42 protein-coding genes and 1 tRNA gene (1 of these 43 running past the window's edge) are annotated in these 57,671 nt (G+C 62.9%); 19 read left to right on the forward strand and 24 right to left on the reverse strand.

Annotated features, from left to right (window positions below; translation table 11 throughout):
* Window positions 1-720 precede the first annotated feature (720 nt).
* Both K6T12_RS12785 and K6T12_RS12790 read left to right on the forward strand, forming a co-directional pair.
* Window positions 721-1,470 (forward strand): electron transfer flavoprotein subunit beta/FixA family protein, encoded by a 750-nt coding sequence (locus K6T12_RS12785; protein ID WP_222223106.1) that lies wholly within the window; start codon window positions 721-723, stop codon window positions 1,468-1,470.
* A gap of 13 nt (window positions 1,471-1,483) precedes the next feature.
* On the forward strand, window positions 1,484-2,413 hold the full coding sequence (locus K6T12_RS12790) for an electron transfer flavoprotein subunit alpha/FixB family protein (RefSeq protein WP_222223108.1): 930 nt from the start codon (window positions 1,484-1,486) through the stop codon (window positions 2,411-2,413).
* A 183-nt stretch (window positions 2,414-2,596) separates the two neighbouring features.
* Here K6T12_RS12790 and K6T12_RS12795 read toward each other — a convergent pair whose 3' ends face one another.
* Window positions 2,597-2,863: a hypothetical protein gene (locus tag K6T12_RS12795; protein WP_222223110.1), complete on the reverse strand. Its 267-nt coding sequence runs from the start codon at window positions 2,861-2,863 to the stop codon at window positions 2,597-2,599.
* Between the two features lie 103 nt (window positions 2,864-2,966).
* Here K6T12_RS12795 and fadB point away from each other — a divergent pair, with 103 nt between their 5' ends.
* The 3 genes from fadB to K6T12_RS12810 all read left to right on the forward strand — a co-directional run bounded on the left by fadB (window position 2,967) and on the right by K6T12_RS12810 (window position 8,072).
* Window positions 2,967-5,111: a fatty acid oxidation complex subunit alpha FadB gene (gene fadB / locus K6T12_RS12800; RefSeq protein WP_222223112.1), complete on the forward strand. Its 2,145-nt coding sequence runs from the start codon at window positions 2,967-2,969 to the stop codon at window positions 5,109-5,111.
* A 12-nt stretch (window positions 5,112-5,123) separates the two neighbouring features.
* Window positions 5,124-6,302, forward strand: coding sequence for an acetyl-CoA C-acyltransferase FadA (gene fadA / locus K6T12_RS12805; protein WP_222223114.1), 1,179 nt, complete (start codon window positions 5,124-5,126; stop codon window positions 6,300-6,302).
* 258 nt (window positions 6,303-6,560) lie between these two features.
* Window positions 6,561-8,072: a diguanylate cyclase gene (locus K6T12_RS12810; protein ID WP_222223116.1), complete on the forward strand. Its 1,512-nt coding sequence runs from the start codon at window positions 6,561-6,563 to the stop codon at window positions 8,070-8,072.
* Window positions 8,073-8,513: 441 nt separating this feature from the next.
* Here K6T12_RS12810 and K6T12_RS12815 read toward each other — a convergent pair whose 3' ends face one another.
* Both K6T12_RS12815 and K6T12_RS12820 read right to left on the reverse strand, forming a co-directional pair.
* Window positions 8,514-9,866: a DUF1329 domain-containing protein gene (locus K6T12_RS12815; RefSeq protein ID WP_222223118.1), complete on the reverse strand. Its 1,353-nt coding sequence runs from the start codon at window positions 9,864-9,866 to the stop codon at window positions 8,514-8,516.
* A 26-nt stretch (window positions 9,867-9,892) separates the two neighbouring features.
* Window positions 9,893-11,755, reverse strand: a complete 1,863-nt coding sequence (locus K6T12_RS12820; RefSeq protein ID WP_222223120.1) for a DUF1302 domain-containing protein — start codon at window positions 11,753-11,755, stop codon at window positions 9,893-9,895.
* Window positions 11,756-12,044: 289 nt separating this feature from the next.
* Between K6T12_RS12820 and K6T12_RS12825 the strand changes: the two genes are divergently transcribed.
* The gene (locus K6T12_RS12825) at window positions 12,045-13,124 is read left to right on the forward strand and encodes an AraC family transcriptional regulator (RefSeq protein ID WP_222223122.1); all 1,080 of its coding nucleotides are present in this window, start codon (window positions 12,045-12,047) and stop codon (window positions 13,122-13,124) included.
* A 130-nt stretch (window positions 13,125-13,254) separates the two neighbouring features.
* Window positions 13,255-15,027: an acyl-CoA dehydrogenase gene (locus tag K6T12_RS12830; protein ID WP_222223124.1), complete on the forward strand. Its 1,773-nt coding sequence runs from the start codon at window positions 13,255-13,257 to the stop codon at window positions 15,025-15,027.
* A 49-nt stretch (window positions 15,028-15,076) separates the two neighbouring features.
* Here the strand turns inward: K6T12_RS12830 and K6T12_RS12835 are convergent, their stop codons facing one another.
* The 3 genes from K6T12_RS12835 to K6T12_RS12845 form a co-directional block, all read right to left on the reverse strand.
* Window positions 15,077-15,685: a MarC family protein gene (locus K6T12_RS12835; protein ID WP_222223126.1), complete on the reverse strand. Its 609-nt coding sequence runs from the start codon at window positions 15,683-15,685 to the stop codon at window positions 15,077-15,079.
* Window positions 15,682-16,113: a phosphate-starvation-inducible PsiE family protein gene (locus K6T12_RS12840; RefSeq protein WP_222223128.1), complete on the reverse strand. Its 432-nt coding sequence runs from the start codon at window positions 16,111-16,113 to the stop codon at window positions 15,682-15,684. Before K6T12_RS12840 ends, K6T12_RS12835 begins: the two co-directional genes overlap by 4 nt.
* A gap of 94 nt (window positions 16,114-16,207) precedes the next feature.
* Complete coding sequence (locus tag K6T12_RS12845; RefSeq protein ID WP_222223130.1) at window positions 16,208-17,260, reverse strand: DUF21 domain-containing protein; 1,053 nt, start codon at window positions 17,258-17,260, stop codon at window positions 16,208-16,210.
* Window positions 17,261-17,563: 303 nt separating this feature from the next.
* On the opposite strand from K6T12_RS12845, the gene K6T12_RS12850 reads away from it, so the two are divergent.
* Window positions 17,564-18,289 carry a glutamine amidotransferase gene (locus K6T12_RS12850; RefSeq protein WP_222223131.1) on the forward strand — a complete coding sequence of 242 codons (726 nt, stop codon included), beginning with the start codon at window positions 17,564-17,566 and terminating at the stop codon, window positions 18,287-18,289.
* Window positions 18,290-18,571: 282 nt separating this feature from the next.
* Here the strand turns inward: K6T12_RS12850 and K6T12_RS12855 are convergent, their stop codons facing one another.
* Together K6T12_RS12855 and K6T12_RS12860 are read right to left on the reverse strand one after the other, a co-directional pair.
* Window positions 18,572-19,264 carry an HAD family hydrolase gene (locus tag K6T12_RS12855; RefSeq protein ID WP_222223132.1) on the reverse strand — a complete coding sequence of 231 codons (693 nt, stop codon included), beginning with the start codon at window positions 19,262-19,264 and terminating at the stop codon, window positions 18,572-18,574.
* A 101-nt stretch (window positions 19,265-19,365) separates the two neighbouring features.
* Window positions 19,366-19,665 (reverse strand): TOBE domain-containing protein, encoded by a 300-nt coding sequence (locus K6T12_RS12860; protein WP_222223184.1) that lies wholly within the window; start codon window positions 19,663-19,665, stop codon window positions 19,366-19,368.
* Between K6T12_RS12860 and K6T12_RS21840 the strand changes: the two genes are divergently transcribed.
* A complete protein-coding gene (locus K6T12_RS21840; protein WP_222223133.1) occupies window positions 19,658-20,122 on the forward strand; it encodes a UTRA domain-containing protein in 465 nt (154 codons plus the stop codon). The two genes, K6T12_RS12860 and K6T12_RS21840, sit on opposite strands and share 8 nt — an antisense overlap.
* Window positions 20,123-20,189: 67 nt before the next feature.
* Here the strand turns inward: K6T12_RS21840 and K6T12_RS12870 are convergent, their stop codons facing one another.
* Both K6T12_RS12870 and hrpB read right to left on the reverse strand, forming a co-directional pair.
* A complete protein-coding gene (locus K6T12_RS12870; protein WP_222223134.1) occupies window positions 20,190-22,550 on the reverse strand; it encodes an ABC transporter substrate-binding protein in 2,361 nt (786 codons plus the stop codon).
* 283 nt (window positions 22,551-22,833) lie between these two features.
* Complete coding sequence (gene hrpB, locus K6T12_RS12875; RefSeq protein ID WP_222223135.1) at window positions 22,834-25,389, reverse strand: ATP-dependent helicase HrpB; 2,556 nt, start codon at window positions 25,387-25,389, stop codon at window positions 22,834-22,836.
* Between the two features lie 323 nt (window positions 25,390-25,712).
* On the opposite strand from hrpB, the gene K6T12_RS12880 reads away from it, so the two are divergent.
* Both K6T12_RS12880 and K6T12_RS12885 read left to right on the forward strand, forming a co-directional pair.
* On the forward strand, window positions 25,713-26,957 hold the full coding sequence (locus tag K6T12_RS12880; RefSeq protein WP_222223136.1) for an EAL and HDOD domain-containing protein: 1,245 nt from the start codon (window positions 25,713-25,715) through the stop codon (window positions 26,955-26,957).
* A 137-nt stretch (window positions 26,958-27,094) separates the two neighbouring features.
* The gene (locus K6T12_RS12885) at window positions 27,095-28,462 is read left to right on the forward strand and encodes an HD-GYP domain-containing protein (protein ID WP_222223137.1); all 1,368 of its coding nucleotides are present in this window, start codon (window positions 27,095-27,097) and stop codon (window positions 28,460-28,462) included.
* 60 nt (window positions 28,463-28,522) lie between these two features.
* Here K6T12_RS12885 and K6T12_RS12890 read toward each other — a convergent pair whose 3' ends face one another.
* Together K6T12_RS12890 and K6T12_RS12895 are read right to left on the reverse strand one after the other, a co-directional pair.
* A complete protein-coding gene (locus K6T12_RS12890; protein WP_222223138.1) occupies window positions 28,523-30,391 on the reverse strand; it encodes a sensor domain-containing diguanylate cyclase in 1,869 nt (622 codons plus the stop codon).
* Window positions 30,392-30,561: 170 nt separating this feature from the next.
* Complete coding sequence (locus K6T12_RS12895) at window positions 30,562-31,491, reverse strand: MerR family transcriptional regulator (RefSeq protein WP_222223139.1); 930 nt, start codon at window positions 31,489-31,491, stop codon at window positions 30,562-30,564.
* A gap of 186 nt (window positions 31,492-31,677) precedes the next feature.
* Between K6T12_RS12895 and K6T12_RS12900 the strand changes: the two genes are divergently transcribed.
* From K6T12_RS12900 to K6T12_RS12930, 7 genes are all read left to right on the forward strand, one after another.
* Window positions 31,678-32,667, forward strand: coding sequence for a YbgA family protein (locus K6T12_RS12900; RefSeq protein WP_255611712.1), 990 nt, complete (start codon window positions 31,678-31,680; stop codon window positions 32,665-32,667).
* 33 nt (window positions 32,668-32,700) lie between these two features.
* A complete protein-coding gene (locus K6T12_RS12905; protein ID WP_222223140.1) occupies window positions 32,701-34,104 on the forward strand; it encodes a cryptochrome/photolyase family protein in 1,404 nt (467 codons plus the stop codon).
* Between the two features lie 125 nt (window positions 34,105-34,229).
* Window positions 34,230-34,976 carry a phosphonate metabolism protein PhnP gene (gene phnP / locus K6T12_RS12910; RefSeq protein ID WP_222223141.1) on the forward strand — a complete coding sequence of 249 codons (747 nt, stop codon included), beginning with the start codon at window positions 34,230-34,232 and terminating at the stop codon, window positions 34,974-34,976.
* A 69-nt stretch (window positions 34,977-35,045) separates the two neighbouring features.
* The gene (locus K6T12_RS12915; protein WP_222223142.1) at window positions 35,046-35,378 is read left to right on the forward strand and encodes a DMT family transporter; all 333 of its coding nucleotides are present in this window, start codon (window positions 35,046-35,048) and stop codon (window positions 35,376-35,378) included.
* An 86-nt stretch (window positions 35,379-35,464) separates the two neighbouring features.
* On the forward strand, window positions 35,465-36,025 hold the full coding sequence (locus tag K6T12_RS12920; protein ID WP_222223143.1) for an elongation factor P: 561 nt from the start codon (window positions 35,465-35,467) through the stop codon (window positions 36,023-36,025).
* 301 nt (window positions 36,026-36,326) lie between these two features.
* Window positions 36,327-37,421 (forward strand): efflux RND transporter periplasmic adaptor subunit, encoded by a 1,095-nt coding sequence (locus K6T12_RS12925; protein WP_222223144.1) that lies wholly within the window; start codon window positions 36,327-36,329, stop codon window positions 37,419-37,421.
* The gene (locus K6T12_RS12930) at window positions 37,418-40,534 is read left to right on the forward strand and encodes an efflux RND transporter permease subunit (protein WP_222223145.1); all 3,117 of its coding nucleotides are present in this window, start codon (window positions 37,418-37,420) and stop codon (window positions 40,532-40,534) included. The genes K6T12_RS12925 and K6T12_RS12930 overlap by 4 nt, the downstream gene beginning before the upstream one ends.
* A gap of 117 nt (window positions 40,535-40,651) precedes the next feature.
* Here the strand turns inward: K6T12_RS12930 and K6T12_RS12935 are convergent, their stop codons facing one another.
* From K6T12_RS12935 to speB, 6 genes are all read right to left on the reverse strand, one after another.
* Window positions 40,652-41,239 (reverse strand): CBS domain-containing protein, encoded by a 588-nt coding sequence (locus tag K6T12_RS12935; RefSeq protein WP_222223146.1) that lies wholly within the window; start codon window positions 41,237-41,239, stop codon window positions 40,652-40,654.
* A gap of 902 nt (window positions 41,240-42,141) precedes the next feature.
* Window positions 42,142-42,405: a SemiSWEET transporter gene (locus K6T12_RS12940; RefSeq protein WP_222223148.1), complete on the reverse strand. Its 264-nt coding sequence runs from the start codon at window positions 42,403-42,405 to the stop codon at window positions 42,142-42,144.
* 371 nt (window positions 42,406-42,776) lie between these two features.
* Window positions 42,777-44,234: an aldehyde dehydrogenase family protein gene (locus tag K6T12_RS12945; RefSeq protein WP_222223150.1), complete on the reverse strand. Its 1,458-nt coding sequence runs from the start codon at window positions 44,232-44,234 to the stop codon at window positions 42,777-42,779.
* 28 nt (window positions 44,235-44,262) lie between these two features.
* Window positions 44,263-45,882 carry a 5-guanidino-2-oxopentanoate decarboxylase gene (locus tag K6T12_RS12950; protein WP_222223152.1) on the reverse strand — a complete coding sequence of 540 codons (1,620 nt, stop codon included), beginning with the start codon at window positions 45,880-45,882 and terminating at the stop codon, window positions 44,263-44,265.
* A gap of 89 nt (window positions 45,883-45,971) precedes the next feature.
* Window positions 45,972-47,381 (reverse strand): YjiH family protein, encoded by a 1,410-nt coding sequence (locus K6T12_RS12955; protein WP_222223154.1) that lies wholly within the window; start codon window positions 47,379-47,381, stop codon window positions 45,972-45,974.
* Window positions 47,382-47,462: 81 nt separating this feature from the next.
* On the reverse strand, window positions 47,463-48,419 hold the full coding sequence (gene speB, locus K6T12_RS12960; RefSeq protein WP_222223156.1) for an agmatinase: 957 nt from the start codon (window positions 48,417-48,419) through the stop codon (window positions 47,463-47,465).
* A gap of 200 nt (window positions 48,420-48,619) precedes the next feature.
* Between speB and K6T12_RS12965 the strand changes: the two genes are divergently transcribed.
* Window positions 48,620-50,020 (forward strand): sigma-54 interaction domain-containing protein, encoded by a 1,401-nt coding sequence (locus K6T12_RS12965; RefSeq protein WP_255611714.1) that lies wholly within the window; start codon window positions 48,620-48,622, stop codon window positions 50,018-50,020.
* A gap of 72 nt (window positions 50,021-50,092) precedes the next feature.
* Here K6T12_RS12965 and K6T12_RS12970 read toward each other — a convergent pair whose 3' ends face one another.
* From K6T12_RS12970 to K6T12_RS12995, 6 genes are all read right to left on the reverse strand, one after another.
* Window positions 50,093-50,584, reverse strand: a complete 492-nt coding sequence (locus K6T12_RS12970; RefSeq protein ID WP_222223160.1) for a GFA family protein — start codon at window positions 50,582-50,584, stop codon at window positions 50,093-50,095.
* Between the two features lie 527 nt (window positions 50,585-51,111).
* A tRNA-Phe gene (locus K6T12_RS12975) sits at window positions 51,112-51,187 on the reverse strand.
* Between the two features lie 74 nt (window positions 51,188-51,261).
* Window positions 51,262-51,534, reverse strand: a complete 273-nt coding sequence (locus K6T12_RS12980; protein ID WP_222223162.1) for an oxidative damage protection protein — start codon at window positions 51,532-51,534, stop codon at window positions 51,262-51,264.
* Window positions 51,535-51,704: 170 nt separating this feature from the next.
* A complete protein-coding gene (locus tag K6T12_RS12985) occupies window positions 51,705-55,073 on the reverse strand; it encodes an EAL domain-containing protein (RefSeq protein ID WP_222223164.1) in 3,369 nt (1,122 codons plus the stop codon).
* Between the two features lie 222 nt (window positions 55,074-55,295).
* Entirely contained in the window at window positions 55,296-56,354 is a 1,059-nt protein-coding gene (mutY, locus tag K6T12_RS12990; protein WP_222223166.1) for an A/G-specific adenine glycosylase, read from the reverse strand.
* 193 nt (window positions 56,355-56,547) lie between these two features.
* Window positions 56,548-57,671 carry the 3' portion of an AsmA family protein gene (locus K6T12_RS12995; protein WP_222223168.1) on the reverse strand. The gene runs 1,054 nt beyond the window's last position, so 1,124 of the gene's 2,178 nt are visible here — the last part of the coding sequence; its start codon lies beyond the right edge, outside the window; its stop codon occupies window positions 56,548-56,550.

Below are 57,671 nucleotides of genomic sequence, written 5' to 3' on the forward strand. Positions count from 1 at the left end.
CGGGCTGCACGAAGCCCCGCCTACCGTAGCAGCGGGCTCCGACCGCGACCTGCGGCGTTTTTTTTGAAATCCGTGGTCTGTCGCCCTCGGAGCGGGCTGCTACGAAGCCCTGCCTACCGTAGCAGCGGGCTCCGACCGCGACCTGCGGCGTTTTTTTTGAAATCCGTGGTCTGTCGCCCGCGGAGCGGGCTGCTACGAAGCCCTGCTTACCGTAGCAGCGGGCTCCGACCGCGACCTGCGGCGTTTTTTTGAAATCCGTGGTCTGTCGCCTGCGGAGCGGGCTGCTACGAAGCCCTGCTTACCGTAGCAGCGGGCTCCGACCGCGACCTGCGGCGGTTGTTTCGAAATCCGTGGTCTGTCGCCCTCGGAGCGGGCTGCTACGAAGTCCTGCTTACCGTAGCAGCGGGCTTGGCATGCCCTTTGGGTACCGACCGCGACTGGCGATGGTTCCTTTGAAATCAATGGCCGGATGCCTGCGGTACCAAGCGGCCATAAAACTGCGGGCGGCTACGGCTCAACGCTGGCCTCATTTGATAACCATCAATGACGATTTTCTACCCGTCTGTTCATCTAGCGGCTGTCTTAGACAGCTTTTAAATCGGGCTATCCGGCGCCAATGGACAATTTTGCCAGTCAAAAAGCGGATTTTTGTTATTGAGAGATCGGGGCGCCGGGCTACCATGAAGCCATAGCCTGACAACGAACAATAACGAGGCGGTTATGAAAGTACTGGTCGCGGTAAAACGTGTAATCGATTACAACGTCAAGGTCCGGGTCAAGGCGGACCAGTCCGACGTTGATCTGGCCAACGTCAAGATGGCCATGAATCCCTTCTGTGAGATCGCTGTCGAGCAGGCGGTGCGGCTGAAAGAAGCCGGCCAGGCCGACGAAATCGTGGTGGTCTCGATCGGCAGCAAGAGCTGCGACGAACAGCTGCGCACCGCGCTGGCGCTGGGTGCCGACCGGGCGATCCGGGTCGACACCGAAGACGGCCCGGACTCGCTGTCGGTGGCCAAACTGTTGGCCGAAGTGGTCAAGAAAGAGCAGCCGGGGCTGATCATCCTCGGTAAGCAGGCGATCGACTCCGACAACAACCAGACCGGTCAAATGCTGGCGGCGCTGCTGGACTACCCGCAGGGCACCTTCGCCTTTGCGATGGAATTGACTGACGGCCGAGTCAACGTCACCCGCGAGATCGACGGCGGCCTGCAGACGGTTGATCTGCAACTGCCGGCGATCGTCACCACCGACCTGCGCCTGAACGAGCCGCGCTACGCGTCGCTGCCCAATATCATGAAAGCCAAGCGCAAGCCGCTGGACGTGCTGACCCCGGACGAACTGGGCGTCAGCGTGGCTGGCAAGGTCAAATTGCTGAAGGTTGAACCGCCGGCCGAGCGCCAGGCGGGTATCAAGGTCGGTTCGGTCGACGAGCTGGTCGACAAGCTGAAAAACGAAGCCAAAGTAATTTGAGGAGGGCGTTTCGATGAGCATTCTGGTTATTGCGGAACATGACAACAGCGCCCTGAAGCCGGTGACTCTGACCACGGTGGCGGCGGCCAGCCAGATCGGCGGCGATATCAGCGTACTAGTGGCCGGCAGCGGCTGTGCGGCGGTGGCCGAGCAGGCGGCCAAGATCGCCGGCGTAGGCAAGGTGCTGCTGGCGGACGACGCTGCTTACGAGCACCAGCTGGCGGAAAATGTTAGCCGACTGGTGGTCAGCGTGGCGGCCGGCTACGGCCATATCCTGGCACCGGCGACCACCACCGGAAAGAACCTGCTGCCGCGTGTGGCGGCGCTGCTGGACGTCAACCAGCTGTCCGAGGTGATCGCGGTGGTCAGTCCGGACACCTTCAAGCGGCCGATCTACGCCGGCAACGCCATCGCCACCGTGCAGTCCGAAGACGCGGTCAAGGTGATGACAGTGCGCGGCACCGCTTTCGACGCGGTCGCTGCCGAGGGCGGTAACGCCGCTATCGAGACCATCGGCGAGCGTTGCGACGCCGGCCTGTCCCGCTTCGTCAGCGAAGAGCTGGCCAAGAGCGACCGGCCGGAACTGACCGCCGCCCGGGTGGTGGTCTCCGGTGGCCGTGGCATGGGCAGCGGCGACAACTTCGCGCTGCTGGAAAAACTGGCCGACAAGCTCGGTGCAGCGGTCGGCGCCTCCCGTGCGGCGGTCGATGCCGGCTTCGTGCCGAACGATATGCAGGTCGGCCAGACCGGCAAGATGGTGGCGCCTGAACTGTATATCGCCGTCGGCATCTCCGGTGCGATCCAGCACCTGGCCGGTATGAAGGACTCCAAGGTGATCGTGGCGATCAACAAGGATGAGGAAGCGCCGATCTTCCAGGTGGCCGACTACGGCCTGGTCGCCGACCTGTTCGAGGTACTGCCGGAGCTGGAACAGAAGCTCTGAGTTTTACTCCGGAGCCTGTCGGGCTTGGCCGATCGTAGCGAGGGAAAGCGGGATTGAGACAGATTTTTCGAACGATTGAGGCGAATAGCGAGCTATTTAACGAAATCGATCGGAAAAGATGGCCAATATCCGATTTTCCGCAGTAGGTCAGTGCTAAGTCCGACAGGCTCCTAGCCTCACCCCCTAGACGCCCGGCACCCGCCGGGCGTTTTTCTCAATAGCATTGGTATTGGCTTGAGCGCTTTGTAGGGCGCCACCCGGGGTGCCACCGCCACCGGTGGTTGAAACGCCTGTCGGCGTTTGGTCGGCCGGGTCCGACCCTACAATAATTGCGCCGTTCGCCGCATAAAGCCCCTCCATGACCGCAAATGTTACCCGGATTTTGCTGTCCAAAAGCAGCCCTGTCGCGGCCTGAACGTTTCGGTCAGCAACAATGGCGGATGCTGTCATTGTTGATTCGGGTGGCTTCACTAGACTGGTTAACAACGCTGATACGGTTCTGTATCGGCCTTATGCAGATCAAACAAGAACAACTCTGCCACGGAGTCTGACCATGTTGATGGAAGGAAAAGCGATCCGCGTTGCGGCAGTTGAGAACGGTCTCTACGAGCTGGTGTTCGACAGCAGCGACGATTCCGTTAATAAACTCAACCAGGCCACGCTGGCTGAACTGCGCGAAGCGGTCGCCAAGCTGAAAGCCACCGACGGTGTGAAAGGGCTGCTGATCTCCAGCGCCAAAGACAGTTTTATCGTCGGTGCCGATATCACCGAATTCATGCAGATGTTCGCCCACGGTGAAGACGAGATCGTCGCCGCCCTGGTCGAGCTGAACGGCCTGTTCAGCAATATCGAGGATCTGCCGTTCCCGACCGTCACCGCGATCAACGGGCTGGCGCTGGGCGGCGGCTTCGAGCTCTGCCTGGCGACCGACTACCGGGTGATGGCGCAGGGCGCCAAGGTGGGCCTGCCGGAAGTGAAACTGGGTATCTACCCGGGCTGGGGCGGCACCATCCGCCTGCCGCGGCTGATCGGTGTCGATAACGCCAACGAGTGGATCTGCGGCGGTGCCGAGAAGCGCGCTGACGCGGCGCTGAAAGAGGGCGCGGTGGATGCGGTGGTGGCGCCGGAGCAGCTGCGTGACGCCGGCCTCGACCTGCTGGCCAAGTGCATCGACGGCACCTTCGACTACCAGGCCCGTCGCGACGAGAAGCAGAGCCCGATCAAATTGAACCAGATCGAGCAGATGATGGCGTTCGAGTCCGCCAAGGGCGTGATCGGCGCCAAGGCCGGGCCGCACTACCCGGCGCCGCTGGCGGCGCTGAAGACCATCCAGAAGCACGCCAACATGGGCCGTGACAAGGCGATCGCGGTGGAAGCCAAGGGCTTCGTCAAGCTGGCCAAGAACGATGTCACCCGCGCGCTGGTCGGTCTGTTCCTGAAAGACCAGCAGATCAAGAAGATCAGCAAGGCCTACGAGGCCAAGGCCGCGCCGGTCAACAAGGCGGCGGTGCTGGGCGCTGGGATCATGGGCGGCGGCGTCGCCTACCAGTCGGCCTCCAAGGGCACGCCGATCCTGATGAAGGATATCGCCGAACCGGCGCTGCAGCTGGGGCTGGACGAGGCCACCAAGCTGCTGGCCGGCCAGCTCAAGCGCAAGCGGATCGACGCGACCCAGATGGCGCAGGTGCTGAACCGGATCACCCCGACGCTGAGCTACGGTGATTTCAACTCGGTCGACCTGGTGGTCGAGGCGGTGGTCGAGAACCCGAAGATCAAGCAGGCGGTACTGGCCGAGGTCGAACAGGCGCTGCCGGAAGGCGCCACCATCACCTCCAACACCTCCACCATCTCGATCAACGAGCTGGCCAAGGCGCTGAAGAAACCGGAAAACTTCTGCGGTATGCACTTCTTCAACCCGGTGCACAAGATGCCGCTGGTCGAGGTGATCCGCGGCGAGAAGACCTCCGAGGAGGCCATCGCCCGCACCGTGGCCTACGCCAAGGCGATGGGCAAGACGCCGATCGTGGTTAACGACTGCCCAGGCTTCCTGGTCAACCGCATCCTGTTCCCGTATTTCGGCGGTTTTGCCGCGCTGTTGAAGGATGGTGCCGACTTCCGCCAGGTCGACAAGGTAATGGAACGCTTCGGCTGGCCGATGGGGCCGGCTTACCTGCTGGACGTGGTCGGGGTCGATACCGCGCACCATGCGGACCGGGTGATGGCTGCCGGCTTCCCGGACCGGATGGAGCATGAAGGCGAAAACGTGATCGACCGGATGTTCAAGCTGGAGCGTTTCGGCCAGAAGAACAAGGTCGGTTTCTACCGCTACGAAGAGGACCGCAAGGGCAAGCCGAAGAAGCTGGTCGATGATCAGGTGTTCGCGCTGCTGGACGGCGTGGTCGGTCCGGCCCGCGAGTTCAGTGACGAGGAGATCATCGAACGGATGATGATCCCGCTCTGCATCGAGACCGTGCGCTGCCTGGAAGACGGCATCGTCGACAGCGCCGCTGAAGCGGATATGGGCCTGATCTACGGCATCGGCTTCCCGCCGTTCCGTGGCGGTGCGCTGCACTACCTGGATCAGATCGGACTGGACAACTTCTGTCAGATGGCAGCCAAGTACGCTGACCTCGGCCCGCTGTATCAGCCGACCGAGAAGATGAAAGCGATGGCCGCCAACGGCGAAACCTACTTCTAAGGAGACACGGGTATGAGTCTGAATCCTAACGACGTAGTGATCGTCGATGCGGTACGGACCCCGATGGGGAAATCGAAGAACGGCTCCTTCCGCAACGTCCGCGCCGAGGCGCTGTCGGCAGCGGTGATGAACGCGCTGCTGGCACGTAACCCGCAGGTCGACGGGGCGGCGATCGAAGACGTGATCTGGGGCTGCGTCAACCAGACCAAGGAGCAGGGCTTCAATATCGCCCGTAACGCTTCGGTATTGGCGGGTCTGCCGCACTCGGTGGCCGGCCAGTCGATCAACCGGCTGTGCGGCTCGTCGATGGCGGCGCTGCACACTGCCGCCCAGGCGATCATGACCGGCAACGGCGATCTGTTCCTGGCCGGTGGCGTCGAGCATATGGGCCACCTGTCGATCTTGCACGGCATCGACGTCAACCCGCAGATGTCCAAGCAGGTCGCCAAGGCGGCGATGATGATGGGTGTCACCGCCGAGATGCTCGGCAAGATGAACGGCATCAGCCGCGAGATGCAGGATGAGTTTGGTGCCCGCTCGCACCGGCTGGCCCATGAGGCGGCCGTTGAAGGGCGCTGGGACAACGAGATCATCCCGGTTGAGGGGCACGACGAGAACGGCTTCAAGTCGCTGCTGAGTGCCGACGAGGTGATCCGTCCGGAGACCACGGTGGAGACCCTGGCTGCGCTGCCGCCGGTGTTCGTGCCGAAGGTTGGCACCGTCACCGCAGGGACCTCGTCGGCATTCTCCGACGGCGCCTCCGGTATGCTGCTGATGTCGGCCGCCGTGGCCGAGCAGTTGGGCTGTAAACCGCGAGCCCGCATCCGCAGCATGGCAGTGGCCGGTTGCGATCCGTCGATCATGGGCCACGGTCCGGTACCGGCGACCCAGAAGGCGCTGAAGCGCGCCGGCCTGACCATCGACGATATCGATTATGTCGAGCTGAACGAAGCCTTCGCCGCGCAGGGACTGTCCTGCCTGAAGAACCTCAAGCTGCTCGACAAGATGGATGACAAGGTCAACCTGAACGGCGGTGCCATCGCGCTGGGCCACCCGTTGGGCTGCTCCGGCACCCGTATCTCCACCACGCTGCTGAACGTGATGGAACGGCATGACGGCCAGTTTGGCCTGGCGACCATGTGTATCGGCATGGGCCAGGGGATCGCCACCATCTTCGAGAGGTTGAACTAAGCCCTCGCCAGCTGACCCGCTAGGCCCCCAATAGGGGGCCTTTTTCGTATCCGAACAACATCGTTGCCGGGATGACGGATATCAACTGTGGCGGATATAACAGATGACAGCTGAGTCTGCGCGGCTTATGGTGATGGCGTAGCCTGGAATTGCCCGACCAATGTGGGCATTGACAGGGATTTTACCGGCCGGGCTGCCAGAATGTTCGCTTGCCGCCTCAGGGATGGGGTGTCGGGTTTGCAGGGCATGAAAGCAGGTATGGCAGTCAAGGCAAATCGGTTCTCAATCTCGCTATTGACCATCGTGGTGGTGGTGGTGGCCGCGTGCGTGCTGACCGTATACAGCTACCACCGGGCTTGGCTGCAGATCCGCCAACAGCAGCGGGCGGAGTTCGACGACCGGCTGTTCCATCTCGTTGATCATCTTAACCTGGTACGCAACAGTGTTTATGCGTTGCAAGCCCAGATGCAGAGCAACCTGCAGCTTGCCAGCCAAGGTCAGCTGTACCATCCGGCACTGCTGCGTTTCCAGAACTATCCAACGTTCGGCGCCTATGGCCTGGAGCAGGATCTGCATCCGGAGGTTTTCCGGCGCCAGATTGGCACGTTCAGCGGCATCGGCTCGGTGCAGAGCCTGACTGAGCCGTACAAGCAGGAGATCTACGCCGTGCTGGCGCTGGATGGCCTGATGCGCACTATTGTCGAAAGCGCCGTATCCGGCAGCTGGGTGTACTACATCTCGGCCCGACGGTTCCTCTATCTGGCGCCGGGAGTACCGCTGCACCAGTTCCACTTCGATCCCGCCTTCTATCAACAACAACTCTGGTTGCAGGCCATGCCGGAGAACAACCCCGGCCGCAAACTGGCGATGACCAGCCTGTACCAGGACGCTGCCGGTAGCGGACCGATGGTGACTCTGTCGCAGCCGGTCTATCTGCAGCAGAGCTTCAGCGGTGTGGTTGCCGTCGATATGACGGTGGCCGATCTGCGCGAGCATCTGTCGTCTTCCGACGGGCTCGGCGAGATGTGGCTGGTCGATGAACAGGGCCTGCTGGTGGCCGATTCCGACTCGGACGCTGTCGCGCCGGGTGTACGGGCAGAGCTGCCGAGTGAGCAGCTCGAGAGTTCCGGCTATCTGCAGCATGCAGAAGCCTACTGGTTGAAGCGCACGCTGATGCCGGGCCAGCTGAGCCTGGTTTACCGCCTGCCACAGGCAGAGCTGCGCAGAGCCGCCTGGTCGGCCAGCCTGCCGCATATCGTCGCCACGTTGGTGATGGCGATGCTGCTGCTGGTGGCGGTCAAGCTGTACCGGATGGTGCGGTTCATCGGCCATCTGGCGGAGATCGACCCGTTGACCAGCTTCCTGAACCGGCGTGGTATGGAGGAGAAGGCCCAGACCTGGCTGGAATACTGCGAACGTCACCAGCAGCCGTTCAGCGTGCTGATGGTGGATATCGACCACTTCAAACATATCAATGACCAGTACGGCCATAACAACGGTGACAAGGTGATCGTGGCGATGACCGCCGAGATCCAGGCGATGCGGATGGCGGAACGGTTGCGTCGGCATATGGTGGAGATGCGGGTTACCCGTCACCGGATCCCGTTCACCATCAGCCTGGGCGGTGCCGAACGGATCGGCGAAGAGCCGCTCGATCAGATGATCAAGCGGGCCGACCAGGCGCTCTACGAAGCCAAGGAGGCCGGTCGTAACCGGGCGGTGGCGTCCTATCGGCAGTCGCGAGTTGAAAGCGCGGTTGAGCCGGGTTGATTACTTCACTCTTTTCATCTCGAGGCAGGTCGTTGAAGCGCTCCCCGTGGCGACAGCCGGGCTCCGTAGCAGCACGCTCCGCGCGCGACCGATCAAGGCGCTGAGACTGCCGTTGGTCGCGGATAAATCCCCTCCTACCGGGACGTACCTTGTAGGAGGCACTTCAGAGGCTGTCGAAAAACTACTGCGCTCGGTGATACGGCGTTAAAAATCGGCTCAAAATGCTCATTTACAACACGTAAACTCCGCTTTTTCGCCGATTTTTGCCTTGTCTCACCTTCGCTCGTTACGTTTTGCGACACCCTCTTCAGCGGCGACCATCTTTCTGGCTCAAAAAATAGAAAAGGGACAGAGTGGCCGGGCGCTTGTCTGCCCGGGACCCTGTCCCTATTTGTTGCGCTGCGCCAGGCGCAGCGCGAGGCTTACGTCAGAATGTTCAGATCACCGCTTGCCCAGTCGGCGGATCGCCTGCGGGGTGAAGTCCTTGTGGTCGAAACGCTGGGTGAAGTCGAAGCCGTTGCCCTCCTCGTTGGTCAGGCTGCCGACCAGATAGCGACCGGACTGCAGGTCGTACAGCGCTTCGGCGGCCAGCCAGGGCACCTGGGCATCGCGGTACGGGAAGGCGTGGGCCTCGCCGACCCGCCACAGCTCGCCGCGGCCGTCATAGTGGTCGACCACCGCGATCTGCCAGCTGTCCTCGTCGATGAAGAACACCCGCTTGCCGTAGATATGGCGAGCGCCGTCCTTCAATGTGGCTTCCACCTGCCAGACCCGGTGCAACTCGTAGCGGGTCAGGTCCGGGTTGATATGGCCCTGCTGCAGGATCTGCTCGTACTTCAGGCCGCGATCGGCCAGCTTGAAGCTGTTGTACGGGATGTACATCTCCTGCTTGCCTACCAGCTTCCATTCGTAACGGTCCGGTGCACCGTTGAACAGGTCCAGGTTGTCGGTGGTACGTTGGCCATCGGTGGCGGTGCCCGGCGCATCGTAGGCGATCTGCGGTGCCCGGCGTACCCGGCGCTGGCCGGCGTTGTAGGTCCAGGCCTGGCGCGGCTGGGCCACCTGGTTCAGGGTCTCGTGTACCAGCAGCACGTTACCGGTCAGGCGGGCCGGCGCCTGTACCTGCTGCACGAAGTAGAACAGGATGTTGCTGTCCTTCTTCGGATCGGCGCCACCTTCCAGGTAACTTGGCCAGGACATCTTCTCGTTGATCTTGACCGGCGTGAAGGCGCCGTTGGCCTGCACCGGTACCTGTACGAAGGTACGCTCCAGCGCACCGCCGCGGTAACGGGTCATATGGTTCCAGATCACCTCGAGGCCGTTCTGCGGGATCGGGAAGGCGATCGCCTCGTCAAAATCGACCAGGCCGTTGCCGTCGTCGGTCAATTTGGCGCTGGTGGCGTTCTTCTTGGCTGCCGCGTAGATATTATCCGGCATCGCCGCGCTGCGGTGGGTCGGATAGATGTTCATCCGGAAGCTGTCCGGGTATTTCTTGAACATCGCCAGCTGGCCCGGGGTCAGCTTGTCGGCATACTGTTCGGCGTTCTGCGCGCTGATGGTCAGCAGCGGCTGCTCGCCGGCGAACGGGTTCTGGTAGCGGTCGTCGGTCGCCGGCAGGCCGCCGGTCCAGGCCGGAATGGTGCCGTCGGCATTGCCGGCTTTCTCGGCGCCGACCGGGGTCAGCTTATCGCCCAGGGCGGCCGCCTGTTCGGCGGAAACCGCCGCCAGCGCCAGCGGCGTGCTCAGCAGCAGTGCGGCGCCGAGCAGCAGGGAGCTAGGTGTCTTGTTGAACATGGTAAATCCTCCAGCTGGTCGGTTCGTCAGAATGAGACGGACGCACTGAGTGAAACGAAGTCGCGATCTTCAATCTCATTGAAGTCGCCGCCAAAGAAGCTGGTGTAGGCCAGCTGCACACGGTACTGGTTCAGGTAATCGCCGGTCAGGCTGAGACTGAGCGATTTCTGGTCTTCGTTGAAGGCGGCGCCCGGCTGCGGGCCGTAGCCGTCCACGCCGTGCTTGAAGCTGACTTCGGGCGTCAGGTTGACGCCGGCGAAGGCGCTCGGGTATTCAAGCTTGCCGCGCAACACGTAGCCCCAGGAGTTTTGGGTGACGAAGCCGTCCTGGTCGCCCGGGGTAAAGCCGAACACGCCGTTGCGACCGTACTTGATCGCGTTCTCGCTCTCGTCGAAATCGTGGATATGGGTCCAGCCCAGTTCGCCGATCAGGGTCATCCGGCTGGCGCCCCAAACCTGGTCGATGAACTTGATGAAGGTGGTCTGCAGCTGGGAGACGTCAAAGGCGGTATAGCCCTGGATGTCGGCGCCCAGACCGGCGGTACCGATCGGCACCACGGTGCCGTTGGCCGGGTTGCCCGGCTGGGTACCCAGGGTCAGCATCGAGCCGACCAGCATCGGCCCGTTCATCTGGATCGGCTGATCCTTCTTGTAGCTATACTCGCCGGACCAGGCCACATCGCCGATATTGGTGCTCCAGCTCAGGCCGTACAGCTCGATATCTTCCGGGTACTCGATGAAGTAGGTGCTGCTGAACGCCGCCACCGTCGGCGCCACGCTCGGGTCCACCCCGGCGGCGACCAGCAGGGTCGGATCGATTGGGGTCTTGACCCCGGAGATCAGCGGCAACCGGCTGTGGTACTTGGCGAAGTAGAAGCCGAACTCGGTGTTGTTCAGCTGCTCGGCGAAGTAACGGAACGCCAGGCCGAACTGGTTGTCGTCGTCCGCCTCGCGGCGGCCGTCGGCGTTGCGCCGTACCACCGGGTCGAAGCCCAGCACGCCGGACAGGGCGTTGAAGTAGATCTGGTCGCCGGAGGTGCTGCTGCCCGGCAGGTTGGCCGAGGAGATACGGATGCCGTTACAACCTTCGGCGGTGAAATCGGAGGTCGAGAAGTAGGTGCCGCAACCGTCGATGGCGGTCGGTTCCCACTCCAGCTGATAGAAACCTTCGACACTCAGGTTGTCGGTCAGCCCCAGCGAGGCGAACGCCATGTTGCTGGGCAGCAACCCCTCCTTGATCTCGGCGCCGGGCCGGCGGAAGGCGTTGACGTCGAACGGGTTGATCGAGTTGATGCCGCCCTGGATGAAGGTGCTCTCGCCCCAGTTGACCACCTGGCGGCCGAGGCGCAGGTCCAGCGGCTTGTCGCCCAGGTCGAACTCGCCGTAGACATAGGCGTCGAGGATCTCGACGCCGGAGAACTCGGCGAAATCGTTGAAGCCGTCGTCATTCAGCCCGGCGCCGGGCACGTAGCCGTTGTTGGCATGGCCGTGCGGCCGCGAGCCGTCCTCCAGTTCGAAGTCGTACCAGTATTTGCCGCGCACGAAGGCGCCGACGTTGTCGTAGCGCAGCTCCAGGTCGTGCACGCCCTTGAAAATCTGGCTGAAGGTGTCGCCGTCATCGAAGTTCAGGTTGCCGTCGTCGTAACTGCCGGACCCCTTGCTGGTGCCGCCGTTCGGTACCGCCACCAGCGACGGATCGCGCTCCTCCGCGCGCCAGCTGACGCCGACCGAGAGCTGCGAGTCGAAGCGTCCTTCGATGTCGCCGAGATTGAACTCCACTGCCTGGGCGCTGCTGCTGGCGATCGTGGCGGCGATCGCCAGGGGTAGCAGGCGGCGTGGTCCCCTTGCTTGTGGGCGTCCAGAATATTCTGCCCGTTTTTTTGTTGCCATTTCGTTCACCTGGGGTTGTTATTTTTGTCGGGTTGGCAGATTGAGCCCAGACGTCATGTCGTGCTCCAGTCGCGTAGTATAGAGCGCACAGGACAGCCTGGATCAATGCTGCGGGAAACGGTTACAGATAATGTTGGACAGGTAACCAAGGAGTCACAATAACAATTACGCGCAGATTGAGTAACAAAACTGTTCCGGCCTTGGCGACCTGCGAACCGGTCCCGTGGTTGCATCCCGGTTTCGCAACCGTCATAAATAAGGCTGTCCAGATCTGGAGAATAACAACAAGATGGAGCGAAAGATCACAGTCCCCACCGGTTACGTGCGTAACCTGTTGAGCCAGGCCGAGGCGCAGGGGTTCGATACCGGCGACCTGCTGGAACGGGTCGGCATCTCGCCGCACGAGATCGAGCAGAAGACCGAGTTTCCGGCCGACAAGTTCGGCATGCTGTATCAGCGGGTGATGTATATCGCCCAGGATGAGTACTTCGGCATGCTTAGCGGTGGCAAGGTGCCGAACGGTACCTTCCGGATAATGTGCCACGCGATTATCCACTGCAAGACGCTGGAGAAGGCGATCTACCGGGCCAGCGACTTCCACGAGATCTGTCGCGGCGCCCAGGTCAAGCCGATGCTGGTGCGCAAGGGGCGCTTTGCCAAGGTCTCCTTTGCGCCGACCGACAGCGCCGAGATCGACTTCGACCAGTTCCTGCGCAATGAACCGCCATCGCGCATCCGCACCTCGCTGTCGATGTGGCACCACTTCGTCAGCTGGCTGCTGGGAACCCGGCTGGAGTTGAAGGCGGCCTATTTCACCTTTGGCCGGCCGGATGATGTCGATCACTATCGGATGCTGTTCCAGTCGGAGGTGAAGTTCGACCAGCACGACAACGCCTTCGTGTTTCCGTCCCGCTACCTGGATTACCCGATTGTGCAGACCGAGCAAAGCCTGCGCAGCTTCCTGAAGACCGCCCCCTACCAGCTGATCGCCATGGTCAACGACGACAAGAGCCTGAAGGCGCAGGTGGTGGCGCTAATCGGCAAGGATTTCAGTCGCGAGCTGCCCGGCGCCGAGGAGGTGGCGACGACGCTGAACCTGTCGGTCTCCACCTTGCGGCGCCGCCTGCTGGAGGAGGGCACCTCCTACCAGAAGATCAAGGACGAGTGCCGGCGCGAGGCGGCCCTGAACTACATGAACTCGGTGCAGCTGTCGATCAACGACGTGGCGGGACTGATGGGCTTCGACGAACCGTCGGCGTTCTTCCGTTCGTTCAAGAAATGGACCGGCCTGACGCCGGGCGAATACCGCCGCAGCGAAGCCTATCGCAAGCAGCTGGAGGGCAGCAGCGCCCCCTGTGAAGTCTCCTGACAATCGACGCTGACCGGTTTTGCCCGTTCGTTAGCAGCCATTTGTCATTGCCGGTAGGCCGTCCCGGGTCAATGCTTGAAGCTAGAGATCCGAGGTGCAGCCCGGTCAGGTCGGGCGGGAGGTTTAGGCGATGAGCGATTACCGGTTTCCGCGGCAGGACGCGCTGTTCGTACTGCAGCAGCTGGTCGGCCTGGAGGCGCTTTGTCGGCAGGCCGGTCTGGACGAGGTCAACGACGAGCTGGTCAGCGCCATTCTGGACGAAGCGGCCCGCTTCGGCGCCGAGCAGTTGGCGCCCAGCAATGTGCAGGGTGACCGCCAGCCGGCCCGGCTTGGCGAGCAGGGGGTTGAAGAGACCGCCGGCTTCGCCGAGCTCTATCGCCAGTTCCGCGATGCGGGCTGGCCGGCGCTGGCCGGCGACCCACGGTACGGCGGCCAGGGATTACCCAATGTGCTGTCCACCGCGGTCAATGAGATCTGGCAGTCCGCCAACCTGGCCTGGTCGCTCTGCCCGCTGCTGACCCAGGGGGCGATCGAGGCGCTGCAGTACCACGGCAGCGACACTCTGAAGCAAACCTACCTGCCGATGCTGGTCAGCGGTGAATGGGTCGCCACCATGAACCTGACCGAACCGGATGCCGGTTCCGACCTGGCGGCGATCAAGACCCGCGCGGTACCGGAAGGTGACCACTACCGGCTCAGCGGCCAGAAAATCTTCATCACCTGGGGTGACCACCGGATGACCGACAACATCGTCCACCTGGTGCTGGCCCGGTTGCCCGACGCGCCGGCCGGGGTGAAGGGGATCTCGCTGTTTCTGGTACCCAAATTCCTGCCGGATGAACAGGGTGGCTTCACCGAGCTAAATGATCTGCAGGCCAGTGCGCTGGAACATAAGCTGGGGATCCACGGTAGCCCGACCTGCGTGATGAACTACGGCGACGGCGGGGGGGCGCTCGGCTACCTGGTGGGTGAACCGAATGCCGGCCTGGCCTGCATGTTCACGATGATGAACAGCGCCCGCCAGGCGGTCGGCCTGCAGGGGCTGTCGGTGGCCGAGCGCGCCTACCAGCAGGCGCGCGATTATGCCCGCGAACGTCTGCAGGGCACGCTGCCGGACGGCCGCCGGCTGACCATCATCCACCACCCCGACGTGCGCCGGATGCTGATGCAGATGAAGGCCTCGCTGGAGGCGATGCGGGCGCTGGCCTACGTCGCCGCCGCCGAGGTCGATCGGGCCCGCCACGTCGGTGAGGCGTCCGATCAGAACCGGCATCAGGCGCGGGTCGAACTGTATACGCCGATCATCAAGGGCTGGCTGACCGAACTGGCCCAGGAGGTCGCTTACCTGGCGATCCAGGTATACGGCGGCATGGGCTATATCGAGGAGACCGGCGTCGCCCAGTACTACCGTGACGCCCGCATCCTGACCATCTACGAAGGTACCACCGGCATCCAGGCACTGGACCTGGTCGGTCGCAAGATCCTGGCTGACCGGGGCGCGGCACTGGTCGCGCTGCTGGACGAGATCGATGCGGACCTGCAGGTTGCAGACAAATCGCTGGAACCGCTCAGACAGCGCGTCAGCCGGGCTTTGCAGCAGGCCCGCCAGGCCGGTCAGTGGTTGCTGAGTGCGGCTGCTGAAAACCCGCAGGCGGCCGGCGCCGCGAGCGTTCCGCTGCTGATGCTGCTGGGCTACCTGTGCGGTGGCTGGCAGATGCTGAATGCCGCCCAGCGGGCCGGCGAGTTGCTGCAGGCGGGCGAGGGGGATGCCGACTTCTTACGTGCCAAGCAGGTTACCGCCCGGTTCTACTGCGAGCAGCTGTTGCCGCGCTGCGACAGCCTGCTGGCGGCGATCGTCGCAGGTCCCGAAGCGGTGATGGCGTTGAAGGAGGAGCAGTTTTAAGCGTTACCGTACGCTGGGCATCGCCACTGACAGGCTTGAGGGCGGTGGTTTAGAGTTGGAAGAACGCCTTGATGCCGACCAGTACGCTGTTCATCGCCACCGCGGCCAGGATGATGCCCATCACCCGGCTGATCACGCTGGCGCCGGCGTCGCCGAGCAGCCGGCCGATGCGCGGTGCGATCAGCAGCAATAGCAGCTGGATCGCCAGAATCGACAGCAGCACCGCGGTGGTGGTCAGCTGGTGGCTGAGCTCGAAGCGGTGCTTGTCGGTCATCAGTACCACGGCCATCATCGCGCCCGGTCCGGCGATGGCGGGCACGGCGAGTGGGAAGATCGCCGTATCGCGGCCGCTCTTGACGATCCGCAGCTCCTCTTCCGGCTTACTCTCGCCAAACACCATGTTGAACGCGAAGGCGAACAGCACCAGGCCGCCGGAGACCTGGAAGGCGGCGAGCGGGACGCTCATCGCTTCGAGCAGGAACTGGCCGGCGATGATGAAGAAGATCAGGATGCCGGCGGCGATCAGCGTCGCCTGTATGGCGATCTTGGTCAGCTCCTCGTTCTGATGGCGTCGGGTGACCGCCAGAAAGACCGGCACCGTGCCGATCGGGTCGATCACCGCCCAGAGCAGTACGAAAATCGAAATGATCTCACTCACGGCTGCCGCGCCTGCCTGCCTTTGATATAGACCAGTGCCGAGCCGATCCGCAATACGCCCATGACCAGGATCAGCGCCGACAGGGCGTAGACCATCTCGGGCTTGAGTTCATGCTTGAACAGGCCGATCAGTACCTCGCGGATGATGAAGATCAGCGCCGCGTCGACGATATAGGTCATCCGCAGTTTCTTGCTGTCGAAATATTCGAGCAGCGAGCGGGACAGTTCGACCAGCACGTAGAGGGTCAGCACATCGGCGATCAGGTCGATGTACTTGCCGGTGATCCCCTCCAGCCGCAGCAGTACCCAGAGGTCGTTGGCCAGCTGGATGGCGCCGATGCCGATCCCGATCACCATCGCCACCAGAATGACGGCATAGACCAGGTTGATCGTCCTGTCGAAGAACCGCTGCAGCTTTTCCGTTAGCATCGCTCTGACCGCCTCCCAATGAAAACCTCAGTCCCTATAGCTGCAAAGCATAGTAGTTGCGGCCGGCAAAGAAAATTTGCCGCAGGGCGTTGGGTTATCCAGTGCGGCCGCTGTTGGTCTGTGCGACGTAGCGGGTGATCCCCTTGAGCAACCGGCCGAACAGGTCGGCGCCGGTGATGATCTTGCGGGTCGAGTCGGTCCAGACCAGCACCACGTCCCGGGTCAGCGCGCCGTCGTGGCTGGGATCGGCGGTCTGGGCCAGCTTCAGCTGCAGGATCACCTCACCCAACGGCTGCCGAAGATCCTCGACCAGGATCGGCCGGTGGCAGAAACGATAGGGATCGAGCGGCCGGTCAAGGTCGAGCAGCGCCGCCCGTAGCAGGCCGTTGGCATCGACCACCAGATGAGGCCGGTCGTGCTGATCGGTCAAGACCACCCAGGAGTGTCCCGAACGGTGCAACTGCTGCAGAAAGGGGTCCTGGGCGCTGCGCTCAATCGGTGGTATCGCCACCCGGCTGTCGATCAGCGGCAGGCGGATGATGCTGTCCTGGCTGATCGGCTCCCCTTCGCTGGCGGCGGGCAGGTCGTCGATCGCCAGGAAGTTCAGCGCGCCGACCCCCTCGACCAGGTCCACCTCGGCCTCTTCCGACTCGATATGCTTGTGGATCATCGCGCGCAGCTCGCGCTCCCGCAGGAAGAGGACCCCCTCCTTGCCGAGCCAGAGATCGAGCACCAGGGCACAGGGCTTGGCGGCCGGATAGAGCAGCAGCTGGTAAAAACGCAGCAACGGCACCAGAGCGGAGGCCATCCGTTTGGCGTGGCGCGAGAAATAAGCCTGGGGCGCGATCTCGCCACAGAGGGTGATCACGAAGGTGGAGAAGAAGAATGCACTGACGCCCGCCAGTACCGAGTCTGACAACAGGGTCAGTAGCACGTTGATCGCCACGTTGCCCCAGAGGATGGTGGTCAGCAGGAAATTGGCATCCTGGCGCAGGGCCAGGATTTTTTGGGCGCCCCGGTCTCCCTGACCGGCCTCGATCTCCAACTGCAGCCGGCTGAGGCTGAAAAAGGCCAGGTTGAGACCCGAAAAGCAGGCCGACTGGCTGACACAGAACAGAATGCCGAGCCAGATCAATACGTCTGTCATCAATAGATCCCTGTCCTATGAGGGGAGTCCCGGTACCGTCTCTACAGTCAGTAGCTTGGTGTAGAAATAGCGTTGGCGAAAGTTCGGCATGGAATTCGGTGCATCCGGGTCTCGCTGGAGCGTCCGCTGTTTTCGATTTGGTAATCAGAATAGTCTTCGTTCCAGGGTTTGTAAGTGCACGCTTATCGGCTTTCTGTCGATTAACCCCTGTCCCGGCTATGGTCGGCAGTGGTCCGCTTTGGCTACACTGCCGCCTGTTTCCATATTTTCTCTAGCCGCATAGTCAGTGTGAGGTAAGGCCCCATGCGTTTGCTGTTGCTGAAAACCGGTGCCAGCTTTGATCAGGTGATCGCCGAACAGGGCGATTTCGAGCAGTTGTTTGCCGCCGGTTTGGTGGGCAGTGATGTCGAACTGGTGGTGTGGGACGCACGCAGCGATCAGCCGTTGCCGGTACTGGATGATATCCAGGGGGTGTTGATCACCGGTTCCCACGCCATGGTCACCGACCGAGAGCCCTGGAGCGAGCGGCTGCAGCCCTGGCTGCGTCAGTTGGCCGAGCAGCGGATGCCGCTGCTCGGCGTCTGCTATGGCCATCAATTGCTGGCGCAGGCGTTGGGCGGTGAGGCGGGCAACCATCCCCGCGGGCCGGAGGTGGGCACGGTCGAGATCCGACTGACCGAGGCAGGCCGGCAAGATCCGCTGTTCGCTGGCCTGCCGGAGCGTTTCCCGGTGCACGTCACCCATACCCAATCGGCGCTGCAGTTGCCGCCCGGCGCCGAGGTGCTGGCTCGCAACGATTACGAGCCCTACCAGGCGTTCCGGCTGGGCGATTCGGTGTGGGGCGTGCAGTTCCACCCGGAGTTCAACGCCGCGGTGACCCGGGTCTACCTGGCACAGCAGGCCGAACGGCTGGCGGAACTGGGCCAGGATCCGGACGGTCTGCAGGCGCAGGTGACGGAGACCGCGCACAGCGGGTCACTGTTGGGCCGTTTTGCCGAGCTCTGCCGGCAACGGGCACATGCGCTGTAGGAAAGGCCGCATGGCAGTAGCAGCCCGCTCCGCGGGCGACCGGATCTATGGCGCGAATTCCGAAACCTGTCGCGGTCAGCGCCCGCTGCCACAGGACCCTGCTTCGTAGCAGCCCGCTCCGAGGTCGACATCCGAGGACCGTGCCAACCCTGTCGCGGTCGGAGCCCGCTGCTACGGTTTTTCGGTGTATGGCGCGCTGCAGGGGCGACCGGAGCTATGATCGAATCCCGATACCAGTCGCGGTCAGTACCCGAAGGGCATGCCAAGCCCGCTGCTACGGGGTTACGCCGTAACAGCCCGCTCTGCGGGCGATTGTTCTTTGCGCCAGTCGATGATTGGCCAGCCGCGCTCTCGGGCGATCTGCTGCAGTGCCGGGCTGGGGTTGGTGACCATCGGCCGGCCGATATACTCCAGCAGTGGCAGATCGTTGATTGAGTCGCTGTAGAAGCTGGCGCCGTCCAGCGTTTCACCGGTCTGTGCCAGCCAGGCCTGTAGCCGGGTAACCTTGCCCTCGCGGAAGCTCAGCACGCCGTCGGTATGTCCGGTGTGGCGACCCTGTTCGTCAAAGGCCAGCTGGATGCCCAGCACGTCACTGACCCCCAGCCGGGCGGCGATCGGCCGCACCAGGAATTCGGCGGTGGCGGAGATGATCAGCAGCCGGTGGCCGGCCTGCTGCAGTTCGCGGAGCAGCGCCAGGCCCTGCGGATAGACCCGCGGCAGGATACGTTGCTCGACGAATGGCGGCACCAGCGCGTCGATCTCGGCGGCGCTGCGGCCGATCAGCGGTTGCAGGCTGAACTGCATATATTCCGCCATATCCAGCTGGCCGGCGTTGTACAGCGTCATCCGCTGGTCGTCCTTGGCGATAAAGTCCGGGTCGTCGGTCAGGCCGGTCTCGCTCATCCAGCGGGCCCACTGGGCGGCGGAGTCGGCGGCAATCAGGGTTTCATCCAGGTCAAAAATAGCCAGTGCCATCAGGCATCCTCGGGTCATTCAGGCAGATATCACGACCGGCAGGGCAGATCGCCTGCCGGCCTTGGGAGTTAACAACCAAAAAACAAAAAACAAAAAAACGCTCAGGCGACCTCGCGCACTTCGTCGAGGCTGAACATCAGCTCCCGCCTGGCGCCGCGGCCGGCCATTCGCTCGGAGCTGCGGTTGAGCAGGTCGACGGTCAGCTGGTGGCCGTCGACATCGACCCGGTAGCGGATCACGTTGCCCAGCAGCAGGCTGGATTTTACCGTGCCGGACAGCGTTGGGCTCAGGTTGCCGGTGTACTGGCGGCCCGGTTCGCGGATGTAGATCGACTCCGGCCGCGCCGCCAGCTGCTTGTTGGTCTGCAGGTCCAGCAGCTCGGCCGCCTGGGCTGTGCAGATTGTAGTTGCCGATGAAGCCGGCCACGAAACTGTCGGCCGGGTTGGTGTAGACCTCTTCGGCGGTGCCGGCCTGCACGATCCGGCCCTGGTCCATCAGGAAGATCCGGTCCGAGATGGTCAGCGCCTCCTCCTGGTCGTGGGTCACGAAGATGGTGGTCAGCGGCAGCTCCTGCTGGATCAGCCGGATCAGTTCCCCGGCATCCTCAATGAGGACCTGGATGGCTCGATGACCGAGCTGTACGGCCATAAGTATGACATCCACTACGGCTGGGTACGCTTCCGGGTACCCCCCACCGCGCTGGTTGGCGATGCGGCGGAGGCGCTCAATGTCGGTCAGGGCAGCCAGGGGCTGCTGGTCATCCGTATCAACTACGACCAGCAGGGCCGGTTGATCGACAGCGACTTCGAATACTGGCGTCATAATGCGATCTGTATCAGCGCCGATATTGCCGGCTGAGGGTGTGCCGCGCCGGTGCGCCGGTGCGCCGGTTTCTAGGGCCTGTTGCGAATAGTGACGTTGAAAACTAGCCCCGCTTCAAGCTGGTGGCCGTATGTTGCGTCTGGTTGGCGGCATCGTTATCGAGTTGCATGCAGACGGTGTTGCGACCGCTGTGCTTGGCACTGTACAGCGCCTGGTCGGCACGGTGCAGCAACGAATGGCTGCTGTCGCCGGGGCGCCAGGTAGCCAGGCCGAAACTGCAGCTCAGCGGCTTGGCGGTGGGGAACGGGTACTGGTTGACGCTTTCGCGCAGCTGCTCGGCAAAGCGGTGGGCGTGCTGGATGTCGGTTTCCGGCAGGATGATCAGGAACTCCTCGCCGCCCCAGCGGCCGAAGGTGTCGCTCTTGCGCACTCGGCTGCCGACCAACTGGCTCAATTCGCTCAGCACCTGATCGCCGACTGCGTGGCCGTAAGTGTCATTGACCTCCTTGAAGTGGTCGATATCGAAATAGATCACCGAGACGGGCTTGTCGTAGCGACTGGAGATCTCCACCAGCTGGCCGAGAGTGGTGTCGGTCTTGTGGCGGTTATAGATGCCGGTCAGCTTGTCATGCTCGGCCAGCACCGCCAGTTTGCGGTTGTATTTGGTCACCATCAGGTTGCGGTAGAACAGGAACAACACGAACAGGCCGACCCCGATCATCACCTTCCAGAACAGGCTGTAATCGAAGCCCAGTTCGTAGCGGATCAGGATCCAGTGGTTGATCAGCTGTTGTACCTCCGACGGTGGAATTGAGGCCACGGCTTTGTCGAGAATTTTCAACAGCCGTGGGTTGTCCTGCCGTACCGCAATGCTGAACTGCCAACGGTCCGGCAAGCCGCCGCCGATCTTGATGTCGGTGATATGCTGCTGTTGCATGGTGTTGCTGATCGCCGCCGACAGGTCAATCAAGCCATACAGCTCGCCCCGCTGGATCATTCGCAAACCCGCTTCGATGGAGGGCACTCGCTGCAGGTTGATTCTCGGGTAGCGGTCTTGCAATACCGCGAAGAAGGGCGATTCGCCGACCACCGCCAAAGGCCGGTCGAGCACGTCGTCGATATCTTTTATCCGCGGCTGGTAGTTGGCGGTGGCGATCACCGTCTGCTGCAGGTTCAGATAGGGCCGGGTGAAAGACAGGTACTGCATGCTGTCCGGGGTCTGGATAGCGGCGGGCAGCAGATCGCATTGGCCCTGACGGATCAGCTCGAGCGCCTGCTTCCAGCTGTTGGCCACAACCAGGCTGAGCGAAATACCCAGTTTGCTGGCGATCAGCTGCATATAGTCGGCGACGATACCGCTATGGCGGCCCTGTTTGACCGATTCATACGGCATGCGGCTGGGCGCGGCACAGACCCGCAGCAACGGTTGATCGAGCAGGTAACGCTGTTCGCTGGCCGTTAGTCCCAGCCCCTGGCTGCCCGGCAGGCCCTGGTAGATGAAATCCTTGAGTTGGAACGGCTGGTCGATCGCGTCACTGATCAGGTAGATCTGCGCCATCGCCGCGAAACGGCTGTCCGTCAGGGTACCGAACCGGCCTTGGTCATCATAGGCCAACTGACGCAGCTGCTGCCCCTCGAACAGCAGGGCCTCGCGATTACGCCCCTGGCTGTTGTAGTGATTCAGGATGATCTCCGTCGCCTCGTCAATATGTTCCAGCGCGTACTGCCAGCCCTTCAGCGACGCGCGGTAGAAGCGTTCGGTGACCAGCGGCTTCTGCTGCTGGAAGCGGTTTGAGGTGAACAGGATGTCGGAATACATATCGAAGCCGTGATCCTTCGGGTGGATCACATGGTAGCCGACGCCCCGTTGGCGCATCTGGTAGGGTTCGTTGGACACATAGGAGGCCATCGCATCGGTGTTGCCGGCGATCAGGTCCTCGATATCGAAGCTGTGCCGCTGGCGAATGAATTCATCCCGGCTGATGCCGGCCTGCAGCAGCATGGCGGTCACCTCGGCCACCTGACGGGCATCCTCGGTAATCATGATGCGGCGCCCTTGCAGATCGGCGGGCGTCTGGATGCCGGAGGCCTCGGTGGTCAGCAGCATCAGCGGCGAATGCTGGAAAGCGGCGAACAGGGCGAGGATGTCGGCGCCCTGGGCCTTGCTGATCAGAATGGAGGAGCGGCCGACGGCGAAATCGGCTTCACCGCTCAGGACCTGGTCGACCAGGTCAATGCCGCTGCTGTACTCGCGGATCTCGACATCCAGCTCTTCGTCCGCGTAGAACCCCTTCTGCTTGGCGACATAGTAGCCGGCGAACTGGAACTGGTGCTTCCACAGCAGCTGCAGGCTGACCGATTGCAACGGCTCCGCCGCCCGGCCGGGGATGGCGGGCAGCAGGCACAGGGCCAACAGCAGCAAGCAGGTCGTCAGTCGGTTCATCGATAGCCATAATTGCTTCATATCAGTGCAGTCCGTGCAATTCTGGCATTTGCCGGCGGCAGATGGGCGGCGCCGGGCAAAGCCCCCTGTATGCCTCGGCTAGCAACCAGCGTCCTTGTTGGCCCATGTTCTTTACAGCTTAGCCGGATATCGCTGTTGTTGAATCAGGGCTCAGTATTTCGCAGGGCCTTTTGAGGACCGGTCAGGACGGCGGCCCTTAAGTATGGCAAGGGGACTAAAAGCCGCAAATTTGATATGGATAAAAAATCATCATGAAAACTGCGACTGCGACTGCGACTGCGACTCAGCCCGAACGCTTCTTGGTGGCGGCGGTGGCCGGTGCCGTCAGCGGGTCGTCCGGCCAGGGGTGCTTCGGATAGCGCCCCTTCATATCCTTCTGCACCTGTGGATAACCGTTGGCCCAGAAACTGACCAGGTCCTGGGTTACCTGCAGCGGTCGGCGGGCCGGCGACAGCAGTTGCAGCTTCAGCGCTACCCCGTTGGCCACCGTCGGGGTGGTGCTGCAGCCGAACATCTCCTGCAACTTGACCGCCAGTACCGGCGGATCCTCCCGATAATCGATCCGTACCCGCGAGCCGGACGGTACCTGCAGCCGCTCCGGTGCCAGTTGGTCCAGCTGTTGCGGCAGCGGCCAGGGCAACTGGGCCAGCAGCATGGCACGCAGGTCCAGCGCAGCGAAGTGGTTGATATGGCTGACCCGGTCCAGGCAGGGCGCCAGCCATGTCTCCAGCGAGCCGAGCAGGCCGTCATCAGACCAGTCCGGCCACTGGCTGCTGTCGTTGCGTGCCAGATCAAGCCGGCGCAGGAAATTGACCCGGGCGCGCAGCATCTGCAACTCATCGTTCCAGGGCAGCAGGCCAAGACCGCGCTTGCCGACCAGTTCCAGCAGCGCCTGCTGACGCGCTTCGGCCGAAGGCTTTGGCAGCGGCTCGCTGGCAAGTACCAGTTCGCCGACCCGGCGCTGCCGTTCGGCGACCAGCCGTTGCTGTTGCTCATCCCATTCAACCCGTTGCCGTTCGCTGACCAGTTCGGCCAGGGGGCCGTTGAACAGCGCCGGGTCGAGCTCGGCGGCCAGCTGGATTCGGTCCTGGCGCTGGCCGTCGCGACTGCTCAGCTGGGCGACCGCCAGCCAGCGACTGCTGACCAGCGGGTCCTGCTCGCCGAGCTGGCCGGCGCGACCGTTGCTCAGCCGATAGGCGGGGCTGCGCTCGCTACGCTGTTGGGCGATCCGGTCCGGATAGGCGCTGGCGATCAGCAGCCCCATCGCCTGTGGGTAACTGATTTTATTCAGATCGGCTTTATTCACAGTGTCGGCGAGCGGCGGCAGTTGTCCACAGAGCTGGTGGAAGCGCTGGCTTTGCTGGCGTAGCCGCTGCAGCTGGCCGCGCTGGTTGCGCTCGCAAGGCAGTTCGCCGCGCAGCCAGGCCAGCCGCAGTTCGAGATCGCTACGCTGCTGGCCGAGCGGGTCGCGCTCCGACAGCAGCGCGGCGATGTCGCAGGCCAGCTTGGTCTGGTCGACTTGCTGGCCGATACGGATCAGGTGGGCCAGCCGCGGATGCACCGGTAGCTGGCTGATCTGTTCGCCGTGCCCGGTCAACTGGTAGTGGCCGGCCTCGCTACGGCTGACTGCGCCGAGTCGCTGCAGCAACTCCAGCGCCTGCTGGTAGGCGGCCTTGGGCGGCAGGTCCAGCCAGCTCAGTTCGGCCGGGTCCTCGACGCCCCAGCGCAGCAGTTGCAGCGCCAGCGGCGCCAGGTCGGCCTGTAGCATCTCGGCCGAGGTGAAACCGGCCAGCTGCTGTTGCTGCCCCTCCGACCAGAGCCGATAGCAGACGCCGGGTTCCATCCGGCCGGCCCGGCCGGCACGCTGCACGCTGGCGGCCTGGGAGACCCGCCGGGTCTGCAGTCGGGTCATGCCGGTGTTGGGATCGAACACCGCCTGCCGGCTGAGGCCGCTGTCGATCACCACCCGAACGCCTTCGATGGTCAGGCTGGTCTCGGCGATGTTGGTGGCCAGCACGATCTTGCGCTGGCCGGCTGGCGCCGGCTCGATCGCCCGGCGCTGCTCGGCCAGGCTGAGATCGCCATACAGCGGCGCGATCAGTAGGCCGTCGCGGCCGGCCAGCTGCTCGCCCAGTTGCTGCTGTACCCGACGGATCTCCCGCTGGCCGGGCAAGAACACCAGCAGGCTGCCGGATTGTTCGGCCAGCGCCTGCTCTATGCAGCGGCAGACCAGCGGTTCGATCCACTCGCCCGGTTGCCAGGGCGTACCGTACTGGATGTCGACCGGATAGGCGCGCCCCTCGCTGCGCACCACCGGGGCGTCGCCAAGCAGCGCGGCAATCGCCTGGCCATCCAGGGTGGCCGACATCACCAGCAGCTTCAGTGGCTGTTCGTCGCGGAACAGCTCGCGCCCCTGCAGTGCCAGTGCCAGGCCGAGGTCGGCATCGAGGCTGCGTTCGTGAAACTCGTCGAAGATCAGCAGGCCGACCCCGTCCAGGCTTGGATCGGCCTGCAGCATGCGGGTCAGGATCCCTTCGGTAACCACCTCGATACGGGTGGCGGGACCGACCCTGGTATCCAACCGGACCCGGTAGCCGACCGTCTCGCCGACTTTCTCGCCCAGGGTCTGTGCCATCCGTTCGGCGGCAGCACGAGCCGCCAGCCGGCGCGGTTCCAGCATCAGGATTTTCTGGCCGGCCAGCCAGGGCGCATCGAGCAGTGCCAGCGGTACCCGGGTGGTCTTGCCGGCGCCGGGCGGTGCCTCCAGCACGGTTTCATGGCGTCGGCTGAGTGCGGTTTGCAGGTCGGGCAGGATGCTGTCGATCGGTAACTGGGTCATGGTGTCGAGGGCTAAGGCAACGGAAGGATGTCTGGCCGCCATTATAACCTGCCCGATCCAGCACCTGTCATGTCGCCGGACGTGGCTTTTATTGATGGGTGTTTTGTTTGGTTGTTGTAAGCCTTATTGTTACAAGTGACTTATAACTCATTGAAAAATAAATAATAAATAAAAATTATAGAATTTTTTAGAATAAATATTGATCTATGTTTGTTTTAATTTTGGAGTGGTTCGGGTATCTTTTGGCGCGTTTTTCCACCGGCTGAGCCCGTTCAGTTGTGCATCCAGGGAGCAGACCAGAACAATAAGAGGAAGGGATACCAATGAATGCGACAGCAGCAGCGCATGGCGTTGAGCACAGCTACCTGATTGCCCGTCAGCCCATCGTTAACGGCAACCTTAAACTGATCGGCTATGAACTGCTGTACCGGCCGGGTTGCTGCCATCAGCCTCAGCCGGTCTCCGGTGATATGGCGACTGCCCAGGTGCTGTCGACCAGCCTCAGCGAGACTGATCTGACCGAACTGGTGGGTGATTGCACCGCCTTTATCAATATGACCCGCGAGGCGATCCTCAATATCGATCTGCTGTCGCTGCCGTCCGACCGGGTGGTGTTCGAGATCCTGGAAAATATCGAGATCGATCCGATCCTGCTGAACAAGGTCAAGGCGCTGATCGCCAAGGGCTACCGCTTCGCACTGGATGACTTCTCGCTACAGGGGATCCATAACGACCATATCGAGCTGGCCGATGTGGTTAAGGTCGATGTGATGGGGCTCAGCCGGCAGGAGATTGCCGAACATGTCCGTGTACTGAAGCGCCAGCAGGTCAAACTGATCGCCGAGAAGGTGGAAACCTGGGAGGACTTCGAATACTGCAAGTCGCTCGGCTTCGACCTGTTCCAGGGCTACTTTTTCGCCAAGCCGCAGCTGGTCAGTGGCAAGAGTATCCGCCACCACCGTTCGACCACCTATCGGCTGATCTCGCGGCTGAATGATCCCAATGTCGATTTCGACGAGTTGGAACGGCTGATCGGCCAGGATCCGGCACTGAGCTACAAGCTGTTCCGTTATGTCAATTCGGCGTTGATTGCCCGTAACCGCAAGTTCAGTAACCTCGGCCAAGTGTTGGTACTGCTCGGCCTGGACCGGTTACGCGCGGTGGCGACGTTGTTTGCGATGTGTCAGATGGAGGCCAAGCCGGCGGCACTGGCGCGGACGCTGCTGCAGCGGGCACAGCTGTGCCGTTTGCAGGCGCAGGCACGGGGCGTCAAAAACCCGGAGGATTACTTCACGGTCGGCATGTTCTCGATGATCGACGCCTTCATGGACAAGCCGCTCGATGAGGCGCTGCGTCTACTGCCGCTGCCGGACGAGTATAGCGAGTCGATTCTGCAGCATGCCGGCCCCATGGGCGATGTGCTGAAGTGCGTGATGCGGCTGGAACAGCAGACCTGCAGTGACTGCGAACGTTGTATCTTCGAAGATGACCGGCAGCTGCTACTCTTTAACGACGCCGCCCGCTGGGCCACCGACACAATACGCATTCTGCACGACAGCGTTGGATGACCGCTGTCAGGATGAGCCGGCACGTAGATCATTGGTCGTAACTTCGTTCCCCTGTATCGGGAGTTTGCCTAGTATTCAGGGATATCTATACCCGACTGTCCCGGTTGTGCTCGCTTACTGGCCTGCAAGGAGGATCGATGGAGGCTCGAAAGGCGCAACAAGCTCTGCAGAAATATGACCTGTCCCACTATGCCGATCACCTGACCGAAATCGGACCGGAGAATGCGGTGCTGGCGCGCGAGGACATCCGCAACAGCGCCGGAGCCCTGTTGGTCCCCAAGGGCCAGCGACTGGACCGGGTGGCAATGTCGCGGTTGCGGCAGCATGCGCTGGACAAGATCCTGGACCTGCAGATATCCGTCGAGGGCTGCCTTGACGGTACGCGGATTTATCGGCAGATCCTTGAATTGATCGAGCAGTACCCCGGCTGCCAGCAGGTGCAGGCGCGCAGCGGCCATAGCGAGATGCTGCGTGAGGTCTGCCTGTCCGAGCCGATCGCCCCGCCATTGCTGAACAAGCTGACGGTAATGCGCCAACGTTTGCCAAAAGCGTATAACCACAGCCTGTTTACCGCCTGGGTCTGCCTGTTGATCGCCAGCGAGATGGGGCTGCCCAAAGCCAAGATCCGTAAAGCATTCGCCTGTGGCCTGCTGCACGATATCGGACTGCTGCACGTGCCTGAGTCGCTGACCCGGCGACGCGAACTGTCGCCGGAGGAGTGGCAGGCGTTACAGAGTCACGCGGTGATCGGCTACCTGATCGTGCGCGCGCTGGACGTCTACCCGCCGTCGGTGGCGGAAGGGGTGCTGGAACACCATGAACGGCTCGACCAGACCGGTTACCCGACCCGCAAGCCGGCCGAATGCTTGGGCCTCTATGGCCAGCTGGTGGGCTGTGCCGATCTGCTGTTCAAGTTCGGTGACAACGAAGTGAAGGATCACCCCAGCCGCCTGGCCGCCAGCCTGCCCTATCTGCGGATGCACCAGGGCGCTTACAGTGAAGATATCTTCAATGCCATTGTGCGGATCCTGAGCCGTTGTGATTACCAGCCAAGGCCGACAGCAGAGCCGGCGGAAATGGGGCTGCAGCGGGTGCTTATGCTCAACCTGTTGGTGATGGAGATGGGGCAGCAGCTGAAGAGCCTGCTGTCGCTGGAGCTGGTACCGTTGATCGGCGAGAGCCGCAGTGGCCAGGCGCTGCTGGCGATGGCGGAATCCCTGGTCGGCACTCTGCGCCGTACCGGCCTCGATGCCGGCTACCTGCTGGAAACCCTGGGCGTCGAGCAGGGGGAGCCCGAACCGGCCGCGCTGGATGAGGTTTCGGCCATGCTGCACGAGCTGCTCTGGCTGCTTAAGCGTTTTTGCTGGAGCGTCACGCAGTATCTGGATGATGAGGGCGGTACGGTTGATCTCGAGCCGCTACGGATGCTGACGGAACAGCTGCAGGCCCGGTTGCAGCAAGCCTGGCAGCTGGAAACGCCCTACCAGGCGGGCGCCCAAGTCTGAACGCTGCCCGGACCGCTGAATAGCACGCATCCAGACCGCCAATGTCTGCAAAACGGTCGATCAGACTAACTCGGTCGGTGCTTCATTGGTGTGGGTCGTGGCCAGCGAACAGCGGTTGCGCCCGGTCCGTTTCGAGTGGTACAGCGCGGTATCGGCCGCCGCCAGCAACTGATTGCCGTCCTCGGCATGGTCCGGGTAGCAGGCGATGCCAACCGAGATCTGGATATCGGGCAGGGGTTGAGCCCCCACCTTGATCTGCAGCCGCGCCACCCCCTGGCGCAACGCCTCGGCACGCTCCAGCGCGGTGGCGCCGTCGGTATCGGTCAGCAGTAGCAGAAACTCCTCACCACCGTAACGACAGCACAGATCCTGCCGGCGGACGTGCTGCTCCAGGTAATGTCCCAGCCGTTGCAACACCAGGTCGCCGATCGCATGGCCGTACCTGTCATTCAGCTGCTTGAAATGATCGACATCCACCAGCAATGCGCTGAGTGGCTGATGGCTGCGCTGGCTGCGAGTCAACTCATGCTGCAGCCAGCGCTGCATATGGCGGCGGTTGTAGAGCCCGGTCAGCGGATCGTGAACCGCCTGGTGCTGCAGCTGATCCTGCAGCTTGCGATTGCCGAGCGGCAGCGCCAGCTGCTCCACCAGCATCTGGCTCAGGTCCGGGTTTTCGGCCAGCAGTGCCGGCAACTCGCTAAGCCAGAGTGTACCGAACGGCTGTTCATTCAGTTGCAGCGCCAGGCATACCGCCTGTTCGTTGGGTAGCGGAGCGGCCAGGCTCTCTTCATCCAGCGCCGACAGCCGCGCGGCATCGGCTCCCCAGTGGACGCGCCGTTGCAGGTGGCCATCCGGACCGCGCAGGAACAGCGCGCCCTGACTGTTCGGCAACAGGTCCGGCAGGCGCTGCTGCAGTCGGTCGAGGGCAGCGTCCAGGGTGGTGGCCGATTGCAGCTCGCTACTCAGTTGGCTGGCCTTGGATAGAAACAGGTTCTGTTGTTCCAGCCGGTCCTGAACCGCACGCCGTTGGGCGATCTCCCGATGGAGTGCGGCGGTCCAGTGGCCGAACAGCCGCAAACCGAAGAACACCAGAAAGCCAAGTGCTACCAGCACCACCCAGATCAACGCCTCGGTCGAATCGATCACCATCTGCACCACCTGATGGATCTGGACGCGGTTGTTGCTGGCTTCGGCCAGTCGCAGCAGTTCCCGCTCCAGATGCAGATTGATCAACAGGTAGCTGGCCAGACCTGCCAGCATCAAGCCACTGATAGTAAGCGTATTTTTGGTGGTGGGTATCGGTTTGGCGGGCTCCAGTCGGTGCCGTCGCTTCCAGTTGCGCAGCGGCCGGCTGAACAGCCATAGCAGCGGTGCGACGCAAAACAGGGTTTGCAGGAAGGAGCCCAGCCACCAGCCCTGCCAGATGGCAAATACATCCTGCACGCCCAGCTGGTTGGTGTAGGTCCAGATGAATGAACCCGCCGAGCTGAATACCCCGGCGATAAAGGACAGCAGGGTGAAAAATGCCAGTGAGCGGCCGGTGCGCAGATCATATCGGACCGGCATGCTGCGGTAGGCCAGGGCAAATACCGCCAGTCCCAGAGGGTTGGCGAAGGCGAATACCAGGGCTGCAGTCAGCGGCATGCCGGAATGCAGTGCCAAGGTGAATGTCGCCAGGTAGGCCGGTATGGCGCCTGACCAGAAGCCGAACCAGATCACCCACAGGGTACAGATGGTCAGTGGCGGGTAGAGGGAGATATAGAGCTCGGCGCCGGCAAAGTGGATCGGCAGGCCGGACCAGCTGTAGATCACGCAGGCCAGCCCCAGGCCAATGCTGGCAACCAGCGAGATCAGCCAGCAGGCTGCGATGCTGCGGCCCGCGGCACTTCCAAGCCTTGCGCGGAGATAGTGTGGTTTCTGCCCATGCATAGCGACTTCCCGGGACTGCCGTGTCGATCCATCACTCCAGAAACCGATCTCGCCAGGCCGTGCTGGTGGCTTAGTCAGCCAAGATTTTATGGCTCCGGAATCATTGCCGGAGTTATCAATACTAGTACCAGATTCGGGAATGTTGATTCAATAACAGAAAAGTTGGTGTTTTATGACCGGCTGCGCTGCAGTTTCTGCCAGAGGCTGCGAGCGCCGCTCAGCGGCTGGCTGTCGACCAACAGCTGGTGTTGTTGCTCGGCATCGGCGCCCAGTCCCAGCAGGCAACCCGGCCCGGTTAGCGCGGTGGGAAAGGGCTGGCCGGACAGTGCCCGCTGCAGCTGCTGTTGCTGGACTTCGCCGGGTTTATCCTCGCGGTAGTAGAGCAGTCCTTCAGGTTGCAGGGAGCGCAATAATGCCGGCCAATGCTCCGGCGCCGGAGCCTGGTCCAGTATTTTGATATGGCAGCCCTGTTCAGCCAGCCAGGCCGCCGCCAGCCAGAGCCGCCAGGCTGGGCTGGCGTTGTCGCACAACATCAGTATCAACGGCTGGCGCTGCTGACGGTTGAGGCCCAGTAGCCGATTCGCCAGCCGGCTGCGCAGGCAGGCGGACAGGAAGGCCAGTTGAGCCGTGCGATGCACATCACCACTGAGCTGCTCCAACAGCGGCGCCAGCCAATGCTCGATGCAGATGGTGGCCGGATACTGCTTCAACTGCTGGTTATAGAGCGCATCGATCCGGTCTTCCTGGAAAGCATCGGCAGCGGCCAACAGTTGGTCGTGTAGCGCTGTCCACTCATCGCTAAGCGGTTGCTGCGGCGTATCGCTTTGATCCTGTGCCAGCAGGGCGCGTACCTGGCTGACCGCGACGCCCCGATTGATCCAACCGAGAATCGCCTGCACCCGCTCCACGTCCGCCGCGTTGTACAAGCGGTGACCCTTGGCGGTGCGGCTTGGTTTCAGCAGGCCGTAACGACGCTCCCAGGCACGCAGGGTCACCGAGTTGACGCCGGTGAGGCGCGACAGCTCGCGAATCGGAAACAGCGTATCGGCCGCTTCGGCCGGATTTACGTTGTGTTGGAGGTCATCGGGTCGCTCAGACATACGGCCTGGCTCCTGCGGTCCATCGGATTTTATGTGTTGCCGACAGTGTAGCGAACAGCTGGCTAGCAGATCCATAACTTATACAGAAAAAAAAGTTGTACAAGAAGATTGAAATTCTTGTACAGCTTATTATCTTTGTACAAGAAGGTGCTGTGGCACCGCTGTGCGGCAACGGAGGTAATCGGCATGAACAGTTTGATCATCGATATGCAGGGCCATAGTCAGGCGGCAACCAAAATTCCGGTTGGCATCAGTGCCTGCCTGCTTGGCGACAACGTGCGTTACAACGGCGGCCACAGCCGTTCCGGCTACTGCTGTGGCCCGCTGAGCCAGTACTTCGAATACCGCAGGTTCTGTCCCGAAGTTGCCGCCGGGTTGGGCACCCCGCGCCCGACAATCCGGTTGGAGGGCGACCCCCGGTCACCGCGGCTGGCCTACAGCAATCAACCGGGCTCCGACCTGAGCGACGCCTTCATGGCGGCGGTCGAACCCTACCTGGCAAGGCTGGGCGAGCTGGACGGCTACATCCTGATGAAGAACTCGCCCAGCTGCGGTATGGAGCGGATCAAGGTCTACCAGCCGAACGGCTACCCGCACCAGCAACGTCGCGCCGGGTTGTTTGCCGAGGCGCTGATGAAGCGTTACCCGCAGTTGCCGGTGGAGGAGGCGGGCCGCTTGAACGACCCCGCCCTACGGGAGAACTTCGTGCTGCGGGTGTTCGCCCATCACCGCTTCCGCCAGCAGGTGGACAGCCAGCTCAGCTATCGCGCGCTGCTGGATTTCCACAGCCAGTACAAGTACCTGCTGATGGCCCATAGCCAAGCGGAATATCGCGCGTTGGGCCGCTTGCTGGGCGAGTCGCATGGGACATCGCTAACAGCAGTGCGGGATCAGTATTTCAGCCGCTTGATGACGGCTTTGCGCCGGCCGGCCACACGCCGCAACCACTGCAACGTGCTGATGCACCTGCTCGGTTATCTGAAGCGCAACCTGACCGGCGCCCTGCGGCAAGACCTATTGACCGTGATCGACCAGTATCGTCGTGGCGAGGTCAACCTGGCGACGCCGCTGACGCTGCTCTGCCACTACCTGCGCCATTACGGCAGCGGCTACGTGCAGGGCCAACGTTACCTGGAGCCCTATCCGGCGGCGCTGGGGCTGCGTAACGATCTGTGAAGCACGACCACCGTTGCAGGCTCTGGAGGTCTCATGAATCCGACCGAACTGGTCTGGCTGCGTAACGATCTGCGGCTGGATGACAACCCCGCGCTGGCGTTGGCGCGTGCGCAGGGGCCGATCCGGGTGCTGTTCTGCCGCACCCCGGGCCAGTGGCGCAAGTACCAGGAATCGCCGGCCCGGCTCGGCCTGCGGGCGGCGGCGTTGAGCGATCTGGCCAGCCGGCTGGCGGCGCTTGGCATCCCGTTCAGCGAACTGTCGGTGGACATTTTTGCGGAACTGCCGGCTGCGCTGGCCAGCTTCTGTCGCCAGAATGGCATCGAGCGGCTCTGGTTCAACCGGGAGACGCCGCTGGACGAGCAGCGCCGTGATCAGGCGGTCAGCGAACGGTTGCAGGCCGAGGGTGTCGCAGTCACCGCCTGCGATTACGACCTGCTGGTCGGCGTGCCGCTGTACAACCAGCAGGGCGCGCCGTTCCGGGTGTTCACGCCGTTCTACAAGCGCTGGCTGCGGGAGCTTGATCGACAGTATCCGGCCAGCCCCTATGCCGAACCTGGCAGCCAGGCTGATTCACTGCCGCCGCCGGCGCTGTCATTCGACTGGGCCGGGCCGTTCCGCGACGACCTCTGGCCGGGCGAAGAGGCTGCAGCCCGCCGGCGACTGGCGCAGTTCTGCGAGCAGCGGCTGTTCGACTATCCGAAGCTGCGCGACTACCCGGCGCGGCCGGCGACCAGCACCCTGTCGCCCTACCTGGCCAACGGCATGCTGGGGCCACGCCGCTGCCTGGCGGTGATCCAGTCACGTTATGCCGAACTGGGCCGAGACTGGCGCGAGGACGGCTGGCTGCGGGAGCTGGCCTGGCGCGATTTCTACCGCCAGTTGCTGCTGCATTTTCCGGAACTGAGCCGGGGTAAGCCGTTCCGGCCGGAGACCGAACGGTTGCGTTGGCGCGACGACGAGGCCGGCTTCCGGGCCTGGTGCGAGGGGCGCACCGGCTATCCGATCGTCGATGCGGCGATGCGCCAGCTGAACCAGACCGGCTGGATGCACAACCGGTTGCGGATGATCGCCGCCAGTTTTCTCTGCAAATTGTTGCTGATCGACTGGCGCCGGGGCGAGCGCTACTTCATGAACCGGTTGGTCGACGGTGAATTCGCCGCCAACAACGGCGGCTGGCAGTGGAGCGCCTCGACCGGCTGCGACGCGTCACCCTATTTCCGGGTGTTCAGCCCGCTGCGCCAGTCGCAGAACTTCGATCCGGACGGTTCCTTCATCCGCCGCTTGGTACCGGAACTGGCACCGCTGGACGCCAGGCAGATCCATGACCCGCCAAGTGACGTTCGCCGGCAACTGGGTTATCCGGCACCGATCCTCGACTACAGGGCGGCTCGTCAGCGGGCGATCGCCGCCTTCGAGGCGCTGCGCGACGGGCACTAGTCATTGGGCATCGGCACGTCCAAGATGGTGGTGGCGGGGTTGCCCCGCCTGTTGGCGGATCGACAATAGTAACGAGCTGGATGGTTCGGTGCGGAATAGCGGTATCCGGCCAGGAGGGACAGGTTATGAAACTACAGTTGTTGGGTACCGCTGACGTCCGGCAGGTGCCGGTCTATGGCTGCGACTGCCGGGCCTGTCGGCGCGCGCGCCGCGAGCCGGCGGCGGTGCGTCGGCCCTGCTCGGCGCTGCTGGCGGTGGCCGGCGAGCGCTACCTGATCGACGGCGGGCTGAGCGACCTGTGTGAACGCTTCCCGCCCGGTACGCTGCAGGGCATCCTGCTGACCCACTACCATATGGACCATGTGCAGGGGCTGTTCCATCTGCGCTGGGGCAAGGCCGAGCCGCTGCCGGTTTACGGGCCGGACGACCCGGACGGCTGTGCCGACCTCTACAAGCACCCCGGCATGCTGAGCTTCCAGCCGCCGCTCGAGCCGTTCCAGCCGTTACAGTTAGGTGCAGTAGAACTGGTGCCGTTGCCGCTGGCCCACTCCAAACCCACCTTCGGTTACCTGTTCCGCGCCGCTGGTAGCAGTGCAGCCTACCTGACCGATACTAAGGGGCTACCGCCGGAAACCGAGCGCTTTCTGCAGCAGCAATCGCCTGATCTGCTGGTGATCGATTGCTCGTCGCCGCCGGGCGTCGCCAACCGCAACCACAACAACCTGGATGAGGTGCTGGCGATCCGGCGGGCGGTCAATCCGCACCGGCTGGTGCTGACCCACCTGAGCCATAAGATGGATCTGTGGCTGCTGGATAACCCGTTGCCGGCCGGCGTCGTCGCGGGCCATGATGGCATGTGTCTTGAGCTCTGACGACGGCGGCGCGGCAGCCTTGCCGTCACCTCAGGCCCGGCCACTCCACCGACCCATCGAGAGAACCTTATGAACCATTGGATCTACCTGGCCATCGCCATCGCCACCGAAGTGCTGGGCACCTCGGCCCTGAAGGCGAGCGCCGGCTATACCAAGCTGCTGCCCACGCTGCTGATGGCGGTGAACTACGGCATATCGTTCTACTTCCTGTCGCTGGCTCTCAAGGCGGTGCCGATCGGCGTCGCTTATGCGATCTGGTCCGGCCTGGGGGTGGTGCTGATCGCGCTGATCGGCCGTTTCCTGTTCGACCAGAAGCTCGATGCCGCGGCGCTGATCGGCATCGGCTTCATCATCGCCGGCGTGGCGATCATGAACCTGTTCTCCAACGCCGTCGAGCATTGACCGGCCCGGCCGCCACCGCTGTATCCGGCGAGTCGCTATCGCGGCGGTCTATACTTCGGACACTGACACAGCGAGGGGGCAGCGCGATGAAACCAGCCGCAGAGATGCGCACCGGGATGTTTATCCGGCTGGACAACGAACTCTACCGGGTGGCGCTGGCCGACTACCAGGCCGGTGGCGGCAAGATGCACGGCGTGACCCATGCCAAGCTGCGCAACGTCCGTACCGGCAATGTCACCGAGCGTCGCTTTCGTGATAACGAGAAGTTCGAAGAGATCGAGATTGAACGCCGAGATATGGAGTACCTCTATCTGGACGGCGATCAGTGCGTGTTCATGAACCCGGAAACCTTCGAACAGGTCAGCCTGGCGCAGGAGCGGCTGGGCGCCTACCTGCCGTTCCTGCAGCCCAACCAGTCGCTGCAGATGAACTTCTTCGACGGCGAAGCGCTCGAGGTCAGCTACCCCGACAGCGTGATCTTGCGGGTCGAGAGCACCCCCGAACCGCTGCATATCCAGAACAGCAGCGTGTTGAAAGAGGCGACCCTGGAGAACGGCCTGGAGATCCAGGTGCCCCAGTTCATCCAGCCGGGCGATCAGGTCAAGATCGACGTGGAAAGCCACAAGTATCAGGAACGGATCCGCTGAGTCTTTTTCAATATCCTGTTCGGACACTTTCCCTGTAGAGCGCAGTTCAGAGTATCACCGCTGCAGGCCTGACCTGATCTGGCAGCCGGTGGGTGTCTCCTTTCCGCAATAACCAGATAGAGATGGGGCGAATCGTGCGGCTGCATTTTCCCAGCGCGGGTAACGTTGGCGTGCTACCGGGGTGGCCCCTAGACTCAGATTACATGCGACCTGAATGAAAGTGTGGCGCAAAAGCGCTGCGCGGCTGACAATATCTCGACGTTTATCCAGTGCCGTCGATAACCCTCCGAGTCTGCAGATTATGCGCGTAGCTTTTCTCTCCCTGGTTTCCCTGCTGGCCCTGCTGCTGGTCGGTTGCAACGAACCGCCGGCGCCGGTACAGAGCAAGAGCAAACCGCATCTGGTGGAGACCGCCACCGCGCTGCGCCAGACCATCGCGATCGAGCGCGAACGCACCGGCACCCTGCGGGCACTGCAGGAGATCCAGATCTACAACCAGGAGGAGGGACGGATCACCGCGCTGCCGTTCTACGAGGGCGACCGGGTCAGCAAGGGCCAGGTGGTTGCGCAACTGGATGACCGCCTGCTGCGTGCCCAACTGGCCCGTACCCAGGCGCTGCGCATCAAGGCGCAGAAGGATCTGAAGCGGATCCAGGGGCTGGTCGATCGGCGGCTGACCGCGCAGTCGGAGCTGACCCGGGTGGAGACCGAGCTGGCGGTGGCCCGGGCTAATGAGCAGGCGCTGGCGACCCGGCTGGATTACACCACCTTGCGTTCGCCGATCAGCGGGGTGGTCAGCCAGCGACTCAGCGAAACGGGCAATATCGCCGAGCGCTATACCCATCTGCTGACCATCTCCGACCAGAGCTCGCTGATCACCGAGGTCAGTGTGTCGGAGCTGTTGATCAACAAGCTGAAGCTGGACGATCCGGTGGAACTGACCATCGATGCCCTGGCCGGTCGGCAAAGCCCCAATCCTCTGCCGGGCCGGATCACCCGCATCTATCCCAATCTGGACCCGGTCACCCGTACCGGTACCGTCGAGATCGCCCTGCAGCCGGTACCGGTCGGTGCCCGGCCCGGCCAGCTGGCACGGGTCAGGCTGCGTACCCAGCAGGCGGAGCGGCTGTTGATCCCGTTCGTCGCGCTGCGTCGTTCCAGCCAGGGAGAGTACGTTTTTACGGTCGACGCGCAGCAGCGGGCCCAGATCGTGCCGGTAGTGACCGGGCTGCGGATCGGCGACGAGATCGAGATCCTCAGCGGGCTGGGCCCGGGCGACCAGGTGGTGGTGCGCGGCTTCACCAACCTGCGTGCCGGCACCCAGGTGGCGGTGGTGATCAATGAGGCGCTGCCGGGCGGCGCGGGCACCGCCTCGGCGGTGGGAAGCGCGCCATGAACTTGCGAAGCGGCGGCCTGGCGGCCTGGTCGATCCGCCATCCGGTCGGTGTGAGCATGATCGCGCTGGCGGTGATCGTACTGGGGATGTTCACGCTGAGTCGTCTGGCGGTCGATCTGCTGCCGCACATCATCTATCCGGAGATCCGGGTGCGGATCATTGACGACGGGGTGCCCGCCTCGGTGATGGAGGACAAGGTGACCCGCCAGCTGGAGGAGCAGCTGGCGGTAACCGAGGATGCGATCGGCGTACAGTCCGATACCAACCGCGGGCTGACCACCGTCGACCTGGCGTTCGAATACGGCAAGGATATCGATATCGCGTTGCGCGATGCCAGTACCCGGTTGGACCGCGCCAAGCGTTTCCTGCCGGAGTTGGCCGATCCGCCGATCATCTACAAACTCGACCCGTCGCAGATTCCGGTGATGGAGTTCGTGATCAGTTCGTCGCTGCGTAGCGGGGTGGAACTGCGGCGCTGGACCGACGATGTGTTCAGCAAGTGGTTCCTGAACCTGCCGGGGGTGGCCGCCGCCGAGGTGGGCGGCGGGCTGTTGCGCGAGATCCAGGTGATCCCCGACCAGCAGCGGCTGGCCGGGATCGGGCTCAGTTACCGCGACCTGATCGCCGCGCTGCAGACCTCCAACAGCGACGAGCCGATCGGTCGGCTGCAGATGCCGGATCATGAGTTCACTGGCCGGATCAGCGGCCGTTTCGCGTCGATCGACGAGATCCGGCGGTTGCCGATCGCGCGCAGCAACGGCAATACGGTCTACCTGGGCGACGTGGCCCAGGTCGTCGACAGCAGTGAGGATGAGCGGATCAAGGTGCGTGCCGATGGGGTCGGCGGCATCAAATTGTCGATCCAGAAGCAGCCGGCCGCCAACACCACCGCGGTGGTGGCGGTGGTCAAGGAGCGGCTGGCCTGGCTGCAAGCGCAGCGGATCATCCCGCCGGATATCAGTGCCACGGTGGTCGCCGACCAGTCCAGCTACATTCTGCAGTCGCTGAAGAACGCCAGCCTGGCGGCGATCAGCGGCGCGCTGCTGGCGATGTCGGTGGTCTACCTGTTTCTCGGCAATCTGCGCCGCACGTTGATTATCGGCAGCGCGATACCGATCGCCATCATGTTCACCTGCGTGCTGATGGGGCTGGGCGGCCTGACCCTCAACGTGATGACACTGGGCGGCTTGGCGTTGGGCGTCGGCATGCTGGTCGACAACACCATCGTAATGCTGGAGAACATCTATCGCCACCAGTGCAACCGTGAGGATTCGCTGCCGGCCGCCAGCCAGGCGGCCGCTGAGGTAAACAGCGCGATCGTCGCCGCCACCTCCACCAACCTGTCGGCGGTGATGCCGTTCCTGTTTGTCGGCGGCTTGACCGGACTGCTGTTCCGCGAGCTGGTTTTCACCATCTCGGCGGCGATCTTCGCGTCGATGATCATCGCCCTGACGTTGGTGCCGGCGTTTGCGGCGAGGGTGCGTCAGCTGGGCCGCAGCCGCATGCGCCGCTTGATCGACGGCATCGTCGAGTGGCTGCAGCGCCGCTATGCGGTGCTGGTCGGTCGGCTGCTGCCCTGGCGCTGGCCGGTGGTGGCGCTGTTCGTGGCCGGTCTGGCAGTGAGCCTGCCGGTGTTCCTCAGCGGCAAGCAGATCTTCCTGCCGAAGCTGGATGACGGTCGCGTTCGGGTGGTGGTCACTGCCGATATCGGCATCTCGCTGGCGGAGATGGATCAGAAGACCTGGCTGATCGAGCAGCTGTTTGCCGGCCAGCCGGAAACCGAAACGGTGTTCACCCTGGTCGGCGGGTCGATCTTCGGCCGCACCCAGCGCGAGACGCCGAGCCGTTCGACCATCATCGTCCAGCTCAAGCCGCTGGCCGAGCGTCGAGTCAGCAGCGGCCAGTGGATCCAGCGGATGAACCGATTGATCGCCGAACAGCGACTGGCCGGCTTCAAAGTGAACCTGACCCAGCGTGGCATTCGCGGAATCCGTACCAACCGCGGCGATGACGACATCAGCCTGCGGCTGCAGGGGGGCGACCTGGACCAGCTGCGAGCACTGGCCGACATGGTTGCCGATCGTCTGCGGGCGATGCCGGGGTTACGTAACGTGGCCCACTCCGCCGAGGAGGAGCAGTTCGAGATCGCGGTGAAGCTGGACCGCGACCGGGCCGCGCAGCTCGGCCTGAATCTGCAGGATCTGACCGAGGCGGCGCAGATCGCGCTGCAGGGGCAGGTGGTCAGTGATTTCCTGGATGGCGACAGGTCTTATGATATCCGGCTGCGGCTGGCGCAGGCGGAGATGAGCAGCCCGCAGGACCTGGAATCGATCATCCTGTTTCCCGCCAGCGGTGCCGCGTCGCCGGTCTATCTGGGTACCGTGGCGTCAATTCAACTGCTGGAGACGCCAGCCAGCATCAAGCGTGACAACCAGATGCGGATCGTCGAGCTGACCGCCAGCCTGGGCGACGAACTGACCCTGGGCGAAGCGCTGCAGCAGATCGATGCGCTGCGCCAGCAGATTGAACTGCCCGCCGGCTACACCCTGTACGACGGCGGTTCCAAGAAGGTGCTGCAGGAGCAGCGCCAGCTGACCGATATCCTGCTGGCGCTGGCGCTGTTCCTGGTGTTCGTGGTGATGGCGATCCAGTATGAATCGCTGCGCAACCCGCTGATCATCATCATCAGCGTGCCCTTTGCGGCGATCGGCGTCGCCGCCGGGGTCTACCTGCTGGCATTGCCGCTGTCGATGCCGGTCTGGCTGGGGATGATCATGCTGATCGGTATCGTGGTGAACAACGCCATCCTGCTGGTGGAATATATCGAACTGGCGCGCCGGCAGGGGCGTCAGCTGAACGAGGCGATCATTGAGGCCGCCCGGTTGCGACTGCGGCCGATCCTGATGACTACCCTCAGCACCGTGGTCGGTATGCTGCCGCTGGCGCTGGGTTGGGGCGACGGTGCCGAGATGCTGCAGCCGCTGGCAGTGACCGTGGTCTGGGGGCTGAGTTTCTCGATGCTGGTTAGCCTGCTGCTGGTACCGCTGGTTTACTACCTGTTCCATGCGCCGCTGGCGCGTGGTCGTCGGCAGGTGAAGCCGGCGGCCGGTTGAGGTGTTGCTGAATTGCTTCGGTATCCGCTGCAAATTGAGGCGCCCTACCGGCCACAAGGGTAACGCCCTACAGTCCGGCCCCGGTGGGCCCGGACTGTTGAACGGTTTGGGATTAGCTCAGGTCTCGCGGCCCGAAACCAGCATATCCACCACTTCGCGGAAGCTGGTGGCGCGTTGCGAGATGTCGACCGAGATCTTCAGTCGGCGGGCGATGTCGCTGGCGGAGATCACCCCCCGCAACTGCCGACTATCCGCATCGACCACCAGCATATGCTGGCTGCCTTCGTGTTGCAGGGTCTTCAGCAGATCGCCGATATGACCGTGTTCCACATCGGACAGCGGCACGCCACGCAGCCGCTCCCTCGGCGTCATCACATCCTTGATGGTCAGGTCGCTGCGGTTAAGGCCAGAGCTGGTTGCCACGCTCAATGCCTTGCGGCTCTCCAGATCGGCCACGGTCAGCAGTCCCCTGAATTGCTCTTCGGCATCGATCACCAGTACCGAACGGACGTGTACCTTACGCATCATATGGATTGCTTCATCCAGAGAGACGTCTTGCTCCATCATCAGTGGCTGGGTTTTCCGGAAATCGGTGACCACGCTCATGGCGGGGGTATCCAGGGTGTATTCCTCCAGCTGTTGTGGGCGCATGATTGCACTGAATTCATCCAGGGAAACGGTTTTCAGTTCTTGATAAGTGTTCATGATCGAACTCCTCGCATTAGGGCGATATCGAACGGAATTGGAAACAACCGGAAGTTGATTCAGCCGGCAGGAGGAGCGCGGGCTGAAATTGGGTTCCAACGCTTGATGACTGGGACAGTGGGATGGAATGGATGCTGAAGGGATAGATCGGCAACAACCGGTGGCGGCGTTGCCTGCGGACCGGCCGGATCTGGCGTGTCATCGTCAGCGCTTAGTGACGGAAGCAGTTGGCCGTAGGAACCCTCGCCAGCGGGCAACAGCTGTTCTGCTTGCGCAGAGGGCAATATAGGCAGAGACAGTGCCGCAAATATCACCAGCCATGACATCGCTCCCTGCACTTTGCCGATAATACGATCTGACAGCGCCACGATAGGGGGTCCTTTGGTCAGTGCTCTTCCTTCATCGTAAGGAGATCGGCGTCCATGTCAAATCGGTGACTATCCGATTTGACATGGACGATGAGGCGCACGCTGGAGTCGAAGCCGGCCACCCCCAGATCGTCCATCGACAGGTGAACAGCAGCACTGCCAGGGTGCGTGCAACACCGTCGTGGTAACGGCGGTGATCTCGACGTTGAGCCAGACGGTGTCCCATGTCGTTTGGGTGGGTTTGATCTGTGCGGCTCTGCCGGTGGGGCCCAGCCCATACGAAGGCGAGAAGATGAAAAATTTACAGACAAAAAAGAGTTGTTAATGTTCGGCGGGCAGTGTCGAGAGAAAGCTTTCGGCGGTACTGTTCAGATCTTGAGGAGGCGAAGGACTCGGGGGGGCCGTCGCGGGAGCGCCGGTCCCATTGCCGGCAGGGCGCGCTGGGGCTGGCAGGCGCGGGCGATTGGCCGGATGCGTCCGGGGGCTGACCGGTCGGATCGCTTAGAGGCTTGAAGAGCCGATCCCGACAGCCTGCTAGCGGTCCAGCCGCTTCAGAATCACCAACGATAGCACGGTACCGGCGAGCAGCAGGGTGACCGCGTTGGCCAGCATCATCTGGGTATCGTCGATCAGTAACCCATAGGTGAGCCACAGCGCCACGCCGAGCGTGAAGATGGCGTACATGCCGAGCGAGATCCCCTCCACGTTGCCGCTTTTGAGGATATGCGCCACCTGCGGCACGAAGGCGGCGGTGGTACAGCAGGCTGCAGCCAGCCCGATCAGGGTTATCAACTCCATCAGTCGGTGCTTCCGTTTGTATGGTTCGATTGATTGTTGGTACCGCCAGCCGGGTATTCTGCTGTTGGTTCAATGGTGGCGGGTGGCAGCGCAGTCTTGCAATGCGCGGGCTGACGTTGGTGTGCCGGCCGCTAATATAGCTCAGTCGGCAGACACCTGATAGTGGCCTTTGTGAGGCCTGGCCGTGATTTCACCGGCTTCGTTACCGGCGATAGAGCGGTATCTGGTTGAGAACTTAGACCGGCTGCTGGCGTATGAGGTGACGCCGGATCGCTAGCGCCGGGCGCTTTGCGGAGCGATGGTTTTCTAATAGAAAAAAACACCCCCGCCATCGGGCGGGGGCAAAGTACGGCAAGGGCCTTGCTTACCCTTCAGCTCACCGGTTGGGTGATATGTTTGACCTCCAGGTAGGCGTTCAGCCCCCAGGGGCCCAGTTCGCGGCCGATGCCGCTGCGCTTGAAGCCGCCCCAGGAGGTTTCGGCGAACACCACCTGCAGGCTGTTGATCCAGATGTGGCCGGCTTGCAGCTGTTCGGCCACCCGCTGGGCGCGGGCCGGATCGCCGCTGATGATGCCGGCCGCCAGGCCGAAGTCGCTGTCGTTGGCCAGCGCGATCGCTTCCTCCTCGGTGGCGAAGGTGCGCACGCAGAGCACCGGACCGAAGATCTCCTCGCGCCACAGCGGGCTGTCGGTCGGCACGTCGACGAAGATGGTCGGCTCGACGAAATAACCCTGGGCGAAGCCGACCGCCCGACCGCCGCCGGTCAGTAGTTGCAGGCCGGCTTCGCGGCCACGCTCGATATAGCCCAATACGCTGTGGTACTGGGCCTGGCTGGTCAGCGGCCCCATCTGCACGCCGTCGTCAAAGGCGTCGCCCAGCTGCAGCGCCTCGGCGGCCGCCTTCAACCGCGCCAGCAGTCGCGGGGCGATCCCCTGCTGCACCAGCAGCCGGGAGGTGGCCGAACACATCTGACCGCAGTTGTAGAAGATACCGCCGAGGATCCACTCCACCGCCGACTCGATATCGGCATCGTCGAACACCAGCATCGGCGATTTGCCGCCCAGCTCCAGGCTGACGCTCTTGACCTGCTTGGCGGCGCTCCGCATCACCTGTTCGCCGACCCGGTTGCTGCCGGTGAACGACACCTTGTCGACATCGGGGTGGCTGGTCAGCGGCGCGCCTACGTCCGGGCCGCTGCCGCAGACGATGTTCAGCACCCCGGCGGGCAGCTCGACCGACTGGGCGATCAGGCCCAGCTGCAGCTCGACCAGCGGGGTGACCTCGGAGGGCTTGAGCACCACCGTACAACCGGCGGCCAATGCCGGTGCCACCTTCCAGGCACTGGTGACGAATGGGAAGTTCCAGGGCACGATCAGCGCCGCCACGCCGGCCGGCTCCAGCCGGGTGTGTGATTGGTAGCCGGGGTCGGCCAGCGTCACCGGGGCGTTCTGGCGCTGGTCCAGTTGCTCGGCCAGGTCGGCGTAGTAGTCCCAGCAGGCGATCGCATCGGCGATGTCGATCTCGGCTTCGGCCAATGGCTTGCCGTTGTTGCGCGACGACAGGGCGGCCAGTTCGCCGGCGCGGGCTTCGATCTGGCGGGCGATCGCCCGCAGGTAGCCGGCCCGTTCGGCGCCGCTGGTCTGGCGCCACTGGCGAAAGGCGGCGCGGGCGGCCGCGACCGCCTTGTCGACATCGGCCGGGCCGCCGGCGGCGACCCGGTCGATGACCTGCTCATTGGCCGGGTTGATCACCGCCAGGCTGGCCGGCGTTTCCGGCGCGAGCCAGCGGCCGTCGATAAAGAGCTGGTGGTGGTTGCTAATCTTGTCCATCGGGATTCTCACTGGATGTCCGCTCGGGTTACCGGGCCTGGCCGGCGATGAAGTCGGCGTCTTCGCGTACCTCGATCAGCGTCGGCCGATCGGCCTTGGCGGCGGCCTGCAGCAGTGTGTGCAGCTGTTCGAAGCTGTCGGCCTGCTCGGCGTGGCAACCGAAGCCGCGGGCGATGGTCTGGAAGTCCGGCGTGTAGATATCGACGCCGATGGTCGGGATCTCGCGCCGCTCCATGTAGTGCTTGATCTCGCCGTAGCCGCTGTTGTTCCACAGCAAGACGATCACCGGCGCGCCGGCTTCCACCGCCGAGGCCAGCTCCGGCAGGGTGAACTGGATGCCGCCGTCGCCGATCAGCGCCACCACCGGCCGCTCGGGGGCCGCCAGCTTGGCGCCGATCGCCGCCGGCAGGCCGTAGCCCAGGGTGCCGTAGCCGGTCGAGGAGTTGAACCAGCGGCGCGGCTCGGCGGCTTCGTACAGGTGGTTGCCGGAGTAGACCGGCTGGGTGGAGTCGCCGGCGATGATCACCCCCGGCAGCGCCTGCTGCACCGTCTGCAACACCTGCCGTTGGGCGGACCAGGCGGTCGGCCACTGGCGGTCCAGCTGGGCCTGCACCGCGGTCACTCGGGCACGGCCGCTGGCTCGATCCGCCGTGGTCGATTGCGCCAGCGACTCCAGCAAGGCGTCCATCGCCAGCCGGGCATCGCTGAGGATCGCCAGGTCGGCCGGGAAGTTGCGGTTCAGCTGCTCGGCGTCGATATCGATCCGGATCAGCTGGCCCTGAATGCCGAAGCCGCCGTCGAACACCACGTCGTAATCGGTCTCGCCCAGCTCGGTGCCGATCGCCAGCACCAGGTCGGCGGCCTTGACCAGCTCGCGCACCGGTTGCAGCGACTGGTTCGAGCCCAGCGACAGCGGGTGGCCCGGCGGCAGCACGCCCTTGGCGTTGATGGTCAGCAGGGTCGGCGCGTCGAGCGCCTCGACCAGCTGGCGGGCCGGTTCGGCGGCATCGGCGCTGCCGCCGCCGAGCAGTACCACCGGATTACGGGCCTGTTGCAGCATGGTCGCCGCCTGGGCGATGGCCGCCGGTGCCGGTCCGGGCCGGCTGGGCAGGGCGGCCGGCTTGCGGCTTAGGTGATCGGCCGGAGCGGTGATCACGTCGAGCGGAATCTCGATATGCACCGGTCGTGGCCGGGCGCTGTTGAATACCGCGAAGGCGCGGGCCAGTACCGCCGGTAGTTCGTCGGGCCGCATCAGGGTGTGGCTGAAGGCGGTAACGCCGGCGATCAGCTGGCGCTGGCCCGGCAGTTCGTGCAGCCGGCCGGCACCCATGCCGAGCTCGGCACGGTTGTTGACGCTGGAGATCACCAGCATCGGGATCGAATCGGCATAGGCCTGCCCCATCGCGGTGGCGATATTGGTCATCCCCGGGCCGGTGATGATGAAGCAGACGCCGGGCTTGCCGGTGACGCGGGCGTAGCCGTCGGCCATGAATCCGGCGCCCTGCTCGTGACGCGGGGTCTGGTGGCGGATCGCGGTGGCCGGCAGGCCGCGGTACAGCTCGACGGTGTGCACGCCCGGAATGCCGAACACGGTATCGACGCCGTAGGCTTCCAGCAGCTCTACCAGTACCTCTCCACAGGTGATCATGGCTCTCTCCTGAATGAATTTCTATAAAGCGCAGAGCCGGATGCCGAGGCGCACTCGCGTCTCGGCATGGCTCTTTCCAGTTTGGCCGGTTAGAACACCAGCGTATGGGCGATCAGGGCGATGATCGGCAGTGTGATCAGCGTGCGCAGGATGAAGATCGCGAACAATTCCAACAGGTTCAGCGGGATCTTCGATTTCAGCAGCAGTACGCCGACCTCGGACATGTAGATCAGCTGGGTCAGCGACACGCAGGCGACCACGAAGCGGGTCAGCTCGCTTTCGATCCCCTTGCCCAGAACCGCCGGCAGGAACATGTCGGCGAAACCGACCAGCATCGCCGGTGCGGCGGCGGCGGCTTCCGGTAGCTGCAACAGCTCCAGCAGCGGGATGAACGGGTAGGACAGCCAGGTGAAGATCGGCGTGTACTCGGTCAGCGCCAGCGATACGGTGCCGATCGCCATCACCAGCGGCAGCAGGCCGAACCAGATGTCGGTGACGTTCATCAGGCAGCTGCGGCCAAGCGCGGCCGCGCCCGGTGCGTTATGGGCGCGGCGCACCGCCTGTTCCAGCCCCCAGGAGAACAGCGAGTGGCCGTTAGGCACCGCTTCCTTGATCTGCTTGCCGCTGGCGCTGTTGTATTCATCCTTCTTCCAACTCAGCGGCGGCAGGCGCGGAGTGATCACCGCCGCCACCAGGCCGGCTGCGACTACGGTCAGGTAGAACGGCACGAACAGATGGTCCAGACCGATGAAGTTGCTGATCAGCAGGCTGAAGGCGATCGAGGCGATCGAGAAGTTGGTGGCGATCACCGCCGCCTCGCGCTTGGAGTAGAAACCCTGCTCATACTGCTGGGTGGTGATCAGTACGCCGACGGTGCCGGAGCCTAGCCAGGAGGCGACCGCATCGATCGACGAGCGGCCCGGCAGCTTGAAGACCTTCTGGAAAATGTTGCGCAGCAGGGTGCCGATAAACTCCATGAAGCCGAAATCCACCAGGAACGGCAGCAAAATCGCGGCAAAGAAGAAGAAGGTGATCAGCACCGGGGTCAGGTCCATCAGCATCACACCGCCGGTGTTGCGGTTCCAGACCCACTCCGGGCCGACCTCGAACAGCGTCATCGCGGCAAAGGCGGCGCCGACCACGCGTAGTGCCAGCCAGCCGCCCTTCGGCGTGAAGACCTCGACCAGGGTACTGTCCTTGCTGGCCCAGCGTGGCTTGAGCAGCGCCGCGTACAACGCCACCAGCGCGGAGATCGCCAACAGGCCGGTGGCGAAGGCCGGCAGGTAGTCCTTGGTCAGCGCTTTCAGCTCGTCGGCCAGTACACCCATGCCGATGGTCACCTTGCCATCGACCACTACCGGGGTCAGGAAGAACAGCACGCCGATCAGCGACGGGATGATGAACTTCAGGTAGGCGGACAGGCTGTGCGCCGGGTGAGCGTCGTCGCGGTCGGTCAGCAGGACGCTGTCCGCTTCTTGTTTATCTAAGTGTTGATTCATGGTTGGACCTTTTATTTGTAGTTATTTTGGCATGAGTCGACCCCGGCGACCGCCCTGCGGCGGCCGGATGTCTTGTGAGTATCAGCGTTGGTAGTTGACGCCCGGCAGTACGCAGAGCATCTCGTACAGCAGGTTGGCGCCCAGCAGCGCGGTGTTGCCGCTGGTGTCGTAGGGCGGGGAGACCTCGACCAGGTCGCCGCCGACGATATCCAGCCCGCGACAACCGCGAATGATCTCAAGTGCCTGCGGGGTGGTCAGGCCGCCGACCTCGGCGGTGCCGGTGCCGGGCGCATAGGCCGGGTCCAGGCCGTCGATGTCGAAGCTGATATGCACCGGGCCGCCGCCGACTTGCTCGCGTACCTCAGCCATCAGCGGTTCCAGCGACTTGTGCCAGCACTCCTCGGCAGTCACCACGCGGAAGCCCTGGTCGCGCGACCAGTCATACTCGTCGATCGAGTAGCCGGTGCCGCGCAGGCCGATCTGCACCACCCGGTCGCAGTCCAGCAGCCCCTCTTCCACCGCGCGGCGGAACGGGGTGCCGTGGGCGATCTTCTCGCCGAACATGTGATCGTTGATGTCGGCGTGGGCATCGACGTGGATCAGCCCCACCGGACCGTGCTTCTTCTTCAGCGCCCGCAGGATCGGCAGCGCGATGGTGTGGTCGCCGCCGAGGGTCAATGGCGCGATGCCGTGCTCCATCAGTTGGTCGTAGAACTGTTCGATGATGCCGATGCTGTCCTGCAGGTTGAAGGTATTGATCGGCACATCGCCGATATCGGCCACCTGCAGGCTGTTGAACGGGTCGGCGCCGGTGGAGACGTTGAACGGGCGCAGCATGCGTGATTCGTCGCGGATCTGGCGCGGCGCCAGGCGGGCGCCGGGCCGGTTGGAGGTACCGATATCGAACGGTACGCCGATAAAGGCGGCGTCCAGTTCAGCGGACGGTTCCGCGGCCGGCAGCCGCATGAAAGTGGCCGGGCCGCCGAAGCGCGGCATCTCGTTACCGCCAAGCGGTTGATTGAAGCGACGATCAGGCATGGTTTTATCCTTATGTTATGTGTTGTTCAGGATAGCTATAGCCAAAATCGTGCCAGTTTTTATTTTCTTTTATTTCAACAAGTTACTTTCTATCGATTCATGATTGAATCAAATTGGTCTGTAATTTGATTCTTTTGTGAATTATGATTCAACCTTGATAGTCAATACCCGGAATGGGTGGGTAGATGCGGAGGCAGTGGTTGAATCGGTCCAATGCGGAACGCGAACTCGAGTTGGTGCTGGAGAAGTCGCGCGACAACATCATGATCACAGACGGTGAGGGGACGATCCTGAAGGCGGGCAGTAAGTGCGCCCAGATCTACGGCCGGCCGCTGGAGCAGATGCTCGGCGCATCGATCTACCAGCTGGAGCTGGAGGGTATCCTCAAGCCTTCGGTCACTGCCCAGGTGCTGAAGCAGCGGGCCCCGGTGCAGCTGATGCAAACCACCCGCACCGGTCGCTCGGTGATGGCCGAGGGCTTTCCGGTGTTCGACGAGCAGGGCGAGCTGGTCCGGGTGATCAGCTTTTCCCAGGACCTGACCGACCTGCAGCTGCTGCAGCAGGAGTATGAGCTGCTGCAGCAGAAGCTGGCCCGGCGCCAGTATCCAGCCGGCGGCGAAACCGTACAGGTAGATGAGCTCAGCTTCAAGAGCGCCGCGCTGCTGGAGATCTATGAGTTGCTGCAACGGGTGGCGCCGACCGACGCCAGCCTGCTGCTGCTGGGCGAGTCCGGCGTCGGCAAGACCGCCATCGCCCAGCTGTGTCACCGGCTGAGCCCGCGCCGCGAGGCGCCTTTTATCGAGGTGAACTGCAGCGCGATCCCCGAGAGCCTGTTCGAGTCGGAGATGTTCGGCTACGCGCCGGGCTCGTTCACCGGCGCATCACGGCAGGGCAAGCCCGGCCTGATCGAGCAGGCCGACGGCGGCACCCTGTTCCTCGACGAGGTCGGCGACCTGCCGCTGGCGATGCAGGTCAAGCTGTTGAAGGTGCTGCAGGACGGCAAGGTGACCCGGATCGGCAGCACCAGCCCGCGGGCCATCGACTTCCGGCTGGTCAGCGCCACCAACCGGAATCTGCATGACCAGGTGGAGGCGGGGCGTTTCCGGCTGGATCTCTACTACCGGCTCAATGTGATGCCGGTAATGATTCCCGCGCTGCGCGACCGGCCGGAGGATATCCCGGTGTTGCTGGACCATGTGTTGGCGCGACTCAACCAGCGCTACCAGCAGCAGAAGCTGCTTGACGAGCGCTCCTGCCAGCAGCTGATCCACTACCATTGGCCGGGCAATGTGCGTGAACTGGAAAACCTGCTGGAGCGTTTCTACGTGGCCAGCCCGGGTGCGCTGATCCGGTGCGAACTGCCCGGCGTCGGCACCCTGCCCAACATGCCGCAGCCGACCCCCGCCGTTGATCCCTCGGCCGGCCCGTCGCTGCAAGGCGCCACCCTGCCACAGGCGCTGGAGGCGTATGAAAAGCAGTTGCTGGAGGAGGCGCTGGAGCGTTGCGACAGCACCTACCAACTGGCCGATTACCTGGGTATCAGCCAGCCGACGGTGTTCCGCCGGCTGCGAAAGTATGGCCTGAAGGCAGGGAAAAGCTGAACCGGCTATCTGTTTTTGGATAGGGATGTCGGGGAACTGCTTGCGAGGCGGCGGATTGGTTTGTCGGGCTTTCTACTGCCGCTCCAACCCCAGCCGACGATGCCAGTCCGCAATGGACTCATCGGGATATTCGTCGAACACCTTGTCCCTCTCGCCGGTCAGCAGCGGTACCCATGAGGCTTTGGAGCCGACCATCAGGTGGGTGCGTTCCGGCGGAACCGGCAGTTCGCTGTCGATCGCCGAGGCGAACGGATGCACCAATTCCGGCCAGCGGGGATCCCACAGCCAGAGCGCGCTGCCGCACTCACGGCAGAAGTGGCGCTTGGCCGGGCTCTGGCTGGCGGTGCCGGTCTGTTCATCGCGGAGCTTGGCCTGGTATATCGAGACATGTTCCTTGCCGGTGACCTCGAGGGTGGCGTAATCGGCGGCCAGGTTGATCGCGTAGCCGCCACCGCCCGCCGTCTTTCGGCAGATCGAGCAGTAGCAGAGGTTGAACGGGTAGGGGTGCGGTGACTCGACCTCGAAACTTACCGCGCCGCAGTGGCAGGATCCCTGTAGTTTCATCGGTTTGATCTGTTCCGTGATTGGCTGGTGGTGGCAGGTAGTCTAGCCGATATGTGGCAGTCTATTCTCTGAGGGCGACCAGTACCGGTGCGAGTTGTTGGTGCCGATGGTCGCGGCGGTAGCCCTTCCTAACAAGGGAAAGGCCGCCGCTGGAAATGTGGCTTGGATTCGTAGAAGCGCTTTATGCAGTGGGCTGGTGGCTGTTTCAAAGCTCCAGAACGACGAACCCCCGCTGTAAAAGAAAAGCGAGGTTTCTGAATAAGGTGATGACGAGCGGGCCGCGCAGGTCGGGCCGCGCAGGTCGGGCCGCGCAGGTCGGGCCGCGTAGCTACTGAATCGGATCGATCTTGATCGATTTGCTAAGCCGGAAATGAAAAAGCCTGACACAAGGTCAGGCTCTTCAGAATAAGGTGGTGCCCAGAGACAGAATAGATCCGGGCCGCGCAGGTTGCCGACACCGGCCTTTTTAAGTTTTCAAAGGCCCAGAACGACGAAACCCCGCCATAAAGCGAGGTTTCTGAATAAGGTGGTGCCCAGAGACAGAATCGAACTGCCGACACGGGGATTTTCAATCCCCTGCTCTACCGACTGAGCTATCTGGGCATCAGGAAGTGGCGCGTATTAAACACCTCTGTTGCTTTGCAGTCAACAGCTTAGCGAAGAAAATTGGAAAAAATTTACTTCGACGGCGGTACGTAGCCTTCGGCCTGAGCGTAGTCTTCGCCGGACATGAATTTCTCCATCTCCTGCTGCAGAAAGTCTCGGCTGGCCGGGTCCATCAGGTTCAGGTGCTTCTCGTTGATCAGCAGGGTCTGGTGGGCGGTCCACTCCTGCCAGGCCTTTTTGGAGATGTTGTCGTAGATGTCCTGGCCTTTTTCGCCCGGATAGGGCGGGCGGTCCAGTCCTTCCAGTTCCTGTTTGTACTTGCGGCAGAATACGGTGCGGCTCATCGGTTGCTCCAATCTGATTCGTCGGGCTAAGAGGCTGTCGTAAACGTAGCGAGCGCAGTAGTTTGACGATCGCCTCTTGCGGTTGCCCGGTGTCTGCTATGGCGCTGTTATACCAGATCCGGGGCCCAGCTATCTATGTTATATCTTGTGGGGTTATTGCAGAGCGCGCCCTAGACCGTCTCCAGCTCGGCTTCCGGCTGGTGCGCCCGTAGCGGTTCCGGTACGCCGATGCCGTAGCCCTGGGCGAAGTCGACACCGATCTCCTGCAGGATCCGCAGGCTTTCGTCGCACTCGACAAACTCCGCCACGGTGCGCATCTGCATCACGTGACCGATATTGTTGATCGCCTCGACCAGCGCCCGGTCGGTGGGGTCGATGGCGATATCTTTGACGAAGCCACCGTCGATCTTCAGGTAATTGACCGGCAACTGCTTCAGGTAGCCGAACGACGACATGCCGGAGCCAAAGTCGTCCAAAGCGAAGTGGACCCCTTCGGCGCGCATCCGATGGATGAACTCGCTGGTGTTCTTCAGGTTGGCGATGGCGGTGGTTTCGGTGATTTCGAAGCAGATCTTGTGGCCCGGCACGATCGATTGGCCCAGCCGCTGGTGGATGAACTCCATGAAGCCGGCGTCGCTGATCGACTGGCCGGACAGGTTGATCGAGCACATGCCGAGCTGTTCCAGTTCGACCGGGTGCTGTTCGTAAAACGACAGCGCCATATCGATCACCCGCCGGTCCAGCGCGCTGATCAGGTGGTAGCGTTCGGCCGCGGGCAGGAAGGCGCCGGGCGGGATGATGGCGCCGTTGTCATCGCGCAGCCGCAGCAGCACCTCGTGGGCCTGCTTGCGCTGCTTGGCGGGGTCGACCGCCACGATCGGCTGGCGGTAGAGCAGGAACTGGTCCTGCTCCAGCGCCCGTTTCAGGCGCGCCGCCCAGGACATCTCGCCCTCGCGGCGGCAAGTTTCCTGATCGGTGTCGGTAAACAGGTGGACCCGGTTGCGGCCACTGTCCTTGGCGATGTAGCAGGCCAGGTCGGCGCGGGCCAGTGCGCTCTGGTAGCCGCCGCTGTGACGGCACAGCGGCACCAGGCCGATACTGCAGCCCAACTCGAACAGCTTGTCCTCCCAGACGAAGCGGAACTCCTTGATGCTGAGCCGCAGTTTGTCGGCAATCTGGCGCGCCTGTTCGACCGTGCAGTCCGGCAGCAGTACGCCGAACTCATCGCCGCCCAGGCGGGCCAGTGCGTCTTGGGGACGAACCTGCTGCTGCAGGATGCTGGCCAGCTGGGTTAGCAGGGTGTCGCCGGCCAGGTGGCCGCAGGTGTCGTTGACCAGCTTGAACTGGTCCAGATCGAGATAGAGCAGCGCATGCTTGCTGTCACCGGCCAGTGCCTTGTCGCAGCAATGCTCGAATTCGGCCCGGTTGAGCAGGCCGGTCAGGCTATCGTGACGGGCGCGGTAGTCCAGCTCGCGGGTCATCTGCTTGATCTGGCTGACGTCGTGCAGTACTGCCACTATGCCCAGCCTGTTGCCCTGCTTGTCGCGGATGCCGCTGAGGATGCACTGCAGATGCAGGTTGCTGTCGGACTTCGCCAGCCGGCCGCTGAGCCGCTGGCTGCCCGGTTCCTGTTGTGCCAGCGAGATAAGCTGGCGCAGCTGGTCGGACAGCGGCTGGCCGCTCTGCTCATCCAGTAGCGGCAGCGCCTCGGCCAGCGGTTGGCCCTTGAGCTGCAGGTTGCCGCGGCCGATCAGTTTTTCGGCGACTCCGTTCAGGCAGCGGACATTGCCCTGTTCATCCAGTGTGATAACGCCGTCGCCGATCGAGCGCAGGGTTACCTGAACCCGCTCCTTTTCCAGCGTCAGTGCATCGCGCGCTTCACTTAGCTCCGTGTAGCGTTCGGTCAGGCGGCGATTGACACGCTGCAGCGCATACAGGCTCCAGAAGATACCCAGCGCCAAGCCGATAGCCACCACGACCAGCAATAGCTGCTCGGTACCCAGGCCTTGCGGCGGGCGGCTCAGTTGCAGGCGGATGCCATTGCCTGGCGGCGCCAAAGCGACCTGTTGGGATAGCCGATCCTCGCCACTGTTCGGCGAGGAGAGCCCGTCGGTCTGCAGGCCGAGGTGATAGCGTTCGTGGAGCTGGGCCGGTACAGCTTGCTGCAGCAGTGCTTCGGCTGAGTACACGCCGACGATCAGACCGCTGAACTGTTCGCCCTGGAACACCGGGTACCAGATTTCGAAGGTGCTGCCGCCCTGGATTGCCTGGAACAGGCCGGTATAGACCGGTTGGCGGGTTTCCCGTGCCAACAAGGCTGCGCGCTTGGGTTGTTCCAGGTTGATGCTCAAACCGAGAATCTGCTCGTTGCCCTGCCTGGGGGTGACTTCGTCGATTATCAGCTGGCGGCTGACCCAGGTCAGGTTGATCAGTTCCGGGTGGTCCTGGACATAGCGCTCGCCCTTGCTGCGGAACTGGTCAAATGACAGTCTTCCCCGGGCGCGCTCTTCGGCCAGTAAGCGCAGGTAATCCTGATTGCCGGCCAGCCGGTCCTGAATATGGCGGCGCGCGGTCTCGGTATCGTCCACTATCTCCCGATAGAGGTTGTTGCTGTATTCGTGCTGACGCAACACCAGTACCGCCAGGCAGAACAGGATAAAGGCGCCGGCCAGGGCCGCCGGTGCGAACCAGCTGCGGCGGCGTGAGATCAGTGCCAGGTAGGATGCCAGCAGCAGTACGCCGAACAGCAGACTGCCGAACAGGATCGCATCACCATCCAGACTATGAGGTTTTGAGTGACGGCAGACCGCCAGTTGCCAGTCGGTATTGGCCAGCCGCAGGGTGTCGATCTGTGCCGACGGGTCGTCGAACGCCTCGGCCGGACCGTGAATCTGCTGCCACTCCCCCTGATGCTTGTGACGCAGTGCCACGACCAGGTCCGGGCCGACATCCAGCAATCCGCTCTGTTGCAGTAATACCTGCCAGTCGATGACCAGGGTCGCCAGCCCCCAGAAATGGGGCTCGGGTTGGGTGATGAATATCGGCTGGCGCATCAGCAGGCCGGTGCCGCCCTGCAGCAGTGTGGTAGGAGCTGACAGGGTGGTCAGGCCGCTGTCGATTGCCAGGGCGACATCCTGCCGGGCGCTTTGCAGCTGGCGCAGATCGATCCCGATCACCTGCTCGTTGCCCGCCTGAGGGTAGACGTGGCTGATAACGGCATCCTTGGCCAACTGTATGCTGCGGATACTGTTATGGCCGCGCATCAGATCGCGCGCCACCTGCAGAAAGGTTTGCTGGGAGGGGGCCTGGTCGTGCTGTACCAGGGTGTTGAGCGGTTCCAGCAGTTGTTGATTGCGCCGGATACTGTTGCTGAACCGGCTGCTAAGTTCGCTGAGCTGTTGGTGCAGTTGGTGTTGCTGGCGGTTGTTGGAAAGCTCTCCGATCAGCTGTACCACGCCGATCAGCAGTACGATGAGCAGTAGCAGGGCCAGTAGGGCTAGCCTGCTGTTCAGCAGCGGCTTGCGGGCAGCGTGTGCCATGGGTGCCAGTCTCCTCGGGCCGATTCAGTCTGATGCCGTTGTTGTTATTGTTATCAATGTGCATCCGTGCCCGGCAGGTAACTCGGCGGCCGTCGGACCGGGGTCGTCCCTGAGCAAGGCCATCGGCAGACAACATGACACAGCGAAAAGTGAAGAGCAACTGGCCGGGCACTCAATCGGATTGAACGAAATCAATAGCTTAAATCTACTAAAGCTGTTGGTTTAACTGCCGGTCAGCTGCCGGCTGGCGCGCTGCAACAATTTCTTGACCGGGGCTGCCAGACCTATGGTTTGAGGATTTTCCGGGTCATACCAGAGTGTTGGCGGGTGTTCCATTACGCTTTCGCAGCAATCGCCCAGTTCGGTCAATACCGGGGTGATATCCAGATGGAAATGGCTGAAGGTATGGCGCAGCGGTTCCAGTGGCTGACTGTGAGCGCTGTCGATACTGAGGCCCAGTGCAGCCTCGGCATCGCGCAGGTCGGCTACCTCCGGCAGGCTCCACAGACCACCCCAGAGGCCGCTGGGCGGACGCTGCTGCAGCAGGATATGACCGTCGCCGTTGCGGATGATCAGCATCAGGGTCTGCTTTTCCGGCAGGTTTTTTTTAGGCCTGGGTTTCGGTAGTTGGTCGGTCAGCCCCTGTTTGAGCGCCTTGCAGTGAGCCTGCAGCGGGCAGAGCAGACAGCTCGGCTTGCTGCGGCTGCAGAGGGTGGCGCCCAGGTCCATCATCGCCTGGGTGTAGTCGCCGACCCGCTCGGCCGGCGTATTGCGCTCCGCCCACTGCCAGAGCTGTTTCTGCGCCTGGCTGGTGCCGGGCCACTCCATCAAGGCATAGAAGCGGGCCAGCACCCGCTTGACGTTGCCGTCCAGGATTGCCGCCCGCTTGCCGGTGCTGATCGACAGGATCGCGCCGGCGGTGGAGCGGCCGATACCGGGCAGCGCCTCCAGCCCCTCGACGGTTTCGGGAAACTGACCATCCAGATGGTAGGCGACCTGCTTGGCGGCCTTGTGCAGGTTGCGGGCGCGGGCGTAGTAGCCGAGTCCGGTCCACAGGTGCAGCACCTCGTCCTGGTCGGCGTCGGCTAGGCTCCGTACATCCGGGAAGCGCTCGATAAAGCGCTGGTAGTAGGGGATCACCGTGGTCACCTGGGTCTGCTGCAGCATGATTTCGGAGATCCAGGTGTGGTAGGCGGTCTTGTTCTGCTGCCAGGGCAGGTCGTGGCGACCGTGCCGGTCGAACCAGTCCAGTACGGCGTCGGAAAACTGTTCAGGGGTCATCGGGCGTTCTGTCAGGATGGGCGTTGAAGCGGCAAGGTTAACGAAAAAAACGGCCGCTGCGTAGCGGCCGTTTTTTGTGGCAACAATTGATCGCCCACGGAGCAGGCTCTGTAGGGCGTCCTCCGAGGCTACGAAGCTCGGATGTAGCCCTGGATGGCGCTGTTCTAACACCGTAGCGCCTTGTTATAAAAAATTAATCGCCGAACAGGCCTTTCAACAGCTTCTTGGCGCCCTCTTCGCCGCCCAGCTTTTCGCCCAATTTGTCGCCGAGCTTATCGCCCAGTTTCTGCTCCAGCTCCTCTTTCTTCTCTTCGATCTTCTCCTTGGCCTTGGCTTTGACTTCGGCGGTCATCAGCTCCTTGAACACGCTGAGGTCAGGCTTGCATAGCTTGGCCGGCTCGGTATCGAAGCTGCCCTTGCAGTTGACCGGCCATTCGACCCCCTCGATCTTGCCGGGGATGCGGCAGGTCTTCTTGAACAGGTTCTCCTCGATCACCAGCCCCAGCCGGTAGTCGAGCAACGCCTGCGGCAGGTCGACGGCACCGCGGCCATTCAGGGTCATCGCATCGAGCGAGGCTTTCAGGTCCGGGTTGTTGATCACCCCATTGGTGATCCGGGTGGTGGCGTTGAGGTTGGCAAACGGCGTGGAACGGTCCACCTGCGGGGTGTTGATGCCCAGCGAACCGACGGTGTTCATCCCCTGGCAGATGGTCTGTGCCATGTCGATCCCCCGGATCTCGCCGTCCTTCATCTGCACCGCCGCGTTGCCGGTCATGCTGTGGACGATGTCATGCACCGAACGACCGCGGCTGGTGATATCGGCCTGGCTGCTGAAACTGCCGGTCAATTTGTCGACGTTGGCGGCACTCTTCAGCAGATCGCCGATCTGGATATTGCTGACCTTTTTGACGGTGTGCAGTTTGATCGGCTGCATACGGGTATCCAGCGTCAGTTGGTTGCGCACCGTGCCGCCATAGAGGTCGGCATTCAGCCGGCGGGCGTTGACCAGACCGTTATGAGCGCTGATCGCCAGGTCGACGTTGCTGATATCCAGCTTGTTGAGTTTCAGCGCGGCCAGCTTGAAGGTGCTGTCCAGGTTCAGTGCTTTGAGCGGCTCGACCGGAATGACCGGCTCCTTGGAGTAGCGTTCGCCGCCGGCGCTGCCACTGTCGGCAGCCGGAGCCACCTGCTTGGCGTCTTTCTGCGGCGGCAGGTAGCGGTCGGCGTCGAGGCTATCGCCGGCCAGGTTCAGGCGGATCGCGCCGTTGGCCAGGTCGTAGGCGGCGTCGCCGTTGAAGGTGGTGTCATCCAGCTTGA

The sequence above is a fragment of the Marinobacterium arenosum genome, from assembly GCF_019795155.1.
GTDB classification, from domain to species: domain Bacteria; phylum Pseudomonadota; class Gammaproteobacteria; order Pseudomonadales; family Balneatricaceae; genus Marinobacterium_C; species Marinobacterium_C arenosum.

Coding starts and splice junctions, on each gene's coding strand:
- K6T12_RS12905 (WP_222223140.1), top strand. CDS start 32,701: ATGAATCCGACCGAACTGGTCTGGCTGCGTAACGATCTGCGGCTGGAT.
- phnP (WP_222223141.1), top strand. CDS start 34,230: ATGAAACTACAGTTGTTGGGTACCGCTGACGTCCGGCAGGTGCCGGTC.
- K6T12_RS12915 (WP_222223142.1), top strand. CDS start 35,046: ATGAACCATTGGATCTACCTGGCCATCGCCATCGCCACCGAAGTGCTG.
- K6T12_RS12950 (WP_222223152.1), bottom strand. CDS start 45,882: ATGATCACCTGTGGAGAGGTACTGGTAGAGCTGCTGGAAGCCTACGGC.
- K6T12_RS12895 (WP_222223139.1), bottom strand. CDS start 31,491: ATGTCTGAGCGACCCGATGACCTCCAACACAACGTAAATCCGGCCGAA.
- mutY (WP_222223166.1), bottom strand. CDS start 56,354: ATGACCCCTGAACAGTTTTCCGACGCCGTACTGGACTGGTTCGACCGG.
- K6T12_RS12830 (WP_222223124.1), top strand. CDS start 13,255: ATGAGCGATTACCGGTTTCCGCGGCAGGACGCGCTGTTCGTACTGCAG.
- K6T12_RS12815 (WP_222223118.1), bottom strand. CDS start 9,866: ATGTTCAACAAGACACCTAGCTCCCTGCTGCTCGGCGCCGCACTGCTG.
- K6T12_RS12900 (WP_255611712.1), top strand. CDS start 31,678: ATGAACAGTTTGATCATCGATATGCAGGGCCATAGTCAGGCGGCAACC.
- K6T12_RS12970 (WP_222223160.1), bottom strand. CDS start 50,584: ATGAAACTACAGGGATCCTGCCACTGCGGCGCGGTAAGTTTCGAGGTC.
- K6T12_RS12825 (WP_222223122.1), top strand. CDS start 12,045: ATGGAGCGAAAGATCACAGTCCCCACCGGTTACGTGCGTAACCTGTTG.
- K6T12_RS12925 (WP_222223144.1), top strand. CDS start 36,327: ATGCGCGTAGCTTTTCTCTCCCTGGTTTCCCTGCTGGCCCTGCTGCTG.
- K6T12_RS12795 (WP_222223110.1), bottom strand. CDS start 2,863: ATGACAGCATCCGCCATTGTTGCTGACCGAAACGTTCAGGCCGCGACA.
- speB (WP_222223156.1), bottom strand. CDS start 48,419: ATGCCTGATCGTCGCTTCAATCAACCGCTTGGCGGTAACGAGATGCCG.
- hrpB (WP_222223135.1), bottom strand. CDS start 25,389: ATGACCCAGTTACCGATCGACAGCATCCTGCCCGACCTGCAAACCGCA.
- K6T12_RS12880 (WP_222223136.1), top strand. CDS start 25,713: ATGAATGCGACAGCAGCAGCGCATGGCGTTGAGCACAGCTACCTGATT.
- K6T12_RS12785 (WP_222223106.1), top strand. CDS start 721: ATGAAAGTACTGGTCGCGGTAAAACGTGTAATCGATTACAACGTCAAG.
- K6T12_RS12945 (WP_222223150.1), bottom strand. CDS start 44,234: ATGGACAAGATTAGCAACCACCACCAGCTCTTTATCGACGGCCGCTGG.
- K6T12_RS12790 (WP_222223108.1), top strand. CDS start 1,484: ATGAGCATTCTGGTTATTGCGGAACATGACAACAGCGCCCTGAAGCCG.
- K6T12_RS12845 (WP_222223130.1), bottom strand. CDS start 17,260: ATGACAGACGTATTGATCTGGCTCGGCATTCTGTTCTGTGTCAGCCAG.
- K6T12_RS12935 (WP_222223146.1), bottom strand. CDS start 41,239: ATGAACACTTATCAAGAACTGAAAACCGTTTCCCTGGATGAATTCAGT.
- fadB (WP_222223112.1), top strand. CDS start 2,967: ATGTTGATGGAAGGAAAAGCGATCCGCGTTGCGGCAGTTGAGAACGGT.
- fadA (WP_222223114.1), top strand. CDS start 5,124: ATGAGTCTGAATCCTAACGACGTAGTGATCGTCGATGCGGTACGGACC.
- K6T12_RS12920 (WP_222223143.1), top strand. CDS start 35,465: ATGAAACCAGCCGCAGAGATGCGCACCGGGATGTTTATCCGGCTGGAC.
- K6T12_RS12890 (WP_222223138.1), bottom strand. CDS start 30,391: ATGCATGGGCAGAAACCACACTATCTCCGCGCAAGGCTTGGAAGTGCC.
- K6T12_RS12850 (WP_222223131.1), top strand. CDS start 17,564: ATGCGTTTGCTGTTGCTGAAAACCGGTGCCAGCTTTGATCAGGTGATC.
- K6T12_RS12980 (WP_222223162.1), bottom strand. CDS start 51,534: ATGAGCCGCACCGTATTCTGCCGCAAGTACAAACAGGAACTGGAAGGA.
- K6T12_RS12955 (WP_222223154.1), bottom strand. CDS start 47,381: ATGAATCAACACTTAGATAAACAAGAAGCGGACAGCGTCCTGCTGACC.
- K6T12_RS12855 (WP_222223132.1), bottom strand. CDS start 19,264: ATGGCACTGGCTATTTTTGACCTGGATGAAACCCTGATTGCCGCCGAC.
- K6T12_RS12940 (WP_222223148.1), bottom strand. CDS start 42,405: ATGGAGTTGATAACCCTGATCGGGCTGGCTGCAGCCTGCTGTACCACC.
- K6T12_RS12840 (WP_222223128.1), bottom strand. CDS start 16,113: ATGCTAACGGAAAAGCTGCAGCGGTTCTTCGACAGGACGATCAACCTG.
- K6T12_RS12885 (WP_222223137.1), top strand. CDS start 27,095: ATGGAGGCTCGAAAGGCGCAACAAGCTCTGCAGAAATATGACCTGTCC.
- K6T12_RS12810 (WP_222223116.1), top strand. CDS start 6,561: ATGGCAGTCAAGGCAAATCGGTTCTCAATCTCGCTATTGACCATCGTG.
- K6T12_RS12820 (WP_222223120.1), bottom strand. CDS start 11,755: ATGGCAACAAAAAAACGGGCAGAATATTCTGGACGCCCACAAGCAAGG.
- K6T12_RS12930 (WP_222223145.1), top strand. CDS start 37,418: ATGAACTTGCGAAGCGGCGGCCTGGCGGCCTGGTCGATCCGCCATCCG.
- K6T12_RS12985 (WP_222223164.1), bottom strand. CDS start 55,073: ATGGCACACGCTGCCCGCAAGCCGCTGCTGAACAGCAGGCTAGCCCTA.
- K6T12_RS12870 (WP_222223134.1), bottom strand. CDS start 22,550: ATGAAGCAATTATGGCTATCGATGAACCGACTGACGACCTGCTTGCTG.